The organism is Burkholderia sp. LK4 (genome assembly GCF_001043615.1).
Taxonomy (GTDB): domain Bacteria; phylum Pseudomonadota; class Gammaproteobacteria; order Burkholderiales; family Burkholderiaceae; genus Burkholderia; species Burkholderia cepacia.
In genome coordinates, this window is the sequence record NZ_LDUL01000099.1 from 1 (window position 1) to 47,786 (window position 47,786).

Here is a 47,786-nt window from a genome sequence, read left to right on the forward strand (position 1 = left end):
GTCAACCTATTCCAGGACTTGACAGCCTCCCCTTCCCTTGCTTACGACACGGCCCGCTTACAGGCGCCCTTGTCCAGGCCACGCCGCACGTTCGCCCTTCGTGCCGCACAAATGAAAACGGCGGCCATATTGGCCGCCGTCGATCAATCGCCCGCTCGCGCTCTTGCAAGCGTCAATAATCCTGCCGCTCGCGCTCGATCCGCATGCCGCCGTCATGGCGCGCGTGCGCGCCGTCGTCGGTCGAACGCTCGCGCATGATCCGCATCACGTCCGGATTGGTCCGCACGCGCCGCATCACGTTCGCAAGATGCACGCGGTCGCTGACCTGGATCACGAAGCGCAGTACCGTCGACTCGTGTGTCAGATCCTCGTCCATCGCGATATGCACGATATTCGCGTCGGCCGACGTAATGTCCGCCGCCACGCGCGCAAAGATGCCCTTGGTGTTCTTCACGAGCGCCTTCACCGCGACATCGAACAGGCGGCCCGGCTGCGGCGCCCATTCGACGTCGATCCAGCGGCCCGGATCGCGGCGATGAATCCGCTGCGCCACGCGGCAATCGGTCGTATGAATCGCCATCCCCAGGCCGATGCCGATGTAGCCCATGATCGCGTCGCCCGGAATCGGCCGGCAGCACGCGGACAACTGCACGGACATCCCTTCGGTGCCGGTAATCACGACCGGCGGCGCATGGTGCGCGGGATGCCGCTCGGACTTCGGCAGATCGTCGTCCGCATCGCGGCCGCTCATCAACACCTCGATGCGCTTGGCCATCACCGCGGCAACGCGACGGCCGAGGCCGATGTCCGCGAAGATTTCCTGACGGCTCTTGTTGCCCGTCCACTGCACGAGCTTCTCCCACACCTCCGGCTCGACATCGGCGAGCGCGAGACCATAGCCCTTCAGGCTCTGGTCGACCAGCCGCTCGCCAAGCTGCACCGACTCGTTCAGGCGCATCGTCTTCAGGTAGTGACGGATCGCCGAGCGCGCCTTGCCGGTACGCACGAAGCCGAGCCATGCGGGGTTCGGCTTCGAATACGGCGCGGTGATCACCTCGACGATGTCGCCGCTCTTCAGCTCGGTGCGCAGTGGCAGCAGCTCGTTGTTGATCTTCACGGCCACGCACTGGTTGCCGAGATCGCTGTGGATCGAATACGCGAAATCGAGCGCCGTCGCGCCTCGCGGCAGCGCCATGATCTTCGACTTCGGCGTGAACACGTAGACCGCGTCGGGGAACAGGTCGATCTTCACGTGCTCGAGGAATTCGCTCGAATCGCCGGCTTCGCTCTGGATGTCGAGCAACGACTTCAGCCACTGGTGGGCGCGCTTCTGCACGTCACTGAGATCGGCGCTGCCGTTCTTGTACAGCCAGTGCGCGGCGACCCCCGCCTCGGCAATCTCATGCATCTTGCGCGTGCGCACCTGGAACTCGATCGGCGCGCCGAACGGACCGACGAGCGTCGTGTGCAGCGACTGATAGCCGTTGATCTTCGGGATCGCGATGTAGTCCTTGAACTTGCCGGGCACGGGCTTGTACAGCGCGTGCAGCGCGCCGATGCACGTGTAGCAGTCGAGCGGGCTGTCGACGACGACGCGAAAACCGTACACGTCGAGCACCTGCGAGAACGACAGCTGCTTGTCGCGCATCTTGCGGTACACGCTGTAGATGGTCTTTTCGCGGCCGGTGATCTCGGCGTCGATCTTCGCGTCGGCCATCGCGCGCTGCGCGGCCTCGAGAATCTTGCTGATCACTTCGCGGCGGTTGCCGCGCGCCGCCTTGACGGCCTTCTCGAGTGTCGCGTAGCGATGCGGGTTGAAGTTCGCGAAGCTCATGTCCTGCAGCTCACGATACGTGTTGTTCAACCCGAGGCGGTGCGCGATCGGCGCGTAGATATCGAGCGTCTCGCGCGCGACGCGGCGGCGCTTTTCCATCGGCACCGCGCCGAGCGTACGCATGTTGTGCAGGCGGTCGGCGAGCTTGACGAGGATGACGCGCACGTCGCGTGCCATCGCGAGCAGCATCTTGCGGAAGTTTTCCGCCTGCGCTTCCTCGCGACTGCGGAACTCCATCTTGTCGAGCTTCGACAGGCCGTCGACCAGTTCGGCGACCTTCGGGCCGAACCGTTCGGCCAGCTCGCTCTTGGTCACGCCCTGGTCTTCCATCACGTCGTGCAGGAGCGCTGCCATGACGGCCTGCGCGTCGAGCTTCCAGCCGGCACAGATTTCCGCGACGGCGACGGGATGGGTGATGTAGGGTTCGCCGCTCTGGCGATATTGACCGAGGTGGGCTTCGTCGCTGAAGTGGAACGCCGCCTTGACCTCTTTGATTTCTTCCGGAGCGAGATACTCGGCCAGCACGGCCGTCAGTTTCGCGATCGAAACGACGCCGTGCTTGCGCGGCTGCTCCGGTGTGGCGGTCGGCCCGAACAGATGCCGGAAGGACTGTTCGAGGACCGCGTCGATGTACTGGCGCGCAGGCGACTGGGCCGTGGCTTCGGTGGTCGAATCCGCGGAGGCGGACGATGGGGTGGTGCTCATATTCGCCTCCAGGTCGAGTCGTTGCGCGCGTGGATTACATGGCTGGAACGGGCCGGATGCGCGTTACACCGGCACCTTCTTCAGCATCTCGACGCCGACCTGGCCGGCAGCGATTTCGCGCAGCGCGACGACGGTCGGCTTGTCGCGGCTTTCGATCTTCGGCGTATGGCCTTGCGCGAGCTGCCGCGCGCGATAGGTGGCGGCGAGCGCCAGTTCGAAGCGATTCGGGATTTGCTTCAGGCAGTCTTCGACGGTAATGCGAGCCATGTTGGTAATTCCTTCTGAATATAGTCCTTATTCTACCTTATGTCCCTCGTCCCCCGCGTCATTCCGCGTGGGGCAGATGGATGCCGAGCTCGATGAACAGCTCCGTGTGTCGCGCGTACTGCGAAGCAAAGCGCAGACGCGTGGCCGCGACGATGCATTCGAGCTCCGCGAGCGCACGCTCGAAATTCTCGTTGATCACCACGTATTCCGCTTCCGACGCGTGCGCGATCTCGCTGCCGGCGGCGAGCAGGCGGCGCGTGATCACGTTCGGTTCGTCCTGGCCGCGCTTCTTCAGGCGCTCCTCGAGTGCGTCGAGCGACGGCGGCAGGATGAAGATGCCGACCGCGTTGCGGAACTGCTTCTTCACCTGCAGCGCGCCCTGCCAGTCGATCTCGAGCAGCACGTCGTGGCCGTTCTTCATCTGCTCTTCGATCCAGACGCGCGACGTGCCGTAGTAGTTGCCGTGCACTTCCGCGCTCTCGAGGAATTCATGCGCCGCGTGACGCGCGCGGAAATCCTCGACCGTCGTGAAGTGATAGTGCCGGCCGTCCTGCTCGCCCGGGCGCGGCTTGCGCGTCGTGTACGAGATCGACAGGCAGATGTCGTTGTCCTTCGACAGCAGCGCATTCACGAGCGTCGACTTGCCGGCGCCCGACGGCGCGACGACCATGAACAGGTTGCCGGGATAGACGCCGCCGTGCAGCGAATGCGACGTGTGGACGTCGCGGGTGGATTCGGTCATGTTGCTGTTACTCCAGGTTTTGCACTTGCTCGCGCATCTGCTCGATCAGCAGCTTCAGCGCCATCGACGCGTCGGCGAGTTCCTTCGCCGCCGCCTTCGAGCCGAGCGTGTTCGCTTCGCGATTCAGTTCCTGCATCATGAAGTCGAGACGCTTGCCGACGCGGCCGCCCTTCTCGATCACGTGACGCGTTTCGTTCAGGTGCGCGGTGAGCCGCGACAGCTCTTCCGCGATGTCGATCCGGATCCCGTACATCGTCACTTCCTGACGAATGCGCTCCGCGGCCTCCTCGCGCGTGACGATCGTCGCGCCGCCTTCGGGCGCCGCGATGCCGAGCGCTTCCTGCAGCCGTTCGACGATCTTCTGCTGATGCTTCGCGATCAGCTCCGGCACGAGCGGCGTGATGCGCGCGACGATCGCTTCCATCTCGGTGACGTTCGACAGCAGCATCGTCGCCAGTTGCGCGCCTTCGCGCGAACGCACGACGACGAGCTCGCCGATCGCTTCCTTGCCGCAGGCGAGCACCGCGTCGCGGATCGCTTCCGCCGACACGCCGCTTTCGGCAATCACGCCGGGCCAGCGCAGGATCTCGCCCGCGCGCAGGCGGCCGACGCCCGGGAACGTGTCCAGCACCGAGCGCTCGAGCTCGGCGAGCTGGCCGAGCGCCGACTGGTTCAGCGCGCCGGCGCCGATGCTCTGCTCGCCGCGCTGCAGGTTGATGCGGATGTCGACCTTGCCGCGCGACAGCTTGTTCATCAGCATTTCGCGCAGCGCGGGTTCGCACGCGCGCACGTCGTCCGGCATCCGGAAATTCAGGTCGAGGAAGCGCGAGTTCACGGTGCGCAGTTCGACCGACACGCTGGTGCCGCCGTTACCGGTGGCCGTCGCGAGTTCGCGCGTCGCGCTCGCGTAGCCCGTCATGCTGTAGATCATGGTTCGTCTCGCCGTCTGGGTGCCCTCGCGGGCGGGGATATGTCGAGGCGCCCGGCGCATCGGAAAGCGCGGGGCGGGAAGCGCGCATTATCCCATTTTTGGGAACCACCCCGCCGGGCAAGCCCGCCGTTCGGCGCTAAAATCGGGGTTTCCTCTCGTTCCGCGATTCCCACATGACGTCCTCCGTTTCCCGCCCGAGCGGCCGCCGCGCCGACGAACTGCGCAAGGTCGCCCTCACGCGCCACTACACGAAACACGCCGAAGGCTCGGTGCTGGTCGAATTCGGCGACACCAAGGTGCTCTGCACCGCGAGCGTCTCCGAACGCGTGCCCGATTTCCTGCGCGACCGCGGGCAAGGCTGGCTGACCGCCGAATACGGCATGCTGCCGCGCGCGACGCACACGCGCAGCGACCGCGAAGCCGCACGCGGCAAGCAGACCGGCCGCACGCAGGAAATTCAGCGCCTGATCGGCCGCGCGCTGCGCGCCGTGTTCGACCTCGAGGCGCTCGGCCCGCGCACGATCCACATCGACTGCGACGTGATCCAGGCCGACGGCGGCACGCGCACGGCGAGCATCACCGGCGCGTTCGTCGCCGCACACGACGCCGTGTCGACGCTGATCGCGGCCGGCAAGCTCGCACGCTCGCCGATCACCGACCACGTCGCCGCGATCTCGGTCGGCGTGTACGAAGGCGCGCCCGTGCTCGACCTCGATTACGCGGAAGATTCGCGCTGCGACACCGACATGAACGTCGTGATGACCGGCGCCGGCGGCTTCGTCGAAGTCCAGGGCACGGCGGAAGGCGTGCCGTTCTCGCGCGCCGAGATGAACGCGCTGCTCGACCTCGCGCAGGGCGGGATCGCCGAACTCGTGCAGCTTCAGAAAGACGTGCTGGGCGCCTGACATGCCGGACGACCACACCATCGCGCCGCTGTCGCGCATCGTCCTCGCGTCGAACAACGCCGGCAAGCTGCGCGAATTCACCGCGCTGTTCTCGACGGTCGGCATCGAGATCGTCCCGCAGGGCGACCTCGCGGTGCCCGAGGCGGACGAGCCGTTCGGCACCTTCATCGAGAACGCGCTGACGAAGGCGCGTCACGCGTCGCGGCTTACCGGGCTGCCGGCGATCGCCGACGATTCGGGCCTGTGCGTGCGCGTGCTGCGCGGCGCGCCGGGCGTCTATTCGGCGCGCTATGCGCAGCGCGCGGGCCGCGACAAGGGCGATGCGGCGAACAACGCGTATCTCGTCGAGCAGCTGCGCGGCGTCGACGACCGGCGCGCATACTATTGCTGCGTGCTCGCGCTCGTGCGCCATGCGGACGACCCCGAGCCGCTGTTCGCCGAAGGGCGCTGGGCGGGCGAGATCGTCGATACCCCGCGCGGCGAGCACGGATTCGGCTATGACCCGTATTTCTACCTGCCGTCGCTCGGCGCGACGGCCGCCGAACTCGAACCGGCCGTGAAGAACACGCACAGCCACCGCGCGCTGGCGCTGAAGGCGCTGCTCGCGCGGCTCGCGGAGGAAGCATGAGCATGCCCGATACCCCTTCGCTGCGGGAGGTTACATGAGCCAGGCCGCGGAAACCGGCGCACGCGTCGTCGCGACCTTCACGTCGCCCGGCCAGGTGCGGCTCACGTCGCTGCCGCCGCTCGCACTGTACGTGCATTTCCCGTGGTGCGTGCGCAAGTGCCCGTACTGCGATTTCAACTCGCACGAGTGGAAAGGCGAACGGTTTCCGGAAACCGAATATCTCGACGCGCTGCGCGCCGATCTCGAGCAGGCGCTGCCGCTCGTGTGGGGCCGGCAGGTGCATACGGTGTTCATCGGCGGCGGCACGCCGAGCCTGCTGTCGGCCGCCGGCCTCGACCGGCTGCTGTCCGACGTGCGCGCGCTGCTGCCGCTCGACGCCGATGCCGAGATCACGCTCGAGGCGAATCCGGGCACGTTCGAGGCCGCGAAGTTCGCGCAGTTCCGCGCGAGCGGCGTGAACCGCCTGTCGGTCGGCATCCAGAGCTTCAACGAAACGCACCTGAAGGCGCTCGGCCGGATTCACGACACCGCGCAGGCGCGCGCGGCCGTCGAGATCGCCGCGAAGAACTTCGACAACTTCAACCTCGACCTGATGTTCGCGCTGCCGAACCAGACGCTCGACGAATGCCGTACCGACATCGAAACCGCACTGTCGTACGCGCCGCCGCATCTGTCGCTGTATCACCTGACGCTCGAGCCGAATACGCTGTTCGCGAAGTTCCCGCCGGTCGTCCCCGACGACGACGCGTCGGCCGACATGCAGGAATGGATTCACGCACGTACGGCCGAGGCCGGTTACGGGCGCTACGAAGTGTCCGCGTATGCGAAGCCGAATCATCAGTGCAAGCACAATCTGAACTACTGGCGTTTCGGCGACTATCTCGGGATCGGCGCGGGCGCGCACACGAAGCTGTCGTTTCCGAACCGGATCCTGCGACAGGCACGCTACAAGCATCCGGCGACCTTCATCGAGCAGGCGATGGCCGGCACGGCCGTACAGGAGGAGCGTGAAGTCGGCGCGCGCGACCTGCCGTTCGAGTTCATGCTGAACACGCTGCGGCTCGTCGAGGGCTTCCCCGTGCACAGCTTCGCCGAGCGCACCGGCCTGCCGATGAGCACGATCGAGCCGGCACTGCAGGAAGCGGAACGGCGCGGGCTGATCGCACGCGATTTCGCGCAGATCGCGCCGACGCCGCTCGGCCAGCGTTTCCTCAACGACCTGCAGGAATTGTTCCTGCGCGACAATTGAGGGCATGAAGATCGCGGCATTTCGGTTACAATGCCGCCTCGTGTGGAAGCGTGGCCGAGCGGTTTAAGGCACCGGTCTTGAAAACCGGCGACGGGAAACTGTCCGTGAGTTCGAATCTCACCGCTTCCGCCAGGAAGATTGCCAAACCCCGTCCATTCAGCGAATGACGGGGTTTTTTGTTGGTTCCCGTACGGCTTTCCCTCCACGTTCCGACGTGTCCCGCCGGATGCCGCTACAATCCGGCGCTCCGATTCGCGAAACGGGAACCCCACGTCATGAAGCCCCTCATCGTCTCGTCGCTCGTCGCCTTGCTCGCGGCCGTCAGCACGCACGCGGCAGCCGACACCGCGTCCGGCAGCGCCGCGCAAGCGTCGTGCGCGATCGCATACGTGTCCGGCGTCGGCGGCTCGCCGCGCGGCCTGAGCGAATACCTCGCGAGCCCGTCGCCGTACAACTACCTGAAAGACAACGACCTCCAGTGCAAGGTGGGAGACGACGGACGCACGTCGAACTGCACCGGCGTGACCTACCTGCGCAACGAACAGGTGAGCGTGTACGACGATTCCGATCCGGCGACGCTCACCGTCGTGGCACGCGTGGAGCTCGACCATGGCCAGAAATACCCGGTGATCATCGTCGTGCAGCGCAAGGACGCCCGCTGCAAACAATGATGCGGCGCCGCGCGCGAACCCGTTCGTCGAAACGTCACGTGCGTTCACGCCGGGCTCTCGTGTGGCATCCGAGCCGCCGGCACGGGCAGCAGCCCGTCATCGCGCCGCAGCGCGCCGGAAGCCTCCCGGCCAGCCGCTCGATCACCTAGAATTCGATCAACACGGCGACACGACCGCCGCCGCGTACTCGATGCCGCGCGCGCCACCCCTGCGTGCGGTACACGGAGATCGCCATGACCGAACTGTCGATACCGACGGAACACGTCGATTACGAAGGCTTCGAGGTCCATGTCGTGCCGGCTGCCGTGCCCGGCAGCGACACGCGCTACACCTACACCGGCTACGTATGCCATCCCGGCGCGAATCCCGCGTTACCGGGCCACGCGGTACCGTTCCATGCGGACGGCGAGGAAAGCTTCGCAAGCCTCGATGAAGCCGTCCACGAAGCCGTGCATGTCGGCAAGAGCATCATCGACGGCACGCACCCCGACCTGTCGGTCCTGTCACTCGTCACGCACGGTTTCTGAACCGGGCGGCACGCGTCGCTGACGATTGCGCGGCGTCCGCCGCGGTGCAGCCCGCGGCAACCGATGCGCGCTGCCGAACCGTCGCCAAGCGCCTGTGTGCCGGTCGCGTTCCTCGCCTTGCTTTCAACCGTGCAACAAGCGCGCCGGGACGCGGACGTGCGGCAGCCGCGCGAGCGTGCCGTCACATGTCACGTCACATCGCGATACGCGGGCGCACGCTGCGTCGCCATCAGCGATCGCGACACCCGGCATCGCCCGTTATGCGTTTCTCCCGATGCCGGCTCGCGTCCGTGCGCCTATCATTTTTTTATAGTCACTTCTGGCTAGCCTCCCATGCGCCCCCTTTCCCGTTCGCGCGTCGACCGGCTGCGTGCAGTTGCACTGGCCGTCGTCGCCATGCTCGCGGCGTGCACGATTACGCCACCTCCGTCGCTGCACTCGATCCTGACGATTCCGTCGGTCACACGCACTGGCAGCCTCGACCAATACCGCGTCGAAGTCGCGCAGCGTGTCGCCGAACGCAATCCGTCCGGCATGCTGCACGGCACGCCGCAGGCCATGCTCCGTTCGCTCGTCGTCGTGGCCTTCACCGTCGATGGCAGCGGCCGGCTCGTCAACGCATCCGTCTATCGCAGCAACGGCGACAACGAAGCGGAAGCGCTCGCGCTCGCGTCGCTGCGCCGCTCGGCACCGCTGCCGCCGCCACCGTCGCGGCTGCTCGACGGCAACGGCCGGCTCGAAATGATGGAAGGCTGGCTCTTCAACGACGACGGCCACTTCCAGTTGCAAAGCACCGCGTCGGCGCAGGCGCAATCGATCGACTGACCGGCCCGCCGCACCGCGATTGCCGGTGCGCGGCGGCGCTGGCTATAATTTTCCGCAATCGCGCGGCCATCACGCCGCGCGCGCGTTCGTGCGCCCCACCCGGCATGCGAGCCGACCACGCCGGCACCGGGCGGCGGCGACGTACCCGTCTCCATCGTCGACCGGCGGGTGACGTCCGCGCCACGGCGCGCGTCCACGCCGCTACCGCATCATCCGCTCGGCTGCCCCCGGCAGGCGTCCGCCTGTCCGACCGCACGCCCAGCCGACCGCCCTAACGACAAAACGGAGACATCCATGTCCGCATCCCCCCCGACCGTTGCACACGCAACCGGTTCGGCCGGCGCCGTCAGCCACCGGCGCATCGTGTTCGCGAGCTTCATCGGCACCGCGATCGAGTTCTACGATTTCTATGTGTACGCAACGGCTGCCGCGCTCGTCATCGGCCCCGTATTCTTTCCACACGGCTCCGCGACCGCACAGGCGCTGTCCGCGTTCGTCACGTTCGGCATCGCGTTCATCGCGCGCCCGATCGGCTCGTTCCTGTTCGGGCACTTCGGCGACCGCATCGGGCGCAAATCGACGCTCGTCGCGTCGCTGCTCGTGATGGGCGTATCCACCACCGCAATCGGCTTCGTGCCCGGCTACGACGCGATCGGCACGCTCGCGCCGGTGCTGCTGTGCGTGCTGCGCTTCGGCCAGGGGATCGGCCTCGGCGGCGAATGGGGCGGCGCCGCGCTGCTCGCGACCGAGCATGCGCCGCAGGGCAAGCGGGGCTGGTTCGGCATGTTCCCGCAGCTCGGGCCCTCGGTCGGCTTCCTGATGTCGAACGGCCTGTTCTTCGCGCTCGCGTTGTCGCTGTCGGACGAGCAGTTCCGCAGCTGGGGCTGGCGCATCCCGTTCCTGGTCAGCGCGGTGCTCGTCGCGCTCGGCCTGTACGTGCGACTCAAGATCACCGAAACGCCCGCGTTCCAGGCCGCGCTCGATCGCAACGAGCGCGTACGCGTGCCGGTCGCGACCCTCGTCACGCAACACTGGCAGCCGACGCTGCTCGGCGCGCTCGCGATGGTCGTCTGCTACACGCTGTTCTATATCTCGACGGTGTTTTCGCTGTCGTATGGCGTGTCGGCGCTGCATATTCCGCGCCAGAGCTTCCTCGGCCTGCTGTGTTTCGCGGTCGTGTTCATGGGACTCGCGACGCCGCTGTCCGCGTGGGCATCCGATCGCTTCGGCCGCAAACCGGTGCTGGTCGTGGGCGCGATCGCCGCGCTGCTGTCGGGTTTCGCGATGGAACCGCTGCTCGGCAGCGGCTCGATGCCGCTCGTCGCGCTGTTCCTGACGATCGAGCTGTTCCTGATGGGCGTGACGTTCGCGCCGATGGGCGCGCTGCTGCCGGAACTGTTCCCGACCAACGTCCGCTATACGGGCGCAGGGGTCGCGTACAACCTCGGCGGGATCCTCGGCGCGTCGATCGCGCCGTACATCGCGCAACTGCTGGCGGCGCGCGGCGGGCTGTCGTGGGTCGGCGGGTATGTATCGGTTGCGGCGGCCATCAGCCTGATCGGCGTGCTGCTGATGCGCGAAACGCGCGACGCGTCGCTCGTCTGAGTCTCCGGGGCGACCCGGGTTGTGCGGTGGCCGGCGCTGCCTATACTCGATCCTGGGTGCGCCGCCGCGCGCCCGGGATCCCGCCCCGATGGAGCCGCCGCCATGAACATCCGCCTCGGCAATGCCGATCTCGTCCTGATCCTCGCGCTTGCGCTCGGTGGCGCGCTCCTGCTCGCGCTGCGCTTCCGGCCGAAGACGTGGCGCGGCCTCGTGTTCGAGGCGCTGCTGGCGAACCTGGCGGCGATCGCTGCCGTCGTCACGGTCGAGGCGCTGCTCGCCTGAACCGGCCCGCCCCGCTTCGTCAGGCGGTCAGTCGCGCACGCAGCGCGCCGTAGGCCGGGCAGACCGCACCGATCGCGTCCAGCGCCTCCTCGACCGACGGCACCGTGCCCGGCTCGCCGATGGACAGGGCATTCGGCGCGCCGCCGATCCCGCAATGGTGCCGCGACGTCGCAACGAAGATCATCACGGTCGGCCGCTGCAACGCGTGCGCCATGTGCACGAATCCCGTATCGACCCCCACCACGAGCGCAGCCCGGCCAAGCGCCGCGCCGAGTTCGCGCACCGTCATCGCGGGCAGCACGACCGCCCCCGGCGCGCGTGCGGCGATGTCCTGCGCGTCGTCGTGCTCGGCAGCCGATCCCCACGGCAGCAGCACGCGCACGCCGCGCGCCATCATCTGCGTGGCGAGCGCGGCCCAGTGATCGGCCGGCCATTTCTTGTCGGGGTTGGACGTCGCATGGAACAACAGCATGAACGGTGCACCGTCGGTCACGGCCGTCGGCAGGTTCGCGTCCTGCGGCGGAACGATACCGTACGTAGCGACACCCTCGGGCGCGTAACCGAGCGCCTCGCCCGCGCTCACGCGCATCCCGTGCCACGCATCGCAGTCCGGCCGCGGGCCGAAGCGGTGCGAATACGCGAAGCGGGCGCCCGTTTCGCCGAGATCCTGCGTCTGGTAGCCGATGCGGCGCGCGGCGCGCGCCAGCACCGAAATGATCGCGCTCTTGTAGACGCCGTGCAGGTCGATCACCACATCGTAGCGGTGCGCCCGCAGCGCGCCGATCGACGCCGAGATCGCCTTCAGGTCGCCGCGATTGCGCATCTTCTTGAAACGGCGCAGCGGCGCGCAAAGGACACGGCTGACGCCCGGATGCCAGCGCACGACCTCCGCGCACGATTCGTCCACCGCCCAGTCGACCGTTACGCCGGGAAAGGCGCGATGCAGATCCGCCACGACAGGCAGCGTCTGGACGACATCGCCGAGCGACGTCACTTTCACGATGAGGATGCGTTTCACGTTTGCGGGGAATAGCCAGCCATTTTGGGATGCTAACGACGGATACCCGCCGCGAACATTACTCTTGAATTACATTTGCAACGAAATGCTACAAGCTTGCGAAACCCTGTCGCCCACTGGGCGACCCCGGTTCCTTTTTATAATGTCTCCTTTGCCCGATGGCCCCGCCGATGCCACGCCCCGCTCTTGCCGCCCTTCCCGCCCTGTTTCCCGCCCTCACCCGTCGCTCGTTGAGGATCTGGCGCCAGTACGGCGTTTTCTGGCTCGGCGCGATTGTCGTCGGCCTTGCGGCCGTACTCTACGCGCGACTGATCGACTGGGGCTATGAAAGCTTCCGCACGATGCGCGATCACGCCGCGTGGCTGCCGCTGCTGCTGACGCCGGCAATCGCCGCGGTGTCGGTATGGATCACGCGCCGCTTCTTCCGCGGCGCCGAGGGCAGCGGCATCCCGCAGGTGATTGCGACGCTGCATGCGCGCCCGAGCGCGTTCGGCTCCCGGCTGCTGACGCTGCGCATCCTGTTCGGCAAGGTGCTGGTGTCGTTCCTCGGCATCCTCGGCGGCTTCACGATTGGCCGCGAAGGGCCGACCGTGCAGGTCGGCGCGGCGCTGATGTTCAACCTGCGGCGCTTCTACCCGCGCTCGAACGCGCAGATCGAACGCCAGCTGGTGCTCGCCGGCGCGGCGGCCGGGCTGTCGGCCGCGTTCAATACGCCGCTCGCCGGAATCGTATTCGCGATCGAGGAGCTGACGCGCAGCTTCTCCGCGCGTGCCAGCGGCGTGCTGATCACCGCGATCATACTCGCCGGCGTCGTCGCACTCGGCCTGAACGGCAACTACACGTATTTCGGTACGATCGATGCCGGCCCCCATTTCCCGAAACTGCTGGCGCTCGCCGTGCTGGTCACCGCGATCGTGACCGGGATCGCGGGCGGGCTGTTCTGCTGGCTGCTGCTCAACACGGGGCGCTGGTTGCCCGCGCGATTGCTGGGCCTGTATCGCGAGCGGCCGATCGCGTTCGCCGCGCTGTGCGGCTTCGCGATCGCCGTCGTCGGCCTCGTATCGGGCGGCACGACCTTCGGCAGCGGCTATGCCGAAGCACGCGGCCTGCTCGACGGCAGCCAGCATCTGTCGGTGTTCTACCCGTTCCTGAAAATGGTGTCGATGGTCGCGTCGTACCTGCCGGGCATCCCCGGCGGGATCTTCGCCCCGTCGCTGTCGATCGGCGCAGGGTTCGGCAACCTGCTGCACGTCGTGTTCAGCAACATGAGCCTGCCGATGCTGATCGCGCTCGCGATGGTGGGCTACATGGCGGCCGTCACGCAGTCGCCGATCACGTCGTTCGTGATCGTGATGGAGATGATCAACGGTCACGCACTCGTGATTTCGCTGATGGCCACCGCGTTGGTGTCGAGCCGCGTATCGCGCTTCTTCGCGCCGCCGCTCTACGAGACGCTCGCGCTGCGCTATCTCGCGCCGCCCGTCGCGGCCGCGGAACCGGCTGCGGCAGCCGCGGCGAGCACGACGGTGGCAACCGGCGTCACCGAGCCGCAGGATGCGGCCGCCGCGCCCGCCGACCCGCTCGACACGCTGCGCGACGAAGATAGTGAAGTGCCGTCCGCCGGCGCACCGATCGAAGGCGCCACCGATGCGCCCGCGCCGCACGACGACGAGCCGGCCGCGGCCGGGACCAACGACGCGGCGCAGCCCGGCCCGCGCGACGCTCAGTAGATCACGACGGGTGCCGGCCGGTAGTACACGGGCCGTGCCGGCACGACGATGCACCCGGCCAGCGTGATCGCGACGAGCGCGATGGCGATTGCGGTTCTTTTCATCGCCCGCCTCCATCACGCCCAGTGGCCACGGGTCCAGAACCAGTTCGGACCGCGCTGGTCCCAATGGCCCGGCACCCATTGCATGCCGACGCGCTCGGCCTCCCAGTGGCCGCCGATCCACACGTAGCGGCCATGCTCCCAGTGCCAGTGCCCGCGATCCCACACATAGCCCACGCGCGCGGACGGCACGACCTCGTAGCGCACCGGCGGCGGCGCATTCGGCGCGACGATGACGACTTCCTCGGTGCGCACGGCGACCGGCTCGGCGACGACCACGCGGCCCTGCGGCGCGATCACGGGTGTGCCGACGAGAATCTCCTCCGCATGCGCGGCAAGCGGCGCGACGACGGCTGACAGGCTCGCGGCAAGCAGGGCGAGCGAAACGATACGACGTTGAACAGTAGAGACAGCCATCACAACCTCCAGGTTGAACAAGTTACGCGAGCGTATTCGTTCAATGCGGGAGGAGCGATAACGGCCGACAGGCGCCGTGTTACGGCGTGCCCGAAAGTGCAACAGGGCGTAAGACGCGCACGGCGGCGACTGCCGCCGTGCGGAGGGACACAGGTAGCACTCAGGCCTGCGGGATCTCGATCTTCACTTCGAGGACTTCGAGATCGTCCTGGCGCTCGAGGCTCACGCGGATGTCATCGTTCGAAATATGGACGTACTTCGAGATGACCGCGACCAGCTCCTTCTGCAGCGCCGGCAGGTAATCGGCCGGCGGGCGGCCGCCGACGCGCTCGTGCGCGATGATGAGCTGCAGGCGCTCCTTCGCGACAGACGCGGACTTCTTCTTCTCACCGAGGAGAAACGAAAGGATGGACATTGGCGGCCTCCGTTACTTGCTGCCGAAGAGGCGCTGCAGCAGGCCCGGCTTCTGGTAATCGGTGAAGCGCAGCGGCTTGTCTTCACCGAGGAAGCGCGCGACGACGTCCTTGTACGCTTCCGCCACGTCGGTGCCGTCGATATGCACGGCCGGCAGGCCCTGGTTCGACGCATGCAGGACGGCTTCCGACTCGGGCACCACGCCGATCAGCTTGATGCGCAGGATCTCGCTGATGTCCTCGAGCGACAGCATCTCGCCTTCGCTGACGCGCTTCGGGCTGTAGCGCGTGATCAGCAGGTGTTCCTTGATCGGATCCTTGCCTTCGGTCGCACGCTTCGTCTTCGACGACAGGATGCCGAGAATGCGGTCGGAGTCGCGCACCGACGACACTTCCGGGTTCGTGACGATCAGCGCTTCATCCGCGAAGTACATCGCGTGCAGCGCGCCCGCCTCGATGCCGGCCGGCGAATCGCAGACGATGTATTCGAAGTCCATCGCGGCGAGGTCGTTCAGCACCTTCTCGACGCCTTCGCGCGTGAGCGCATCCTTGTCGCGCGTCTGCGACGCCGGCAGGATGAACAGGTTCTCGCACTTCTTGTCCTTGATCAGCGCCTGGTTCAGGTTCGCTTCGCCCTGGATCACGTTCACGAGGTCGTACACCACGCGGCGCTCGCAGCCCATGATGAGATCGAGGTTGCGCAGGCCGACGTCGAAGTCGATCACGGCCGTCTTGTGGCCGCGCAGCGCGAGACCGGACGCAAAGCTCGCGCTCGTCGTCGTCTTGCCCACGCCGCCCTTGCCCGAGGTCACCACGATGATTTTTGCCATTTACCCAATACCCTGTGTTCGTCAATGAGAGCCGATCGATCCGGAGCGCACCGCGTGTATTACGTCAGGCGCAGCGGTTCGATCATCAGTTTTTCCTCTTCGAGCCGGATCTGCACCGCTTTCCCCAGTACATCGGCGGGCAACGGGTTCTCGGTTGTCCGATAGATACCCGCGATCGAAATCAGTTCCGGCTCGAGACACGTGCAGAAAATGCGCGCGTCGTGATTGCCGTGCACGCCCGCGAGTGCGCGGCCGCGCAACGGCGCGTAGATGTGGATATTGCCTTCCGCGATGATCTCCGCGCCGTGACTGACCGGCGCGAGCACCACGAGGTCTCCTTTCGCGTAAATCTGCTGCCCCGAACGCAACGGCCGGTCGATCACGAGCGTCTGGCCGCCCGGCTGGTTCGACACCGGCACCGGCTCGGACGCCTGCTCGGGCGCCACCGCGGCTGCCGCAGCGACGACGGCCTCGGCGACCGGCGACGCTTCCGCGCCCTCGGCCGGTTTCGCGGCCGGCACGCGGCGATCGCGCGCCTCGAGCAACGGCAGGCCGGCTTCCCCCGCCCAGCCCTGCGTGGCCAGCGCGACGACACCCACCGGGCGCATCCGCACGTCGTTCAGCATCTGGCGGATGTCCGCCAGCGCGACGCGTTCGCCGTCCGCCAGGCGGCGGACGTCGATCGCGACGACATCGTCGGCGAAAAACTCGGGAGTCGCTTCGAAGCGCTTGACCAGTTCGGTACGCAACGCATCGAGATCGGTCGTCTTCACGGTGAACAGCAACGTATCGACCGATCCGCTGCGCAGCTCGAAGAATGGCGATTTTTTAAGCGACATGGACACTCTGCAAAAATTTTTTGCGTATTTTACAGGCGTCCACGCGCGCGGCCATTATTTTTGGGGAACCGGGTTGCGGCGCACCGGGCGGGTGCGCAACCGGAGAGCGGGCTGGCAAGCGGGCTGGCAAGCGGGCGACCGGACCTTCATCGCGCCGCGCGGCCCGCGTTCTGACGTCGCGTCAGTGTTTCACCTGCGACACGTACAGCGATTTCATCGCACCGGGCATCCGCGCGATCGGCGCGTGTTCGCCGGTGTTGCCGAAACCCGCGCGCTCGTAGAAGCGGATCGCGTTGCGGTTCGCATCGGCAATCCACGCGTAGACGTCCTGGGCGCCGCGCTCGGCGAGCCAGGCGGTGGCCGTCTCCAGCAGCAGCACGCCGCCGCGCAGATGGCGCACCGCGTGCGCGACCCACAGCTCGCTGACGAATGCACGCCGATCGGGCGTATTGTCGAAATACGCGCCGATCATGCCGGCCGGATGGCCTTCGGTATACAGCAGGAAAGTCGTCGACTCGTCGGACACGGCGCGCTGCGCGGCGATCGCCGACGCTGCGTCCGTTTCGACGTTCAGCAATTCGGCCTCCGGCGCTTCGCCGGGCGCGTAGGGCTCGCGCAGCGATGCAGCGCGGAGTTCGCGATACACGCCGCCCTGGTCGGCAACGATACGACGAACGGTCAAGGTCGAACTCATGCAGGCACACCCTTCGGACAGCAAGCTATTAGCTTCAACCGAAAGCGGGGCATGAGTCAAATCGTAATTTTCAAATGGCGGCGCGAATCGAAAGGCGGCAGGCCCTGCGGGCGGCCATGCGGCCAACCCGTGTGCAGGTGCAGCATCGGCGCATCGATGCGGCAACCGGACGACCTCCGCGACGGCTTCATTCGACACCTGGCGCCAGTCGCCTTGCGGCACGAGGCAGCCGCAGGTCGGGACCCGTGCATTTCATCATGAAAGGCGTAATGAACCGTAATATTGGTAACGTCGAAGCAAGCGACATGGGTCGCCATCCCGCTCCGCATATTGCGACGCAACATTTGTTGCGAACCCGCAGCGTCGATGCCCGTCCTCGTCACGGCACGCCATCCGTCTGACAAACCTGCCGCCCGCGCGGGCCGATCCGGCCATTCCCGCATGTTTCAATCGGCGTGCGCGGGCCCTTCCCTGCCTGCGCCGCACGCGCGCCGCCGTTTGGAGCCGCACGCCTAGTGCCGGAGTTTGGCAAGCGTGCACATGGGTCGTATAACAGGCAGAACCGGACGACGATCCGGTTCAACCGCGCGTGCGTCGCGGGCCAACGAGAATTCGAACAACCGTACAGGCGGCCGCCTTCGGGCCGGCCGGCAGGAGGGAGACAATGGCAATGACCGACGGATCGGCTTCGGGCTGGTCGGATGGCAAGCGTTACCTGTGGCTGCTCGGCGCGCTGACGATCACGCTGCCGATTCTCGCCGCCCAGCTCGCGCTGTCGACGGGCCTGCACGTGTTCTGGTGGTTCGGCCCGCTGTTCGCGTTCGGCGTGATCCCGATCCTCGACACGCTGATCGGCGACGATCGCGACAATCCGCCCGAGGCCGTGGTGCCGCACCTCGAACGGGAGCGCTACTACCGGCTGATCGTCTATCTCGCGACCCTCGTCGAATACGTCGCGTTCTTCGCGTGCGTATGGATCGTCGGCACGCACGCGCTCGCCTGGTACGACTATGTCGGCTTCGCGCTGTCGCTCGGCGCCGCGACGGGCATCTCGATCAATACCGCGCATGAACTCGGGCACAAGACCGACCGCTTCGAGCGCTGGCTCGCGAAGATCACGCTCGCGCCGGTCGCATACGGCCATTTCTACGTCGAGCACAATCGCGGCCACCATGTACGTGTCGCGACGGCCGAGGATCCGGCGAGCGCGCGCTACGGCGAATCGTTCTGGGCCTTCCTGCCGCGCACCGTGACCGGCAGCATCCGCTCCGCTTGGCGGCTCGAGAAGGCCCGCCTCGAACGCCTCGGGCATTCGCCGTGGACCTGGCGCAACGAGGTGCTGCACGCATGGGCGATGACCGTCGTCGTGTGGGGCATCGCGATCGCGATGGCCGGCAAGGTCGTGATCCCGTTCCTCGTGATCCAGGCCGTCTACGGCGCGTCGCTGCTCGAAGTCGTGAACTACGTCGAGCACTACGGGCTCGGCCGCCGCAAGCTGCCGAACGGCCGCTACGAACGCTGCACGCCGCAACATTCGTGGAACAGCAATCACGTCGTCACCAACCTGTTCCTGTACCAGTTGCAGCGGCACGCCGACCATCACGCGAATCCGACGCGCTCGTACCAGGCGCTGCGCCACTTCGACGATTCGCCGCAACTGCCGGCCGGCTACGCGACGATGATCCTGTTCGCGTACGTGCCGCCGCTCTGGTATCGCGTGATGAATCCGCGGGTGGTCGCGCACTACGGCGGCAACATGGCGCAATCGAACATCAAGCCGTCGATCCGCGCCCGGGTGCTCGCGCAATATCCGGCCACGGCTTGATCGCGGGGGCCGGGCCGCTGGTGGCTTGGCGTCGGCGCGTACCGCCGACAGCCGATGCCGCGCCGGCCCCCGGCTTCGTTCGAGCCGGGCACGACGGCGCCCCCGTCACGCCATTTCCGGCAACCTGAACACGGCAACCGCATGCCGCAGCGCGCTCGCCTGCTCGGCGAGTGCCTGCGTCGCGGCCGATGCCTGCTCGACGAGCGCCGCGTTGCGCTGCGTCGCTTCGTCCATCTGCGTGACCGCGATGTTCACCTGCTGGATGCCGCCGCTCTGCTCCTGCGACGCGGACGAGATCTCGCCGACGATCGTCGTGACGCGCTGCACCGCGCCGACGATCTCGTGAATCGACTCGCCCGCCTGGCCGATCAGCACGGCGCCTTCGTCGACCCGCCGCGTCGACTGCTCGATGAGCCCCTTGATCTCCTTCGCGGCGGCGGCGCTGCGCTGCGCGAGCGTACGCACTTCCGCCGCGACGACCGCGAAGCCGCGCCCCTGCTCGCCCGCGCGCGCCGCCTCGACCGCTGCGTTCAGCGCGAGGATGTTGGTCTGGAACGCAATGCCGTCGATCACCGCGATGATCTCGCCGACCTTCGCCGAGCTGTCGGCGATGCCGTTCATCGTACCGACGGCATCCGACATCACGCCGCCGCCGGCCGCCGCGATCGTCGATGCGTCGCGCGCCAGCTGCGCCGCGTGCTGCGCGTGCTCGGCCGACTGGCGGACGATGCCCGTGAGTTCGGTCATGCTGGCGGCCGTCTCCTCGAGCGACGCGGCCTGTGCCTCGGTACGCGCCGACAGATCATGATTGCCCGACGCGATCTGTGCGCTCGCCGTCGCGACGGCTTCGGCGTGCGTACGCACTTCGAGCACGACGCCCGACAGGCTCGCCTGCATCGTCCGCAACGCGCGCAGCAGGTCGGCGATCTCGTCGCGGCCGGCCGCGTCGACGTCGCGCGTCAGGTCGCCCTCGGCGACGGCCTGCGCGCATGCGACCGCGCGGTCGAGCGGACGCAGGATCGCGCGGCTGAACAGGAACGCACCGACCATCGCGACGCCGAGCACGACCAGCATCAGCACGAGGCTCGCGACAGTGGCGTGCTGCGCATCGCGGCTCGCCTGCGCCGACACGGCGGCACTCTCGTCGGCAATCGACTTCGCGGCCCGCTCCAGCAGCACCGCGGGTTCGCGGTCGACGCCCGCCACGGCGGCATCGCCGGCCGACGGCTCGAAGCCGGCCGCCTTGAATGCGTCGAACCCGCGCCGGTAACCCTCGCCCATCGCCGTGTGCGCACGCATGAACTGCTCGACGAGCGAGCGGCTCTCGCCGGGCGGCAACTGATGAACGAGCTGCGCGGCGAGCGTATCGACCGTGTGCTCGCGCGTCTGGAACGCCTGCCAGTACTGGTCGAGCTTCGCGGGCTGCTTGCCGCGCAACAGCGTGTCTTTCCATTCCTGCACTTGCAGCTTGAACTGCACGAGCGTGGCCGACACGAGCCGTTCGTCGCCGACGTTCGTCTGCACGTCGTCGGCAAACGTATCGATCGACCGATTGAGAATATGGATGCCGTACAGCGCGCCGCCGAACATCAGCAGCAGCGCAACGGCAAATGCGAGGGGAATCTTGTAGCTCAGCTTCATGGGACCTTGGATCGACGGGAACGGTGCAGTCCGGCATGAGCGCCGGCCGCCCCGTGTTAACGGCGCAGCAAGCGCGGGCTTAAAGCTGAAGAAAGCGGCAAGGACAGGACGAGCACGCGCCCCGCGATCCGGACAGGCTGGACTGCCGACGCTGCCCACTGCGCAGCAAGACGTATGGGACACGGTCGCTATCGCATCGGCACATTCCGATGCATCGACGGTCGATGCTGTTGCCGCCGCCACGCCTTGAGACACACGATTGGGCAAGCCCAAAACGAAAAACCCCTTGATCCTTCCGGATCAAGGGGCTTCGTATTTTGGCGGAGAGGGTGGGATTCGAACCCACGGTACGGGGAAACCGTACGCCTGATTTCGAGTCAGGTACATTCGACCACTCTGCCACCTCTCCTTCCTTGCTGCTTTACTGCATTTCGCGTTTGGTCGTTTCCGCGAAAGAAAAGATTATAGAACGATCTCTTCGAATCTCACAAGCCCTTTTTGCAAATTTTTTTGCGAGGGATTGAAGCGATCGCCGGAGCGCGACGTTACGACGCCTGTGCCGGCGCGTCGATACGCTCGATGCCGCCCATGTACGGACGCAGCACTTCCGGCACCGTGACCGAGCCGTCCGCGTTCTGGTAGTTCTCCAGCACAGCGACGAGCGTGCGGCCGACCGCAAGGCCCGAACCGTTGAGCGTATGCACGAGTTCCGGCTTGCCCTGTGCGTTGCGGAAACGCGCCTGCATCCGGCGCGCCTGGAACGCCTCGGTATTCGAGCAACTCGAGATCTCGCGATAGGTGTTCTGCGCAGGCAGCCACACTTCGAGGTCGAACGTCTTCGCGGCCGAGAAGCCCATGTCGCCCGTGCACAGCGTGATCACGCGGTACGGCAGGCCGAGCTTCTGCAGGATCGCTTCCGCATGGCCGACCATCTCGTCGAGCGCCGCGTACGACGCATCCGGCGCGACGACCTGCACCATCTCGACCTTGTCGAACTGGTGCTGGCGGATCATCCCGCGCGTGTCGCGGCCATACGAACCGGCTTCCGAGCGGAAGCATGGCGAATGCGCGGTCAGCTTGATCGGCAGCGCGGAGCCTTCGACGATCGACTCGCGCACGGTGTTCGTCAGCGAGATTTCCGACGTGGAGATCAGGTATTGCGTGACCTTGTTCTCCTCGCCGCCCTTCTCGACGCGGAACATGTCGTCCGCGAACTTCGGCAGCTGGCCGGTACCGTACAGGATCTCGGGGTTCACGATGTACGGCGTATAGGCTTCGGTGTAGCCGTGCTGCTGCGTGTGCGTGTCGATCATGAACTGCGCGAGCGCGCGGTGCAGGCGCGCGATCGAGCCGCGCAGCATCGTGAAGCGCGCGCCGGCGAGCTTTGCGCCGGTCTCGAAATCGAGGCCGAGCGGCGTGCCGACGTCGACGTGATCCTTCACCTCGAAGTCGAACTGGCGCGGCGTGCCCCAGCGGCGCACCTCGACGTTGTCGGCTTCGTCCTTGCCGACCGGCACGCTTTCATGCGCGACGTTCGGCATACCGAGCATCAGGTCGGACAGGCGCGCCTGGATGTCGCCGAGCTTGGCTTCCCCCGCCTTCATTTCGTCGCCGATCCCGCCGACCTCGGCCATCACGGCCGATGTGTCCTCGCCCTTCCCCTTCATCGCACCGATCTGCTTCGACAGGCTGTTGCGGCGCGCCTGGAGCTCTTCGGTGCGGGTCTGGATCGCGCGGCGTTCCGCTTCGAGGGCGGAGAACGCGGCGATGTCGAGGGTGTAGCCGCGATCGGCGAGGCGCTTCGCGACGCCGTCGAGGTCTTTGCGCAGCAACTGGATGTCGAGCATGGGAGGACTTGGAAAATCGTTGTGTAAGACGGGAATTCTAACGCACCGCAGGGCCGCCAAGGCACTGGACGGACGGACTATGCTGCAAACGGGCGATGACCGTGGCGCGACGGCCATGGCAGTATCGCGTTGCCGGCCTGCCCGTCGTCACCCGCGAAATCGCACGGCATCGAAGCGCCGCGGATCGCGAAACGCCCGCGCGGGCCGGCGGCAGCGCATCGAGCGAGGCGCCCGCCCCACGTCACAGCACCCCAAGGAACCCGATGGCCATCGAACTGGACAAGGAAATACGCGACCGCGCGATCGCGTCACTGCAACGCTATTTCACAGAAAACATGGACGAGCCGATCGGCAATATCCAGGCCGGCGCGCTGCTGCACTTCTTCGTCGAGGAGATCGGCCCGGTGATCTACAACCTCGCGATCGCCGACGCGCAGTCGAGCCTGCACACGCGCATCGCCGAACTCGACATCGAATGCCATCAGGAGCCGTTCGACTACTGGAAGAAGCAGCCGGCACGCAAGCGCTGACGCGAGCCACGACCACGCCGGCCGGCCCGGGCCGCGCCGTCAGTCCTTCTTGCCGGCTTCGCGATCGAGTTCGCGCAGCCACGCGAGCTTGTCGGCGATCTTCGATTCGAGCCCGCGCGGCACCGGCTTGTACCAGCGCGGTTCGCGCATCCCGTCCGGCAGGTACGTCTCGCCGGCCGCATACGCATTCGGCTCGTCGTGCGCGTAGCGATACGCGTGACCGTAGCCGAGTTCCTTCATCAGCCTGGTCGGTGCGTTGCGCAGGTGCACGGGCACCTCGCGCGACTTGTCCTGCTTCACGAACGCCATCGCCTGGTTGAACGCGTTGTAACCCGCGTTGCTCTTCGCCGCGCACGCGAGATAGATCACCGCCTGCCCGAGCGCGAGCTCGCCTTCCGGCGAGCCGAGCCGCTCGTAGGTTTCGGCCGCGTCGTTCGCCACCTGCAGCGCGCGCGGGTCGGCCAGGCCGATGTCTTCCCACGCCATCCGCACGATCCGCCGCGCGAGGTACTTCGGATCCGCGCCGCCGTCGATCATCCGGCAGAACCAGTACAGCGCACCGTCCGGGCTCGAACCGCGCACCGACTTGTGCAGCGCCGAGATCTGGTCGTAGAAGTTGTCGCCGCCCTTGTCGAAGCGCCGCGCGTTCAGCGTCATCGCGCTGCTGACGAAATCGGCGTCGATCGTCGCGACGCCGGCCGACGTGGCCGCCGTCTGCGCCTGCTCGAGCAGGTTCAGGAAGCGCCGCGCGTCGCCGTCCGCATAACCGACCAGCGTTTCGATCGCCTTGTCGTCGAACGCGAGGCCGTCGAGCGCGATTTCCTGTGCGCGCTTCAGCAACTGGCGCATTTCGTCGTCGTCCAGCGACTTCAGCACGTACACCTGCGCACGCGACAGCAACGCCGAATTGACCTCGAAGCTCGGGTTCTCGGTCGTGGCGCCGATGAAGGTCACGAGCCCCGACTCGACGAACGGCAGCAACGCGTCCTGCTGCCCCTTGTTGAAGCGGTGGATCTCGTCGACGAACAGGATCGTGTGGCGGCCGGTGCGGTTCAGCGTGTCCTTCGCCTGCTCCATCGACTCGCGGATGTCCTTCACGCCGCCGAGCACCGCGGACAGCGCGATGAACTCGCAGTCGAACGCGAGCGCGGTGAGCCGCGCGAGCGTCGTCTTGCCGACGCCGGGCGGCCCCCACAGGATCATCGAATGCGGCTTGCCCGATTCGAACGCGAGCCGCAGCGGCTTGCCTTCGCCCAGCAAATGCGTCTGGCCGATCACCTCGGCGAGCGTCTTCGGCCGCAGCGCCTCGGCGAGCGGGCGGCGCGGCTCGACTTGAAACAGATCGGACATGAACCCTCGCTCCACATCAAACGGTCGCGGCCGAACCGGCCGCCGGACTCGACATTATGACAGCCGCGCGACGGCACCGCCGTGCCTGCTGCCCGTGCCTGCTGCCCGTGCCTGCTGCCCGTGCCTGCTGCCCGTGCCCGGTGCCCGCGCCTGGTGCCCGCGCACGGTGCCCGCGCCCGAAAACAACACGGGCCTGCCGTCGCCGGCAGGCCCGTTGCGAAAAAGCGGCGTGCGGCGCCGGTCAGCCGGTAATCACGTCGGCGCCCTTCGGCACGACGAACTTGAACGTATCGCCCTTCAGCGGCGGATTCGTCTGGATGTTCGTAAACGTCAGCAGCGTGACGTTGCCGAACACGTCGTGCAGCTCCATCGCGGCGAGCGTGCCGTTGCGAAAGCCGATGCCGATCCGCTGGAACTGCGTATCCTGCGCCTTCGGCAGCATCTCGAGCCACTCGATGCCGCCCTTCTCGCCGGCATCGCGCAGCGTGTAGCTCTTGTCGAGATCGTTGCTGCCGAACAGGATCGCGGCCGGGCTCGCGCCCAGCGCGCCGTTCAGCTTGCGCTCGGTCACCTGGTTCAGGTCGCGGTCATACACGTAGAGCTTCTCGCCGTCGGCCTGCAGCACCTGCTGGTACGGCTTCTGGTACGTCCAGATGAACTTGCCCGGGCGCGCGAACACGAACGTGCCGCTCGAATTGTCGGTGGGCTTCGGCACGGCCTGCGCGGCGCTCGCGCCCTTCGACGGTGCCTTGACGATCTGCTGCGTGAAGTCGCCCTTCGCCGAACGCACCTGCGACACGAACGCCTTCAGTTGCTCGGTGCCGCCCGCGAACGCGTGCGTCGCCGCGAGCATCAGCGATGCGCCGGCGAGCGCCGCGCCGAGCCAGCGCCGCGTCGAACGAAGGGACATTGCGAACGAATGTTGCTGCATATTGCGGTTTTCTCCCTGGGTGGCCGGCGCCGCGAACGCCGCGGACTCATTCCGCGTCGCGCGCCGGCACAAGAATTTCGCGGTTGCCGCTCGACGACATCGCCGACACGAGCCCCGACTGCTCCATCTGCTCGAGCAGCCGCGCCGCGCGGTTATAGCCGATCCGCAGGTGCCGCTGCACGAGCGAGATCGACGCGCGGCGGTTCTTGATGACGATCTCGACCGCCTGGTCGTACAGCGGATCAGACTCGCCGCCGCCTTCGCCGGTTCCCGCGCCGGCCGAGCCCTCGTCGCCGTCGGCGGTGCCGCCCTCGAGCAGCCCTTCGACATAGTTCGGCTCGCCCTGCTCCTTGAGCTTCTCGACGACGCGGTGCACTTCGTCGTCGGCGACGAACGCGCCGTGCACGCGCACCGGCAGCCCGCTGCCCGGCGGCAGGTACAGCATGTCGCCCATCCCGAGCAGCGATTCGGCGCCCATCTGGTCGAGAATCGTGCGCGAGTCGATCTTCGACGACACCTGGAATGCGATCCGGGTCGGCACGTTCGCCTTGATGAGGCCCGTGATCACGTCGACCGACGGACGCTGCGTCGCGAGGATCAGGTGGATGCCGGCCGCGCGTGCCTTCTGCGCGATCCGTGCAATCAGTTCCTCGACCTTCTTGCCGACGACCATCATCAGGTCGGCCAGCTCGTCGATCACCACGACGATGTTCGGCAGGCGGCCGAGCGGCTCGGGATCTTCCGGCGTCAGGCTGAACGGGTTCGGCAGTTTCTCCTCGCGCTTCGCGGCCTCGTCGATCTTGTTGTTGTAGCCCGCGAGGTTGCGCACGCCGAGCTTGCTCATCAGCTTGTAGCGGCGCTCCATCTCCGCGACCGTCCAGTTCAGCGCGTGGCCGGCCTGGCGCATGTCGGTGACGACCGGGCACAGCAGGTGCGGAATGCCTTCGTAGACGCTCATTTCGAGCATCTTCGGATCGATCAGGATCAGGCGCACCTGCTCGGCGGTCGCTTTATACAGCAGCGACAGGATCATCGCGTTGATCCCGACCGACTTGCCCGAGCCAGTCGTACCGGCGACCAGCAGGTGCGGCATCTTCGCGAGATCCGCGCACACCGGCTTGCCGCCGATGTCCTTGCCGAGGCTGAGCGTGAGCGCCGACGATGCGGCCGCGTACACTTCGGAACCGATGATTTCGGACAGGTGCACCGTCTGGCGGCGCTGGTTCGGCAGTTCGAGCGCCATGTAGTTCTTGCCGGGAATCGTCTCGACGACGCGGATCGACACGAGCGACAGCGAGCGCGCGAGATCCTTCGCGAGATTGACGATCTGGCTGCCCTTCACGCCGGTGGCCGGCTCGATCTCGTAGCGCGTGACGACCGGGCCCGGATACGCGGCCACGACGCTCGCCTCGACGCCGAAATCCTTCAGCTTCTTCTCGATCAGGCGCGACGTGAATTCGAGGGTATCGGCCGAAATCGCCTCCTGCGCCTTCGGCGCGGGGTCGAGCAGCGACACCGGCGGCAGCGTCGAATCGCCCGGCAGGTCGGTGAAGAGCGGCACCTGGCGCTCGCGCTCGACGCGCTCGGACTTCGCCGGCGTGACGACCGGCGGCACGATCGTCACGGGCTCGTGATCCTCGATGCGCACGCGTTCCTCTTCGACCTTGCCTTCGCGGCGCACGGCCGCGGCCTCGCCGAGCTTGCGGTCGCGCTCGGCCTCGCGGCGCAGCTTCGCGACATTGACGGCGGACAGGATCGCACCGCCGACGCGCTCGGCGACCGACAGCCACGAGAAGCGGAAATACAGCGACAGGCCGATCGCGAGCAGGATCAGCAGCAGCAGCGTGCCGCCGGTGAAGCCGAACGCGTGCGACATTGCGCCCGCCACGGCCTCGCCGATCACGCCGCCCGGCGCGCGCGGCAACTGCACCTTCAGCGACCACATGCGCAGCGCCTCGATGCCGTCGCACGCCAGCACGACGAGCACGAACGCGAAGATTTCGGTGAGCCAGCCGATCGGCCGCTCGGGTTCGTCCACGACCGCCTCGTGACGCGTGATGCGGCGGTAGTTGACGGCGATGCGCCGCGCGAGCGGCACGATCAGCCAGTAGGCCGACAGGCCGAACAGCAGCAGGATGATGTCGGCTGTCCAGGCGCCGACGCGGCCGGCCCAGTTCGAGATGTGGTCCACCTGGGCGGCGTGCGTCCAGCTCGGATCGCGCCGGCTGTAGCTCAGCAGGGCCATCACCAGAAATGCGCAGAGCGCGACCTGGAGAATCCAGCGGATCTCCGTGAGGAGCTTCGACATCCGGTGCGGCAACGCCTGTGCCTGGGCGGAATAAGGAGCTTTTGCCATGAATCCGTATAAAGAGGACGGGCTGCGCGCCCGCCTGTCGTTCGATCCCGCATATTGTAAGCGCTGCACCGGGCCGCCAAGTGTAAATGACGGTTACATAACGGGGCCGGGGTACGGCCGGCGCGGCGCATGCTCTCCGCGGCGGCCCTTTCTGCCTTTCACTCCGGTGCGCGGTCCGGCCGCCCGCCCGCAGCCGCGCCGCCCCGGGCGGGTGCCACGCCCCGCCAGCCCCACATGCGCGACCGTTGCGCCGCGAGACACTATCGCCGCGATTGAAACTCTCGTTCGGCAACGCAGCAACGGGGCCTTTATAATGCGCGTCTGATACCCATCTATGACGGCATCCCGGTCAACCCGGATCGTACGGCGAGCCCTACCCCGCCCGCCGCAGCCGACTTTTACGGATTCGCACATGTCCACGCCCAAACACGCCAAAGTCCTGATTCTCGGTTCCGGCCCCGCCGGCTACACGGCTGCCGTCTACGCGGCACGTGCCAACCTGTCCCCGGTGCTGATCACCGGCATCGCGCAGGGCGGCCAGCTGATGACCACGACCGACGTCGAAAACTGGCCGGCCGACGCGAAAGGCGTGCAGGGTCCGGAGCTGATGGCGCGCTTCCTCGAGCACGCCGAGCGCTTCAACACCGAAATCGTGTTCGACCACATCCACACCGCGAAGCTGCACGAGCAGCCGATCCGCCTGATCGGCGACTCGGGCGAATACACGTGCGACTCGCTGATCATCGCGACCGGCGCGTCCGCGCAGTATCTCGGCCTGCCGTCCGAAGAACACTTCATGGGCAAGGGCGTGTCGGCCTGCGCGACCTGCGACGGCTTCTTCTATCGCGGCCAGGAAGTCGCGGTGATCGGCGGCGGCAACACGGCCGTCGAGGAAGCGCTCTACCTGACGGGCATCGCGAAGAAGGTCACGGTGATCCATCGCCGCGACAAGTTCCGCGCGGAGCCGATCCTGATCGACCGCCTGCTGGAAAAGGAAAAGGAAGGCGCCGTCGTGATCAAGTGGGATCACGTGCTCGACGAAGTGACGGGCGAGGATTCGGGCGTCACGGGCCTGCGCATCAAGAACGTGAAGACCGGTGCGACGGAAGACCTCAGCGTGCAGGGCGTGTTCGTCGCGATCGGCCACAAGCCGAACACCGACCTGTTCCAGGGCCAGCTCGAGATGAAGGACGGCTACATCCTGACGAAGAGCGGCCTGCACGGCAACGCGACGTCGACGAGCGTGCCGGGCGTGTTCGCCGCCGGCGACGTGCAGGACAACGTGTACCGCCAGGCAATCACCAGCGCGGGCACGGGCTGCATGGCCGCGCTCGACGCGCAGCGCTACCTCGAAAGCCTGCACGACAAGAAGTAAGCCGCGAGACCGCTCGCGCCGGGCGCTACAATGGCGTCCGCTGCCGCGAAGCGGGCTCGACCGGAAAGCCGCTGCCGCCGTGCAGCGGCTTTTTTTTGCCCGCGCGCCCGAACGCGCCTGCCCTGCGTACCGAATCATGGCGAAGAACCAGCCCCATCCGAGCGATCCCGCGAAGCGGCAGATCGCCGCCCGTCCCGCGAACCCCGCGCCCGTCGCGCCGGCGCCCGCGCCCGATCCCGCCGCATTGCGCGGCCAGGGGCTCGCGGGCCTCGGCGCGTTGCGCAAGTCGCTGCAAGGCGAAGCCGATCGCCGCGAACGCCAACGCGTCGAAACGGCCAAGGCCGAGCGCAAGGCGGAAGCCGACGCGAACCTGTTCCGCAACGAGATCGGCGCGATCCAGCCGCTCAATGCCCCGCCGCGCGCGGCCGCCGGCCGCACGCCGCCCGACCCGGTGCCGAAGCAGACGCAGCGCGACGAGGAAGCCGTGCTGAACGCGACGCTGTCCGACGAATTCGATCCCGAGACGCTGCTCGACAGCGACGACTCGCTGTATTACCACCGCCCCGGCATCAGCCGCGACGTCGTGCGCAAGCTGAGGAGCGGCGCGTGGATCGTGCAGGCGCAGATCGACCTGCACGGGATGCGGCGCGACGAGGCGCGCGACGCGCTCGCCGAGTTCATCCGCGAAGCCGGCAAGAAAGGGCTGCGCTGCCTGCGCGTGATCCACGGCAAGGGGCTCGGCTCGATCGGCAAGGAACCCGTGCTGAAGGGCAAGGTGCGCGCGTGGCTCGTGCAGAAGGAGGAAGTGATCGCGTTCTGCGAGGCGCGCGGCCACGACGGCGGCGCGGGCGCGGTGCTGGTCCTGCTGCAGCCGTTCGCGGCACCCGCCGACCGGGGGCCGCGTGCCGCATCCTAGGCTGACGCTCGCGATCGCGATACTGGAGGCGATCGCCACGCTGGCCTTTGCGATCTCGGGCTTCATCGAGGCGCGCAAGAACCGTCTCGATTCGGTCGGCACGTTCGTCGTCGCGCTCGCCACCGCGTTCGGCGGCGGCACGCTGCGCGACATCCTGCTCGAGCGCCGACCGTTCTACTGGGTCGTGCACGACGACTACGTGATCGCGATCTTCGTGCTCGCGCTGTTCGCGCCGTTCGTGCTGCGCATGCTGTCGCGGCTGTCGGCCGAGCGGCTGCTGCTCGTCGCCGATGCGATCGGGCTCGGGATCTTCAGCATCTCGGGCACGGCGATCGCGCTCGATGCCGAGATGCCGCGCTTCATCGCGGTGATGATGGGCGTGATTACCGGCGTGGTCGGCGGGATCATCCGCGACGTGCTGTGCAACGACATCCCGCTGATCCTGCGCGATTCGAGGCCGTACGCGACCTGCGCGTTCGTCGGCTGCTGGTTCTACCTGCTGCTCGTGTGGCTGCAGTTCGATTCCGTGTACAGCGTGCTGCTCGCGACCGGATTCATCCTCGTCGCTCGGCTCGCGACCTTCAAGTTCGACGTGCGGCTGCCGCACTGAGCGCCGCCGCAACGCCGGACGCATCGCCAGAAACAAAAGGGGCCGCTCACGTCGAGACGGCCCCCTTCTTCATTCAGCGCGAACGCTGCGTCACGCGATCCGCTCTTCCGAAGCCGGATCGAACAGCACGGCCTTCGACACGTCGAACAGCAGCGACTGCGTCTGCCCCGGCTGCGGGTTCGCGGCCGGATGCACGCGGCTCACGATCCGCTTGCCGTTCACCTGTGCGAACACGTGCGTGTCCGGCCCGGTCGGCTCGGTCACGTCGACGCGCACGTCGATCGGCTGCAGCTTCGACGCCTCGCCGTGGTGCGCGTTGCGCGCATCGGTGATGCGCTCCGGACGCAGCCCGAGGATCACCTCGCGGCCGACGTGGCCGTTCATCCGCTTCGCGTCGAACGGCAGGTTCAGCGCGCTACGCGCGAGGCCCGTATCGATCTCGAGCGCGATCCCGCTGCCCTGCTCGACCAGCTTGCCGTTGATGAAGTTCATCGGCGGCGCGCCGATGAAGCCCGCGACGAACAGATTCGACGGCGAATCGTAGATCTCCTGCGGCGCGCCGAACTGCTGGACCACGCCGTCCTTCATCACCGCGATCCGGTCGCCGAGCGTCATCGCCTCGATCTGGTCGTGCGTCACGTAGACGATCGTCGTGCCGAGGCGCTGGTGCAGCAGCTTGATTTCCGCGCGCATCTCGATACGCAGCTTCGCGTCGAGGTTCGACAGCGGCTCGTCGAACAGGAACAGCGACGGATCGCGCGCGAGCGCGCGGCCCATCGCGACACGCTGGCGCTGGCCGCCGGACAGCTGGCCCGGCTTGCGGTCGAGCAGGTGCTGGATCTGCAGCATCTGCGACACGCGGTCGACGATCTGCTGCTGTTCGCTCTTCGGCACCTTGCGGATGTTCAGGCCGAACGAGATGTTCTCGCGCACCGTCATCGACGGGTACAGCGCGTACGACTGGAACACCATCGCGATGTCGCGATCCTTCGGCGACAGGTCGTTGACGACCTTGCCGTCGATGCAGATCTCGCCGCTCGTGACCGTCTCGAGCCCGGCGATCATGTTGAGCAGCGTCGATTTCCCGCAGCCCGAACCGCCGACCAGGATCAGGAACTGTCCGTCCTCGATCTCGATGTCGACACCCTTCAGGACCGGCACCCCGTTCGGGTAGGTCTTGTACACGTCACGGATGGAAAGGCTTGCCATGCTGTGAATCCTCTGTCTCGTCTCGCGCGGCGCACTCCGGCACCGCGTCGGGTTCGTTTCGATGCGCCGCGCGCGAGGCGCGGCCGGTTCGTCGTATCGGATGAAGCCGCGCTTACCCCTTCACCGCGCCCGCCGTCAGCCCGCGCACGAAATAGCGGCCGGCGACGATGTAGACGAGCAGCGTCGGCAGCGCGGCGATGATCGCGCCGGCCATGTCGACGTTGTACTCCTTCACGCCCGTCGACGTGTTGACGAGGTTGTTCAGCGCAACCGTGATCGGCATCGAATCGACGCCGGAGAACACGATCCCGAACAGGAAGTCGTTCCAGATCTGCGTGAACTGCCAGATCAGGCACACCATGAAGATCGGCAGCGACACCGGCAGCAGGATCTTCGTGAAGATCGTGAAGAAGCCGGCGCCGTCGATGCGCGCGGCCTTCACGAGTTCGGCCGGCACGCTCACGTAGAAGTTGCGGAAGAACATCGTCGTGAACGCGATCCCGTACACGACGTGCACGAACACGAGGCCCGGAATCGTGTTCGCGAGGCCCAGCATCCCCTGCAGGCGCGCCATCGGCAGCAGGATCACCTGGAACGGGATGAAGCAGCCGACCAGCATCATCGTGAACAGCGCGTCGGCGCCGCGAAAGCGCCAGTGCGTGAGCACGTAGCCGTTGAACGCGCCGATCAGCGACGAGATCAGCACGGCCGGGATCACCATCTGCAGCGAGTTCAGGAAGAACGGCTTCATGCCGTCGCAGCGCACGCCGGTACAGGCGCCGCTCCACGCCTTCACCCACGGGTCGACGGTCCACGTGGTGGGCGGCGTCAGCAGGTTGCCGGTGCGCAGCTGGTCGAGATCCTTGAACGACGTCGACAGCATCACGTAGATCGGGAACAGGAAATACAGCGCGAACAGGATCAGTGCCGCGTAGATCACTGCCCGGCTGATCGTCATCTTAGGCTGCATTGCGGGTGCTCCTCGATTCCATATACATCAGCGGCACCAGCACCGCGACCACGGTCGCGAGCATCATCACCGAGGATGCCGCGCCGAGCCCGAGCTGGCCGCGGTTGAACGAAAACGTGTACATGAACATGGCCGGCAGCGACGACGACGTGCCCGGCCCGCCCGCCGTCAGCGCGACGACGAGGTCGAAGGTCTTGATCGTGATGTGGCAGAGGATCAGCAGCACCGAGAAGAACACCGGGCGCATGCTCGGGATCACGATCTTGCGGTAGATGGTCGGCAGCGTCGCGCCGTCCACCTGCGCGGCCTTGAAGATCTCGGCGTCGACGCCGCGCAGCCCCGCGAGGAACAGCGCCATCACGAAGCCGGTCGACTGCCACACGGCCGCGATCACCACGCAGAAGATCGCCTTGTCCGGATCGTCGAGCCAGCCGAACGAGAAGCTCGTCCAGCCCCAGTCGTGCATCACCTTCTCGAGGCCGAGGCCCGGGTTCAGGATCCACTGCCATGCGGTGCCGGTCACGATGAACGACAACGCCATCGGGTACAGGAAGATCGCGCGCAGCGCGCCTTCGTTGCGGATCCGCTGGTCGAGCAGGATCGCGAGGAACAGGCCGAGCCCCACGCAGATCGCGATGAACGGAATCCCGAACCAGCCGAGGTTCGCGGCGGAGGTCCACCACACGTCGTTCTGGAACAGGTCCGTGTAACGGCCGAAGCCGTCGAATTCGTAGTTGGGCAACAGCCGCGAGCGGGTCAGCGACAGATAGCCGGTAATCAGGATGAAGCCGTAGATGAACACCACGGCGATCGCGACGCTCGGCGCGAGCACGAGCTTCGGGATCCAGCGATCGGCGAAGGCCGACATCGGCGACGTACGCCGTGCGGCGGCAGCGCCGGATCCGTTTCCGCTAAGAGGGGCAGCCACTTGATTCGACTCCTGGAACGAGGGCGACGCAGGCCGGGCCGGCGCCGGGTACGACACGGGCCCGCGGGCGAGCCCGTTTGCTGCACATGCAAAAACGCCCGGCCGATGAAGCGTTTCCGGCCGGGCGCCTGGCGCGCGTTACTTGACCTTCGCGGCCTTCGCGAGCGCGGCGACCGCACTCTTCGAATCCTGCTGCGAGTTCATGAACTTCGTCACGACGTCGGTGATCGCGCCGGCGGTCGCGTCGCTTTGCGCCATGCCGTGTGCGAGCGACGGCACGAAGCCGCCCGACTTGATCGCGGTCTGCTCGTCGGCGTACGACTTCTTCGCGCAATCGTCGAACTTGTCCATCTTCACGCCGAGACGCACGGGCACCGAGCCCTTCAGCAGGCTGAACTGTTCCTGGAAGTCCGGCGTCATGATCGTCTTCGCGAGCGCGAGCTGGCCCGGCGTCGCGTTCTTCTCGCCCTTCTGCTGGAAGAACACGAACGAGTCGACGTTGAACGTGTACGAATTCGCGGTGCCCGGCACCGGCGCGCAGACGTAGTCCTTGCCCGCCTTCTTGCCGGCGTTCTCGAACTCGCCCTTCGCCCAGTCGCCCATGAACTGCATGCCGGCCTTGCCGTTGATGACCATCGCGGTCGCGAGGTTCCAGTCGCGGCCGTTACGACCGGTATCGAAGTAACCCTGGATCTTGCGCACCGTGTCGAACACGGACAGCATCTGCGGCGACGTCAGCGTCGCCTGGTCGAGGTCGACCAGCGCCTTCTTGTAGAACGCCGGGCCCTGCGACAGCACGACGTCTTCCCACAGCGTCAGGTCCTGCCACGGCTGGCCGCCCATCGCGACCGGCTGGATACCCGCGGCCTTCAGCTTGTCGGCCACCGCGAAGAATTCGGGCCAGGTGGTCGGCACCTTCGCGCCGACCTTGTCGAGCGCGGCCTTGTTGATGTACAGCCAGTTCACGCGGTGCACCGAGAACGGCGCTGCGACGGTGTGGCCCTTGTACTTGATGATCTTGTCGATTTCCGGCGGCAGGTTCTGCTTCCAGTCGCCGGCAGCGGAATCGACGTTGACGAGCACGCCCTGGTCGGCCCAGTCCTGGATCAGCGGGCCCTTGATCTGCGCGGCCGACGGTGCGTCGCCGCTGATCACCTTGGTCTTCAGCGCGGTCATCGCCGCTGCGCCCGCGCCGCCCGCGACCGCGAAGTCCTTCCACACGTAGCCCTGCTTCTGCAGGTCGTCCTTCAGCACGCCGACGGCCTTCGACTCGCCACCCGAGGTCCACCAGTGCAGCACCGTTACATTCTCGGCTGCCTGCGCCGCCACGGCGCCAGCCATCAGACCTGCCGCGCAGAGCGCGCCCATGATCGAGCGAACTTTCATTACTTATCTCCTCCAGACTGAATCAACTCGTGAGGTTCCCTGACCGGAAACCGGCTTCTTGATAAACGACGGGGAAATCGAGCCGCGGGACGCATGCAGCGTACGGGGCCGATGACCGGCCGGGCTCTTACAGAAAGCGTGAATCGAGATTCAACGGCGTGTCTCCTCTTTGTGTTTCTGGCCCGCCGCGATGCTGCGGCGCGAGCCCGGGGCTAACGGCGCGCGGACGATGCGCGCCGTCAATGTCCGATAACATTCGGCACAAGGCGTTCCCGAAGGCGAAGCTCGCGCAGTTCATCGACCGCACTTCTTTTTTTCTTCACCCAGGTGCTACCCCTTGCGGCGGATTGTAGTTAAACTACAATTCAGTGTCAAAAATATTTTTATCGCACTACGGATCGCTTCCCAGCACCCCCAACACGGCGGAGACACATGCATACCGATTCCAGCTTTACCTTCGTACTTTTCGGCGGCACCGGCGATCTGTCGATGCGCAAGATCCTGCCCGCGCTGTTCGAAGCGCACCGTGCGAACATGCTGGCGGAGAGCGGCCGGATCGTCGCTGTGGCGCGTCACGAATCGGATCGTGCGGGTTATCTCGAGTGGGTCGACACGCACGTGAAGCCGCACGCGGAGAAAGCCGCCGGCAAGGCGCTCGACGAAACCGCGTGGAAGTCCTTCCTCGATCGCATCGAGTATGTAAAGCTCGACCTCGGCCGTGCGGAAGACTACGTCGTGCTGCGCGACGCGATCGCATCGCTGCCCGGCATCCGCGTGTTCTATCTCGCGACGGGCCCGTCGCTGTTCGTGCCGATCTGCAAGGCGCTCGCGTCGGTCGGCCTGAACGAAGGCTCGCGCATCGTGCTCGAGAAGCCGCTCGGCTACGACCTGAAGTCGTCGAATGCGATCAACGACGCGGTCGGCGAGATCTTCGCGGAAGGCCAGATCTACCGGATCGACCACTACCTCGGCAAGGAACCCGTGCAGAACCTGCTCGCGCTGCGCTTCGGCAATGCGCTGTTCGAGCCGCTGTGGCGCCGCGAATGGGTCGAGAGCATCCAGATCACGATCGCCGAGGAACTCGGCGTCGAGGCACGCGGCGATTTCTACGACAATACGGGCGCGCTGCGCGACATGGTGCAGAACCACCTGCTGCAGTTGCTGTCGATCGTCGCGATGGAGCCGCCGCACTCGATGGATTCCGACTCGGTGCGCGACGAGAAGCTGCGCGTGCTGCGCGCGCTGAAGCCGATCGATCCGCGCGACATCGGCAAGGTAGCCGTGCGCGGCCAGTATCATGCAGGCGTGATCAAGGGCGCGCAGGTGCCGGCCTACGCGACCGAGCCAGGCGTGAAGCCCGACAGCCAGACCGAAACCTTCGTCGCGCTGAAGGTCGAGATCGAGAACTGGCGCTGGGCCGGCGTGCCGTTCTTCCTGCGCACCGGCAAGCGGCTGGCCGATCGCGTCGCGGAGATCGTCGTCAACTTCCGCCCGGTGCCGCACTCGGCGCTCGGGCCCACCGCGTTGCGTCCCGGTGCGAACCGTCTCGTGATCCGGCTGCAGCCGAACGAGACGATTCGCCTGTACTGCCTCGCCAAGCAGCCGGGCGAAGGGATGAACCTCGCGAGCGTGCACCTCGACCTCGCGTTCGACCAGTTCTTCAAGGAAGGGCAGATGGAGGCGTACCAGCGCCTGCTGCTCGACGTGATCAACGGCCGGCTCGCGCTGTTCGTGCGTCGCGACGAACAGGAAGCCGCCTGGCAGTGGGTCGAGCCGATCCTGAACGAATGGGCACGCACGCTGAAACCGCCGAAGCCGTATGCGGCGGGTACATGGGGGCCGGCCGCGTCGAGCGCGATGCTCGCGCAGCACGACACCTGCTGGCTCGAAGAAGAAAACTGATACAAACCGTTGCCGCGTACGCCACCGTACGCGGCAACGTGCATCACGATTCGTACGATTTGAACAGACAAAGCAGTCCGGAGGAGATGTGATCGAGATCCACGCTTTCGACACCCAGGAAGCGCAAAGCGAAGCGCTCGCGCGCGCCGTCGGCGATGCGCTGCGCGCCGCGCTCGCCGGCCCCGCGCGCCCGACGCTCGCGGTGTCCGGCGGCACGAGCCCGCGCCCGTTCCTGCACACGCTGTCGCACGCGGCGCTCGACTGGGCCGGCGTCGACGTCACGCTGGTCGACGACCGCTGGGTGCCGGACGACGACGCGGCCAGCAACGCGCAACTCGTGCGCGACACGCTGCTGCAACACGCAGCGGCCCCTGCCCGCTTCCTGCCGCTCGTCGACACGCGCAGCACGCTCGATGCGCACGTCGCCGCGCTGAACGCGAACGCCGACTACCGCGTGCCGACCGTCGCGGTGCTCGGCATGGGCGAGGACGGCCACACCGCGTCGATCTTCGCCGACGCGCCCGAATGGAACCACGCGATCACGACGCGCGAACGCTTCGTCGCCGTGCATCCGGGCGCCGCGCCCCATGCACGCGTGAGCTATTCGCTCGATGCGCTGAAGCGCGTCGACCGGCTGTTCCTGCTGATCGCGGGCGAACGCAAGCGCGCGGTGCTCGACGCCGCAGCCGCATCGCTGCAGAAGAACGCGATTTCCCAACTGGCCAACGACAAGGGGACCCAGCTCGATGTCTACTGGTGCGCAAAGTAAGGCCGTTGTCGCGGGCCAGCATGCCGACGGCCCGCGCCTGCTCGCGGACGTCGGCGGCACCAACGCGCGTTTCGCGCTGGAAACCGGCCCGGGCGAGATCACGCAGATCCGCGTCTATCCCGGCGCCGACTATCCGACGATCACCGACGGGATCCGCAAGTATCTGAAGGACGTGAAGATCAACCGCGTGAACCATGCGGCGATCGCGATCGCGAACCCGGTCGACGGCGACCAGGTCACGATGACCAACCACGACTGGAGTTTCTCGATCGAGGCGACGCGCCGCGCGCTCGGCTTCGACACGCTGCTCGTCGTCAACGATTTCACCGCGCTCGCGATGGCGCTGCCGGGCCTGACCGACGCGCAGCGCGTGCAGGTCGGCGGCGGCACGCGCCGCCAGAACAGCGTGATCGGGCTGCTCGGGCCCGGCACCGGGCTCGGCGTGTCGGGGCTGATTCCGGCCGACGACCGCTGGATCGCGCTCGGCAGCGAGGGCGGCCACGCGTCGTTCGCGCCGCAGGACGAGCGCGAGGATCTGGTGCTGCAGTATGCGCGCAAGAAGTTTCCGCACGTATCGTTCGAGCGCGTGTGCGCCGGCCCCGGCATGGAGATCATCTATCGCGCGCTCGCCGCGCGCGACAAGAAGCGCGTCGCCGCGACCGTCGACACGGTCGAGATCGTCGAGCGCGCGCATGCGGGCGACGCGCTCGCGCTCGAGACGGTCGAATGTTTCTGCGGGATTCTCGGCGCGTTCGCGGGCAGCGTCGCGCTGACGCTCGGCGCGCTCGGCGGCGTGTACATCGGCGGCGGCGTCGCGCTGAAGCTCGGCGAGCTGTTTACGCGCTCGTCGTTCCGCGCGCGCTTCGAGGCGAAGGGCCGCTTCACGCACTACCTCGAGAACATCCCGACCTACCTGATCACCGCCGAATACCCGGCGTTCCTCGGCGTATCCGCGATCCTCGCGGAGCAGCTGTCGAACCGCTCGGGCGGTGCGTCGTCGGCCGTGTTCGAACGGATCCGCCAGATGCGCGACGCGCTGACGCCGGCCGAGCGCCGCGTCGCCGATCTCGCGCTGAACCATCCGCGCTCGATCATCAACGATCCGATCGTCGACATCGCGCGCAAGGCCGACGTGAGCCAGCCGACGGTGATCCGCTTCTGCCGCTCGCTCGGCTGCCAGGGCTTGTCGGACTTCAAGCTGAAGCTCGCCACCGGCCTCACCGGCACGATCCCGATGAGCCACAGCCAGGTGCATCTCGGCGACACGGCCACCGACTTCGGCGCGAAGGTGCTCGACAACACGGTGTCGGCGATCCTGCAGCTGCGCGAGCACCTGAACTTCGAGCACGTCGAGAACGCGATCGAGATCCTGAACGGCGCGCGGCGCATCGAGTTCTACGGGCTCGGCAACTCGAACATCGTCGCGCAGGACGCGCACTACAAGTTCTTCCGCTTCGGAATCCCGACGATCGCGTACGGCGACCTGTACATGCAGGCCGCATCGGCCGCGCTGCTCGGCAAGGGCGACGTGATCGTCGCGGTGTCGAAGTCGGGACGCGCGCCCGAGCTGCTGCGCGTGCTCGACGTCGCGATGCAGGCCGGCGCGAAGGTGATCGCGATCACGTCGAGCAACACGCCGCTCGCGAAGCGCGCGACCGTCGCGCTCGAAACCGACCACATCGAGATGCGCGAATCGCAGCTGTCGATGATCTCGCGGATCCTGCATCTGCTGATGATCGACATCCTCGCGGTCGGCGTCGCGATCCGTCGCGCGTCGACGAACGGCGAGGTGCCGGAGGCCGTCGCCCAGGCGAAGGCGCGCGCGAGCGACGACGAGACAGCCGACGTGCTCGACTGGCTGAGCCACGGCGCGTCGCCGGCGGCGAAGGACGTCGCGCGGGACTGATGCGCGCGCGGCGTCAGCCGCTTCCCGCGTCCCAAAGAAAAACGCCACCGCGCGATGCGCCGGTGGCGTTTTTTTTGTGCGGCGCGGCTGCCTTGTCAGGCGCCCGCTTTCACCGGCCGGCCGTGCCAGCGCAGCACGAGGTAGCGTCCGGCGAAACACAGCACGCCCGACACGCCGATCGTCACGCCCATCGCGAACGGCGTGCCGTCCGCGAGTGCGCCGATCGCGACGCTCGCCAGCGCGCCGAGCGCAAGCTGCATCGCGCCGAACACCGCCGCCGACGCGCCCGCGTTGTGCGGATAGCGGTGCATCAGGTCGGTCGTGCAGTTCGCGGACAGGATCCCGACCACGCCGACGACGAAGAACAGGCACACGACGATCGACCACAGCCCGCCCCACCCCGTCAGCGCGACGAACGCGACCGCGAGCGACGCGATGCAGCTCACGAGCGACGCGGCCGCGATGATGCGCAGCGAACCGACGCGGCCGACCAGCCGCGTGTTCGTGAAGTTGCCGATCATGATGCCGACCACGTTCAGGCCGAACAGCAGCCCATAGTGCTGCGGCGACACGTGGAAATACTCGATGTACACGAACGGCGTCGCGGTGATGTACGAGAACATCGACGCGAACGCCATCCCGCCGCACAGCATGTGCCCCCATGCGACGGGATCGGACAGGATGCGCCCGTACGACGCGAACGACGCGAGCACGGCCGCGCTCTTGCGCCGCTCCTTCGGCCAGGTTTCGGGTACGCGCAGGTACGCGGTCGCCGCGCACACCGCGCCGAACACGGCCAGGACGACGAACACGCCGCGCCAGCCCGAGAAACGCAGGATCTGCCCGCCGATCAGCGGCGCGAGCAGCGGCCCGACCGCGGTGACGATCGCGACCATCGACAGCACCTTCGCCGCGTCGGTCGGCTCGTGCGCGTCGCGCGCGATCGCACGCGACAGCACCGACGCCGCGCCGGCGCCGAGCGCCTGCAGGAAGCGCACGAGGATCAGCATGTCGATCGAGTTCGATACGAAGCAGCCGATGCTCGCGAGCGTAAATAGCGCGATGCCGCCGAGCAGCACGGGACGGCGGCCCCACGTGTCGGACAGCGGGCCGTACAGCAGCATGCCGACCGAAAAGCCGGCCATGAAGCTCGTCAGCGTGCGCTGCGCGGCGCCGGGGCTGACGGAGAAGCCGTCGGCGATCGACGGCAGGCTCGGCAGGTACATGTCGGTAGCGATCGGCCCGCAGGCGGCGAGCGCGCCGAGCAACAGGATCAGCCGGGCATCGGGCCGGCGCCGGACGACGTGAGACATGGGTATCCGGAATGGAGCGCCGCGCGCATCGGGGCGCGCGTGGTGGTGAAGACGGGAGACCGCGCCGCGAACGACGCGCTCGGGCCCATGATTGTACGCGCAACTTTTTTTCGTGCCGCCGGCCCGGCGCGCGACCGGCGGAAATACACCGGCACGGTGCCCGCCGCGCGGGATCGCGAGCAGGGATTCGATTAAGCTTGCAGCGCCTCACTCCCCTATTGTCTGACCCATTCAATTCGACGCACGACCGAACCGATGACCGCTTTCCTGTTGATCTGGAGCCCCAAGAAATGGCCGTGGCCCGAACTGCCCGACGTCGCCGCGCGCGTGAAGGCCGGCGAGGCCGTGCATGACGTGTGGGGCTGCGGCTTCGCGCGCGGCATCCTGCCGGGCGACCGCGTGTTCCTGCACCGCGTCGCGAAGGAGCCCAAGGGCGTGTTCGGCTCCGGCTACGTGACGCGCGCGCCGTACGAGGTACCCGATCCGGCGACGAAGCGCGGCTACCGGCTGTGCATCGACTTCGTCTACGACTGGCTGGTCGACGCGCACCAGGACGTCGTGATCCCGCGCGACGCGCTGCGCGTGCATCCGTACTCGGTACAGACCTGGGATGCGCAAAGCTCCGGCACCGTGATCAAGCCGATGGTCGAAGGCCCGCTCGAGAAGCGCTGGGCCGAGCTGACCGGCAAGCGCAAACCGCCGCGATAACCGAAGCGGCCGCCGCGCCGCATCTGCCCCTCCTTTCCGGCCCCGGCGCGCGCAACCCCGCACGCGCCGAAAGGCCGCGGACCGCGCCGCGGGCCCGCCGCGCGCGTCTCCGGTACAATCGGACGATCGTTCCGCCCAGGCGCCGCGGCCCGTGCACATGCCCCCGCGCCCTTCTCTCGCAGGTTTCGCTCATGTCCAACAATCAGATCCTCTTCGAACGCGCCCAGAAGACCATTCCCGGCGGCGTCAACTCGCCGGTGCGCGCATTCCGTTCGGTCGGCGGCACGCCGCGCTTCGTCGCGCGCGCGCAAGGCCCGTATTTCTGGGATGCCGACGGCAAGCAGTACATCGACTACATCGGCTCGTGGGGCCCGATGATCGTCGGCCACGTCCATCCGGAAGTGCTGTCGGCCGTGCAGAACGTGCTCGCCGACGGCTTCTCGTTCGGCGCGCCGACCGAAGCCGAGATCGAGATCGCCGAGGAAATCTGCAAGCTCGTGCCGTCGATCGAGCAGGTGCGGATGGTGTCGAGCGGCACCGAGGCCACGATGAGCGCGCTGCGCCTCGCGCGCGGCTTCACGGGCCGCAGCCGGATCGTCAAGTTCGAGGGCTGCTACCACGGCCACGCGGACAGCCTGCTCGTGAAGGCCGGCTCGGGCCTGCTGACGTTCGGCAACCCGACGTCGGCCGGCGTGCCCGCCGACATCGCGAAGCACACGACCGTCCTCGAATACAACAACGTCGCCGCGCTCGAGGAAGCGTTCGGCGCGTTCGGCGACGAGATCGCCGCCGTGATCGTCGAGCCGGTCGCGGGCAACATGAACCTCGTGCGCGGCACGCCGGAATTCCTCAACGCGCTGCGCGCACTGTGCACGAAGCACGGCGCCGTGCTGATCTTCGACGAGGTGATGTGCGGGTTCCGCGTCGCGCTCGGCGGCGCGCAGGCGTACTACGGCATCGCGGCCGACCTCACCTGCCTCGGCAAGGTGATCGGCGGCGGGATGCCGGCTGCCGCGTTCGGCGGCCGCCGCGACATCATGGCCCACCTCGCGCCGCTCGGCGGCGTCTACCAGGCCGGCACGCTGTCGGGCAACCCGATCGCGGTCGCCGCAGGGCTGAAGACGCTGCAGCTGATCCAGGCGCCGGGCTTCTACGACGCGCTCACCGCGCAGACGAAGCGTCTCGCCGACGGCCTCGCGGCCGAAGCGCGTGCGGCCGGCGTGCCGTTCGCGGCCGACTCGATCGGCGCGATGTTCGGCCTCTATTTCGCCGAACGCGTGCCGACCAGCTTCGCCGAAGTCACGAAGAGCGACACCGAGCGCTTCAACCGCTTCTTCCACCTGATGCTCGACGAAGGCGTGTATTTCGCGCCGTCCGCGTACGAGGCCGGCTTCGTGTCGAGCACGCACGACGACGCGGTGATCGACGCGACGCTCGCGGCCGCGCGCCGCGCCTTCGCGGCACTCGCTGCCTGACCCGGGGCCGCGCGCATGTTCTCGGATATCGATTTCGCCCACATGCAGCGTGCGCTCGCGCTCGCCGCGCGCGGCATGTATACGACGGCACCGAACCCGCGTGTCGGCTGCGTGATCGTCAAGGACGGCGACGTGATCGGCGAAGGCTTCACGCAACCGGCCGGCCAGGATCACGCGGAGGTCCAGGCACTGAAGGACGCGCGCGCACGCGGCCACGACGTCGCGGGCTCGACCGTCTACGTCACGCTCGAACCGTGCAGCCATTTCGGCCGCACGCCGCCGTGCGCGAACGCGCTGATCGACGCGCGCGTCGCGAAGGTCGTCGCCGCGATGGAAGACCCGAACCCGCAGGTATCGGGGCGCGGCCTCGGGATGCTGCGCGATGCGGGCATCGACGTACGCTGCGGGCTGCTCGCGCATGAAGCGGGCGAATTGAACATCGGCTTCGTGTCGCGGATGACACGCGGCCGCCCGTGGGTGCGGATGAAGACCGCCGCGTCGCTCGACGGCCGCACCGCGCTGCCGTCCGGCGAAAGCCAGTGGATCACCGGCGAGGCCGCGCGCCTCGACGGGCACGCGTGGCGCGCGCGCGCCTGCGCGATCCTGACCGGCATCGGCACCGTGCGCGAGGACAACCCGCTGCTGACCGTGCGCGGGATCGACACGCCGCGCCAGCCGCAGCGCATCCTGGTCGACAGTCGCCTCGACCTGCCGCTCGACGCGCGACTGCTCGAAGGCGCCCCGCTGCTGATCTTCTGCGGCCGGCTCGACGCCGCCGGCGAAGTGCGGGCGAAGGTGCTGAACGCGCGCGGCGCGGAAATCGTGCCGCTCGCGAATGCGCACGGCAAGGTCGACCTGCCCGCGATGCTGGCGGCGCTCGGCGCACGCGGCGTCAACGAGCTGCACGTCGAGGCCGGCCACAAGCTGAACGGCTCGCTGCTGCGCGAGCAGTGCGTCGACGAGTTGCTCATCTATCTCGCACCGAGCCTGCTGGGCGCCGATGCGGCCGGCATGTTCGACTTCGCCGCGCCGGCGAGCCTCGATGCGCGCACGCGGCTGTCGTTCCACGGGGTCGAGCGGGTCGGCGACGATCTGCGGATCCTCGCGCGCTTCACGCCGACGGACGCCGCGCACTGAACGGGATCGTCGCGATGTTCACCGGAATTGTCGCGGCCGCATCGAATCGATCCGGCCGCTCGGCGCGTCGGCCGACGCCGGCGTGCGCCTGACCGTGCCGGCCGGCGGCCTCGACCTCGCCGATGTCGCGCTGGGCGACAGCATTGCGATCCAGGGCGCGTGCATGACGGTGATCGACAGGAGCGACACCGCGTTCGACGTCGACGTGTCGCGCGAAAGCCTGAACCGTACGGTCGGCCTCGCCCACCCCGGCGAAGTGAACCTCGAGAAGGCGCCGCGCACGCACCGGCCCGCCCGCCGGCGCCATCGGCCGAACGGCCAACGACGCGCACGGGTCATGCGGTCGCGCTAAGATGCGTCGACAGCGGTTTCGATACCGCAATGCACGACGCGCCGCGTAGCGGCCGCCCTCTTCCTCAAGGAGTCGTCCCCATGTCCATCTCGATGTACCAGGCTTCGCTGCCCGTGCTGATCCGCGGCCTGACCAATCTTCAGCACATTCTCGGCAAGGCGCAGGCGCATGCGGCCGAAAAGCAGATCGATCCGTCGGTGTTCGTCGGCGCCCGCCTGTATCCGGACATGCTGCCGCTCGTCCGCCAGGTCTATATTGCGACCGACACGGCCAAGGGCTGCGCCGCGCGCCTCGCCGGCGCCGAGATCCCGAGCTATCCGGACGTCGAGCAGACCTTCGACGAACTGCACGCACGCATCCAGAAGACGATCGACTACCTGAAAAGCTTCGACGCCGCGCAGATCGACGGCAGCGAGACGCGCCAGATCGTGCTGAAGATGCGCGTCGGCCCGATCGAGTTCACCGGCGAGTCGTACCTGCTGAATTTCGTGCTGCCCAATTTCTTCTTCCACGTGACGACCGCGTACGACATCCTGCGCCACAGCGGCGTCGAGCTCGGCAAGCTCGACTACCTGGGCGGGCGCGACCAGCAAGCCTGACGCGCGGCCGGGCAAGGCCCGGCCCGCCACCGTCCGCACCGCGCGTGCAAGCATCGCGCGGCGGGCCGGCCGGGCCTGCCGCTCAGGTCGGCCGCGGCGCTTTCCGGAGCGCTTGCCGGCGGCGCGCGGCCCCTGCCAGCCGAAACGCCGTCCGGCTGGCGTAAAATACGCACTTTCCTCTTTCTCGCCCCCTTATGACGCTCGCCTCCACGCTCGACATCATCGCCGAGCTGAAAGCCGGCCGGATGGTGATCCTGGTCGACGAAGAAGACCGCGAAAACGAGGGCGACCTCGTGATCGCCGCCGAATTCGTCACACCGGAAGCGATCAACTTCATGGCCAAGTACGGCCGCGGCCTGGTTTGCCTGACGTTGACGCAGGAACGCTGCAAGCAGCTGCACCTGCCGCTGATGACCTACCGCAACGGCACGCAGTACGGCACCGCGTTCACGGTCAGCATCGAAGCGGCCGAAGGCGTGACGACCGGCATCTCGGCCGCCGACCGTGCGCACACGATCGCCACGGCGGTCGCGCACGACGTGCGCCCCGAGCACATCGTGCAGCCGGGCCACGTGTTCCCGATCATGGCGCAGCCGGGCGGCGTGCTCGTGCGCGCGGGCCATACCGAGGCCGGTTGCGACTTCACCGCGCTCGCCGGCCTCACGCCGGCCGCGGTGATCTGCGAGATCATCAAGGACGACGGCACGATGGCGCGCCTGCCCGACCTGATCGAATTCGCGCAGGAGCACAACCTGAAGATCGGCACGATCGCCGACCTGATCCAGTACCGCAGCCGCACCGAATCGATCATCGAGCGGATCGCCGAGCGTACGATGCAGACCGCGCACGGCACGTTCCGCGCGGTGCTGTACCGCGACCAGCCGAGCGGCTCGCCGCACATCGCGCTGGTGCGCGGCACGCCCGCGCCCGACGCCGATACGCCGGTGCGCGTGCACGAGCCGCTGTCGGTGCTCGACCTGCTCGAAACGGGCGTGTCGACGCACTCGTGGACGCTCGACGCCGCGATGCGCGAGATCGCGGAGCGCGACCTCGGCGTGATCGTGCTGCTCAACTGCGGCGACACGAAGGAACACCTGATCGACGTCTTCAAGGCGTTCGACGAGGAAGAAAAGGCCGCTGTGCTGAAGCGCCGGCCGGTCGATTTCAAGACGTTCGGCATCGGCGCGCAGATCCTGCGCGATGTCGGCGTCGGCAAGATGCAGGTGCTGTCGAATCCGCGCAAGCTGGGCAGCATGTCCGGCTACGGCCTGGAAGTCACGGGCTTCATTCCGATGCCCGGCGGCGAAGCCAAGTCCTGCCCGGCGTCCAACGCGTAACCCGCCACGGCGCTTTCGCCCTATAACCGTTCATCCACACCACGGACAAGATCATGGAAATCGGACAATACCAACCAAATCTCGAAGGCGACGGCCTGCGGATCGGCATCGTGCAATCGCGCTTCAACGAGCCGGTGTGCAACGGCCTCGCCGACGCGTGCGTCGAGGAACTGGAACGCCTCGGCGTCACCGGTGAAGACGTGCTGCTCGTGTCGGTGCCCGGCGCGCTGGAAATCCCGCTCGCGCTGCAGAAGCTCGCGGAAAGCGGCCAGTTCGACGCGCTGATCGCGCTCGGCGCGGTGATTCGCGGCGAGACCTACCACTTCGAACTCGTGTCGAACGAGAGCGGCGCGGGCATCACCCGCATCGGCCTCGACTTCAACCTGCCGATCGCCAACGCGGTCCTGACGACCGAAAACGACGAGCAGGCCGTCGCGCGCATGACCGAAAAGGGTCGTGATGCCGCACGCGTCGCCGTCGAGATGGCCAACCTGACGATGGCGCTCGACCAGCTCGGCGATGACGACGAGGACGAAGAGGAAGACGAAGACGAAGACGACGAAGAGGAGCGCGCATGAAGAAGAGCGCCCGCCGACAATCGCGCGAGCTGGCGACGCAGGGGCTGTACCAGTGGCTGCTGTCGAACGCGTCCTCCGGCGAGATCGACGCGCAACTGCGCGGCGCGCTCGGTTACGACAAGGCTGACAAGGAGCTGCTCGACGCGATCCTGCACGGCGTGATCCGCGAGCACACCACGCTCGTCGAAGCGCTGACGCCGTCGCTCGACCGACCGATCGACCAGTTGTCGCCGGTCGAACGCGCCGTGCTGCTCATCGCGACGTTCGAGCTCACGCACCACGTCGAAACGCCGTACCGCGTGATCATCAACGAAGCCGTCGAACTCGCGAAGACGTTCGGCGGCTCCGACGGCTACAAGTACGTAAACGGCGTGCTCGACAAGCTCGCCGCGAAGCTGCGCCCCGCCGAAACGCAGGCGCGCCGCAACGGCTGATACCGTTTGGTCCGGAACGGGCGCGCATGCGCCCGTTTTTTCTTTCGTCACGCCCCTCCCCTGCCCGCCCGATGAATACCGCCACCGATTCGCTCGTCAAGCTCGCCGCACGCGTCGACGCGATCCAGCCCTTCTACGTGATGGAACTGATGAAGGAGGCACAGCGTCTCGAGTCCTCCGGGCGCGATG

44 protein-coding genes, 2 tRNA genes and 1 pseudogene are annotated in these 47,786 nt (G+C 67.2%); 26 read left to right on the plus strand and 21 right to left on the minus strand.

Annotated elements, in window-relative coordinates; translation table 11 throughout:
• Positions 1–172: 172 nt before the first annotated feature.
• The 4 genes from VK92_RS35620 to VK92_RS35635 form a co-directional block, all read right to left on the minus strand.
• Entirely contained in the window at positions 173–2,539 is a 2,367-nt protein-coding gene (locus tag VK92_RS35620) for a RelA/SpoT family protein (protein ID WP_021164124.1), read from the minus strand.
• Positions 2,540–2,602: 63 nt separating this feature from the next.
• The gene (gene rpoZ / locus VK92_RS35625; protein ID WP_006025620.1) at positions 2,603–2,806 is read right to left on the minus strand and encodes a DNA-directed RNA polymerase subunit omega; all 204 of its coding nucleotides are present in this window, start codon (positions 2,804–2,806) and stop codon (positions 2,603–2,605) included.
• Positions 2,807–2,864: 58 nt separating this feature from the next.
• Positions 2,865–3,548: a guanylate kinase gene (gene gmk / locus VK92_RS35630; protein ID WP_048026769.1), complete on the minus strand. Its 684-nt coding sequence runs from the start codon at positions 3,546–3,548 to the stop codon at positions 2,865–2,867.
• A 7-nt stretch (positions 3,549–3,555) separates the two neighbouring features.
• The gene (locus VK92_RS35635; protein WP_021164126.1) at positions 3,556–4,479 is read right to left on the minus strand and encodes a YicC/YloC family endoribonuclease; all 924 of its coding nucleotides are present in this window, start codon (positions 4,477–4,479) and stop codon (positions 3,556–3,558) included.
• A gap of 173 nt (positions 4,480–4,652) precedes the next feature.
• On the opposite strand from VK92_RS35635, the gene rph reads away from it, so the two are divergent.
• From rph to VK92_RS35680, 9 genes are all read left to right on the plus strand, one after another.
• Positions 4,653–5,384, plus strand: coding sequence for a ribonuclease PH (gene rph, locus VK92_RS35640; RefSeq protein WP_021164127.1), 732 nt, complete (start codon positions 4,653–4,655; stop codon positions 5,382–5,384).
• Between the two features lies 1 nt (position 5,385).
• A complete protein-coding gene (rdgB, locus tag VK92_RS35645) occupies positions 5,386–6,012 on the plus strand; it encodes an RdgB/HAM1 family non-canonical purine NTP pyrophosphatase (protein ID WP_021164128.1) in 627 nt (208 codons plus the stop codon).
• A gap of 34 nt (positions 6,013–6,046) precedes the next feature.
• Positions 6,047–7,261 (plus strand): radical SAM family heme chaperone HemW, encoded by a 1,215-nt coding sequence (gene hemW / locus VK92_RS35650; RefSeq protein WP_048026770.1) that lies wholly within the window; start codon positions 6,047–6,049, stop codon positions 7,259–7,261.
• A 44-nt stretch (positions 7,262–7,305) separates the two neighbouring features.
• Positions 7,306–7,393 (plus strand) — tRNA-Ser (locus tag VK92_RS35655).
• A 143-nt stretch (positions 7,394–7,536) separates the two neighbouring features.
• Complete coding sequence (locus VK92_RS35660; RefSeq protein WP_021164130.1) at positions 7,537–7,932, plus strand: hypothetical protein; 396 nt, start codon at positions 7,537–7,539, stop codon at positions 7,930–7,932.
• A 233-nt stretch (positions 7,933–8,165) separates the two neighbouring features.
• Complete coding sequence (locus tag VK92_RS35665) at positions 8,166–8,459, plus strand: hypothetical protein (protein WP_027788108.1); 294 nt, start codon at positions 8,166–8,168, stop codon at positions 8,457–8,459.
• A gap of 333 nt (positions 8,460–8,792) precedes the next feature.
• Positions 8,793–9,284, plus strand: a complete 492-nt coding sequence (locus VK92_RS35670; protein ID WP_021164133.1) for an energy transducer TonB family protein — start codon at positions 8,793–8,795, stop codon at positions 9,282–9,284.
• A 294-nt stretch (positions 9,285–9,578) separates the two neighbouring features.
• Positions 9,579–10,889 carry an MFS transporter gene (locus VK92_RS35675; RefSeq protein WP_021164135.1) on the plus strand — a complete coding sequence of 437 codons (1,311 nt, stop codon included), beginning with the start codon at positions 9,579–9,581 and terminating at the stop codon, positions 10,887–10,889.
• 102 nt (positions 10,890–10,991) lie between these two features.
• On the plus strand, positions 10,992–11,171 hold the full coding sequence (locus VK92_RS35680) for a hypothetical protein (protein WP_021164136.1): 180 nt from the start codon (positions 10,992–10,994) through the stop codon (positions 11,169–11,171).
• A gap of 19 nt (positions 11,172–11,190) precedes the next feature.
• On the opposite strand, the gene waaC is transcribed toward VK92_RS35680, so the two are convergent.
• Entirely contained in the window at positions 11,191–12,189 is a 999-nt protein-coding gene (waaC, locus tag VK92_RS35685; protein ID WP_048026772.1) for a lipopolysaccharide heptosyltransferase I, read from the minus strand.
• A gap of 170 nt (positions 12,190–12,359) precedes the next feature.
• Here waaC and VK92_RS35690 point away from each other — a divergent pair, with 170 nt between their 5' ends.
• On the plus strand, positions 12,360–13,919 hold the full coding sequence (locus VK92_RS35690) for a chloride channel protein (RefSeq protein WP_048029009.1): 1,560 nt from the start codon (positions 12,360–12,362) through the stop codon (positions 13,917–13,919).
• Positions 13,920–14,035: 116 nt separating this feature from the next.
• On the opposite strand, the gene VK92_RS35700 is transcribed toward VK92_RS35690, so the two are convergent.
• The 5 genes from VK92_RS35700 to VK92_RS35720 form a co-directional block, all read right to left on the minus strand.
• Positions 14,036–14,437: a YXWGXW repeat-containing protein gene (locus VK92_RS35700; protein WP_021164139.1), complete on the minus strand. Its 402-nt coding sequence runs from the start codon at positions 14,435–14,437 to the stop codon at positions 14,036–14,038.
• A gap of 160 nt (positions 14,438–14,597) precedes the next feature.
• Positions 14,598–14,852, minus strand: coding sequence for a cell division topological specificity factor MinE (gene minE, locus VK92_RS35705; RefSeq protein WP_006486661.1), 255 nt, complete (start codon positions 14,850–14,852; stop codon positions 14,598–14,600).
• A 12-nt stretch (positions 14,853–14,864) separates the two neighbouring features.
• The gene (gene minD, locus VK92_RS35710; protein ID WP_042978309.1) at positions 14,865–15,680 is read right to left on the minus strand and encodes a septum site-determining protein MinD; all 816 of its coding nucleotides are present in this window, start codon (positions 15,678–15,680) and stop codon (positions 14,865–14,867) included.
• Between the two features lie 59 nt (positions 15,681–15,739).
• Positions 15,740–16,519: a septum site-determining protein MinC gene (gene minC / locus VK92_RS35715; RefSeq protein ID WP_048024177.1), complete on the minus strand. Its 780-nt coding sequence runs from the start codon at positions 16,517–16,519 to the stop codon at positions 15,740–15,742.
• Between the two features lie 181 nt (positions 16,520–16,700).
• Positions 16,701–17,213: a GNAT family N-acetyltransferase gene (locus tag VK92_RS35720; RefSeq protein ID WP_027788116.1), complete on the minus strand. Its 513-nt coding sequence runs from the start codon at positions 17,211–17,213 to the stop codon at positions 16,701–16,703.
• A gap of 664 nt (positions 17,214–17,877) precedes the next feature.
• On the opposite strand from VK92_RS35720, the gene VK92_RS35725 reads away from it, so the two are divergent.
• Positions 17,878–19,038 carry an alkane 1-monooxygenase gene (locus VK92_RS35725; protein WP_048024179.1) on the plus strand — a complete coding sequence of 387 codons (1,161 nt, stop codon included), beginning with the start codon at positions 17,878–17,880 and terminating at the stop codon, positions 19,036–19,038.
• Positions 19,039–19,143: 105 nt separating this feature from the next.
• Here the strand turns inward: VK92_RS35725 and VK92_RS35730 are convergent, their stop codons facing one another.
• The 3 genes from VK92_RS35730 to serS form a co-directional block, all read right to left on the minus strand.
• Entirely contained in the window at positions 19,144–20,679 is a 1,536-nt protein-coding gene (locus VK92_RS35730) for a methyl-accepting chemotaxis protein (protein ID WP_048024181.1), read from the minus strand.
• Positions 20,680–20,997: 318 nt separating this feature from the next.
• Positions 20,998–21,088: transfer RNA gene (locus tag VK92_RS35735), tRNA-Ser, on the minus strand.
• Between the two features lie 136 nt (positions 21,089–21,224).
• Positions 21,225–22,526, minus strand: a complete 1,302-nt coding sequence (gene serS, locus VK92_RS35740; protein WP_021163430.1) for a serine--tRNA ligase — start codon at positions 22,524–22,526, stop codon at positions 21,225–21,227.
• A 263-nt stretch (positions 22,527–22,789) separates the two neighbouring features.
• On the opposite strand from serS, the gene VK92_RS35745 reads away from it, so the two are divergent.
• Positions 22,790–23,056 (plus strand): DUF2164 domain-containing protein, encoded by a 267-nt coding sequence (locus tag VK92_RS35745; RefSeq protein WP_021163431.1) that lies wholly within the window; start codon positions 22,790–22,792, stop codon positions 23,054–23,056.
• Positions 23,057–23,095: 39 nt separating this feature from the next.
• On the opposite strand, the gene VK92_RS35750 is transcribed toward VK92_RS35745, so the two are convergent.
• The 3 genes from VK92_RS35750 to VK92_RS35760 form a co-directional block, all read right to left on the minus strand.
• Positions 23,096–24,406 carry a replication-associated recombination protein A gene (locus tag VK92_RS35750; RefSeq protein ID WP_048024183.1) on the minus strand — a complete coding sequence of 437 codons (1,311 nt, stop codon included), beginning with the start codon at positions 24,404–24,406 and terminating at the stop codon, positions 23,096–23,098.
• Between the two features lie 241 nt (positions 24,407–24,647).
• Positions 24,648–25,337 (minus strand): outer membrane lipoprotein chaperone LolA, encoded by a 690-nt coding sequence (gene lolA, locus VK92_RS35755; protein WP_048024184.1) that lies wholly within the window; start codon positions 25,335–25,337, stop codon positions 24,648–24,650.
• Between the two features lie 46 nt (positions 25,338–25,383).
• Positions 25,384–27,693, minus strand: a complete 2,310-nt coding sequence (locus tag VK92_RS35760; RefSeq protein ID WP_021163434.1) for a DNA translocase FtsK — start codon at positions 27,691–27,693, stop codon at positions 25,384–25,386.
• A 412-nt stretch (positions 27,694–28,105) separates the two neighbouring features.
• On the opposite strand from VK92_RS35760, the gene trxB reads away from it, so the two are divergent.
• The 3 genes from trxB to VK92_RS35775 all read left to right on the plus strand — a co-directional run bounded on the left by trxB (position 28,106) and on the right by VK92_RS35775 (position 30,594).
• A complete protein-coding gene (gene trxB, locus VK92_RS35765; RefSeq protein WP_021163435.1) occupies positions 28,106–29,068 on the plus strand; it encodes a thioredoxin-disulfide reductase in 963 nt (320 codons plus the stop codon).
• A 136-nt stretch (positions 29,069–29,204) separates the two neighbouring features.
• Positions 29,205–29,984, plus strand: coding sequence for a Smr/MutS family protein (locus tag VK92_RS35770; protein ID WP_027788120.1), 780 nt, complete (start codon positions 29,205–29,207; stop codon positions 29,982–29,984).
• Positions 29,971–30,594 (plus strand): trimeric intracellular cation channel family protein, encoded by a 624-nt coding sequence (locus VK92_RS35775; RefSeq protein WP_011351253.1) that lies wholly within the window; start codon positions 29,971–29,973, stop codon positions 30,592–30,594. The genes VK92_RS35770 and VK92_RS35775 overlap by 14 nt, the downstream gene beginning before the upstream one ends.
• A 90-nt stretch (positions 30,595–30,684) precedes the next feature.
• On the opposite strand, the gene VK92_RS35780 is transcribed toward VK92_RS35775, so the two are convergent.
• The 4 genes from VK92_RS35780 to VK92_RS35795 all read right to left on the minus strand — a co-directional run bounded on the left by VK92_RS35780 (position 30,685) and on the right by VK92_RS35795 (position 35,087).
• Positions 30,685–31,803 (minus strand): ABC transporter ATP-binding protein, encoded by a 1,119-nt coding sequence (locus tag VK92_RS35780; RefSeq protein WP_021163438.1) that lies wholly within the window; start codon positions 31,801–31,803, stop codon positions 30,685–30,687.
• A 112-nt stretch (positions 31,804–31,915) separates the two neighbouring features.
• Positions 31,916–32,773 (minus strand): carbohydrate ABC transporter permease, encoded by an 858-nt coding sequence (locus VK92_RS35785; RefSeq protein ID WP_011544828.1) that lies wholly within the window; start codon positions 32,771–32,773, stop codon positions 31,916–31,918.
• On the minus strand, positions 32,763–33,701 hold the full coding sequence (locus tag VK92_RS35790) for a carbohydrate ABC transporter permease (RefSeq protein ID WP_042977917.1): 939 nt from the start codon (positions 33,699–33,701) through the stop codon (positions 32,763–32,765). Before VK92_RS35790 ends, VK92_RS35785 begins: the two co-directional genes overlap by 11 nt.
• A gap of 138 nt (positions 33,702–33,839) precedes the next feature.
• A complete protein-coding gene (locus VK92_RS35795) occupies positions 33,840–35,087 on the minus strand; it encodes an ABC transporter substrate-binding protein (protein ID WP_048024186.1) in 1,248 nt (415 codons plus the stop codon).
• 432 nt (positions 35,088–35,519) lie between these two features.
• Between VK92_RS35795 and zwf the strand changes: the two genes are divergently transcribed.
• The 3 genes from zwf (at position 35,520) to VK92_RS35810 (ending at position 39,664) form a co-directional block, all read left to right on the plus strand.
• Positions 35,520–36,989, plus strand: a complete 1,470-nt coding sequence (gene zwf / locus VK92_RS35800) for a glucose-6-phosphate dehydrogenase (protein WP_021163442.1) — start codon at positions 35,520–35,522, stop codon at positions 36,987–36,989.
• Between the two features lie 88 nt (positions 36,990–37,077).
• A complete protein-coding gene (pgl, locus tag VK92_RS35805) occupies positions 37,078–37,758 on the plus strand; it encodes a 6-phosphogluconolactonase (RefSeq protein WP_048024188.1) in 681 nt (226 codons plus the stop codon).
• The gene (locus VK92_RS35810; RefSeq protein WP_048024189.1) at positions 37,736–39,664 is read left to right on the plus strand and encodes a bifunctional transcriptional regulator/glucokinase; all 1,929 of its coding nucleotides are present in this window, start codon (positions 37,736–37,738) and stop codon (positions 39,662–39,664) included. Before pgl ends, VK92_RS35810 begins: the two co-directional genes overlap by 23 nt.
• Before the next feature lie 95 nt (positions 39,665–39,759).
• On the opposite strand, the gene VK92_RS35815 is transcribed toward VK92_RS35810, so the two are convergent.
• Positions 39,760–40,977, minus strand: a complete 1,218-nt coding sequence (locus VK92_RS35815; RefSeq protein ID WP_048024191.1) for a Bcr/CflA family multidrug efflux MFS transporter — start codon at positions 40,975–40,977, stop codon at positions 39,760–39,762.
• 255 nt (positions 40,978–41,232) lie between these two features.
• Between VK92_RS35815 and VK92_RS35825 the strand changes: the two genes are divergently transcribed.
• The 8 genes and pseudogenes from VK92_RS35825 to nusB all read left to right on the plus strand — a co-directional run bounded on the left by VK92_RS35825 (position 41,233) and on the right by nusB (position 47,597).
• Positions 41,233–41,685, plus strand: coding sequence for a hypothetical protein (locus VK92_RS35825; protein ID WP_048024193.1), 453 nt, complete (start codon positions 41,233–41,235; stop codon positions 41,683–41,685).
• Positions 41,686–41,876: 191 nt separating this feature from the next.
• Positions 41,877–43,160, plus strand: a complete 1,284-nt coding sequence (gene hemL, locus VK92_RS35830) for a glutamate-1-semialdehyde 2,1-aminomutase (protein ID WP_048024194.1) — start codon at positions 41,877–41,879, stop codon at positions 43,158–43,160.
• A gap of 15 nt (positions 43,161–43,175) precedes the next feature.
• Positions 43,176–44,297 carry a bifunctional diaminohydroxyphosphoribosylaminopyrimidine deaminase/5-amino-6-(5-phosphoribosylamino)uracil reductase RibD gene (ribD, locus tag VK92_RS35835; protein WP_048024196.1) on the plus strand — a complete coding sequence of 374 codons (1,122 nt, stop codon included), beginning with the start codon at positions 43,176–43,178 and terminating at the stop codon, positions 44,295–44,297.
• A gap of 40 nt (positions 44,298–44,337) precedes the next feature.
• Positions 44,338–44,583 (plus strand): annotated as a pseudogene (locus VK92_RS35840) (riboflavin synthase); the annotation flags it as partial.
• Between the two features lie 146 nt (positions 44,584–44,729).
• Positions 44,730–45,248 (plus strand): DUF1993 domain-containing protein, encoded by a 519-nt coding sequence (locus VK92_RS35845; protein ID WP_048024197.1) that lies wholly within the window; start codon positions 44,730–44,732, stop codon positions 45,246–45,248.
• A gap of 194 nt (positions 45,249–45,442) precedes the next feature.
• Positions 45,443–46,585 carry a bifunctional 3,4-dihydroxy-2-butanone-4-phosphate synthase/GTP cyclohydrolase II gene (ribBA, locus tag VK92_RS35850; protein WP_048024198.1) on the plus strand — a complete coding sequence of 381 codons (1,143 nt, stop codon included), beginning with the start codon at positions 45,443–45,445 and terminating at the stop codon, positions 46,583–46,585.
• 53 nt (positions 46,586–46,638) lie between these two features.
• Complete coding sequence (gene ribH / locus VK92_RS35855) at positions 46,639–47,163, plus strand: 6,7-dimethyl-8-ribityllumazine synthase (protein ID WP_021157084.1); 525 nt, start codon at positions 46,639–46,641, stop codon at positions 47,161–47,163.
• Positions 47,160–47,597, plus strand: coding sequence for a transcription antitermination factor NusB (nusB, locus tag VK92_RS35860; RefSeq protein ID WP_027788132.1), 438 nt, complete (start codon positions 47,160–47,162; stop codon positions 47,595–47,597). The genes ribH and nusB overlap by 4 nt, the downstream gene beginning before the upstream one ends.
• Positions 47,598–47,786 lie beyond the last annotated feature (189 nt).

Coding starts and splice junctions, on each gene's coding strand:
- VK92_RS35620 (WP_021164124.1), bottom strand. CDS start 2,539: ATGAGCACCACCCCATCGTCCGCCTCCGCGGATTCGACCACCGAAGCC.
- rpoZ (WP_006025620.1), bottom strand. CDS start 2,806: ATGGCTCGCATTACCGTCGAAGACTGCCTGAAGCAAATCCCGAATCGC.
- gmk (WP_048026769.1), bottom strand. CDS start 3,548: ATGACCGAATCCACCCGCGACGTCCACACGTCGCATTCGCTGCACGGC.
- VK92_RS35635 (WP_021164126.1), bottom strand. CDS start 4,479: ATGATCTACAGCATGACGGGCTACGCGAGCGCGACGCGCGAACTCGCG.
- rph (WP_021164127.1), top strand. CDS start 4,653: ATGACGTCCTCCGTTTCCCGCCCGAGCGGCCGCCGCGCCGACGAACTG.
- rdgB (WP_021164128.1), top strand. CDS start 5,386: ATGCCGGACGACCACACCATCGCGCCGCTGTCGCGCATCGTCCTCGCG.
- hemW (WP_048026770.1), top strand. CDS start 6,047: ATGAGCCAGGCCGCGGAAACCGGCGCACGCGTCGTCGCGACCTTCACG.
- VK92_RS35660 (WP_021164130.1), top strand. CDS start 7,537: ATGAAGCCCCTCATCGTCTCGTCGCTCGTCGCCTTGCTCGCGGCCGTC.
- VK92_RS35665 (WP_027788108.1), top strand. CDS start 8,166: ATGACCGAACTGTCGATACCGACGGAACACGTCGATTACGAAGGCTTC.
- VK92_RS35670 (WP_021164133.1), top strand. CDS start 8,793: ATGCGCCCCCTTTCCCGTTCGCGCGTCGACCGGCTGCGTGCAGTTGCA.
- VK92_RS35675 (WP_021164135.1), top strand. CDS start 9,579: ATGTCCGCATCCCCCCCGACCGTTGCACACGCAACCGGTTCGGCCGGC.
- VK92_RS35680 (WP_021164136.1), top strand. CDS start 10,992: ATGAACATCCGCCTCGGCAATGCCGATCTCGTCCTGATCCTCGCGCTT.
- VK92_RS35690 (WP_048029009.1), top strand. CDS start 12,360: ATGCCACGCCCCGCTCTTGCCGCCCTTCCCGCCCTGTTTCCCGCCCTC.
- VK92_RS35700 (WP_021164139.1), bottom strand. CDS start 14,437: ATGGCTGTCTCTACTGTTCAACGTCGTATCGTTTCGCTCGCCCTGCTT.
- minE (WP_006486661.1), bottom strand. CDS start 14,852: ATGTCCATCCTTTCGTTTCTCCTCGGTGAGAAGAAGAAGTCCGCGTCT.
- minD (WP_042978309.1), bottom strand. CDS start 15,680: ATGGCAAAAATCATCGTGGTGACCTCGGGCAAGGGCGGCGTGGGCAAG.
- minC (WP_048024177.1), bottom strand. CDS start 16,519: ATGTCGCTTAAAAAATCGCCATTCTTCGAGCTGCGCAGCGGATCGGTC.
- VK92_RS35720 (WP_027788116.1), bottom strand. CDS start 17,213: ATGAGTTCGACCTTGACCGTTCGTCGTATCGTTGCCGACCAGGGCGGC.
- VK92_RS35725 (WP_048024179.1), top strand. CDS start 17,878: ATGGCAATGACCGACGGATCGGCTTCGGGCTGGTCGGATGGCAAGCGT.
- VK92_RS35730 (WP_048024181.1), bottom strand. CDS start 20,679: ATGAAGCTGAGCTACAAGATTCCCCTCGCATTTGCCGTTGCGCTGCTG.
- serS (WP_021163430.1), bottom strand. CDS start 22,526: ATGCTCGACATCCAGTTGCTGCGCAAAGACCTCGACGGCGTCGCGAAG.
- VK92_RS35745 (WP_021163431.1), top strand. CDS start 22,790: ATGGCCATCGAACTGGACAAGGAAATACGCGACCGCGCGATCGCGTCA.
- VK92_RS35750 (WP_048024183.1), bottom strand. CDS start 24,406: ATGTCCGATCTGTTTCAAGTCGAGCCGCGCCGCCCGCTCGCCGAGGCG.
- lolA (WP_048024184.1), bottom strand. CDS start 25,337: ATGCAGCAACATTCGTTCGCAATGTCCCTTCGTTCGACGCGGCGCTGG.
- VK92_RS35760 (WP_021163434.1), bottom strand. CDS start 27,693: ATGGCAAAAGCTCCTTATTCCGCCCAGGCACAGGCGTTGCCGCACCGG.
- trxB (WP_021163435.1), top strand. CDS start 28,106: ATGTCCACGCCCAAACACGCCAAAGTCCTGATTCTCGGTTCCGGCCCC.
- VK92_RS35770 (WP_027788120.1), top strand. CDS start 29,205: ATGGCGAAGAACCAGCCCCATCCGAGCGATCCCGCGAAGCGGCAGATC.
- VK92_RS35780 (WP_021163438.1), bottom strand. CDS start 31,803: ATGGCAAGCCTTTCCATCCGTGACGTGTACAAGACCTACCCGAACGGG.
- VK92_RS35785 (WP_011544828.1), bottom strand. CDS start 32,773: ATGCAGCCTAAGATGACGATCAGCCGGGCAGTGATCTACGCGGCACTG.
- VK92_RS35795 (WP_048024186.1), bottom strand. CDS start 35,087: ATGAAAGTTCGCTCGATCATGGGCGCGCTCTGCGCGGCAGGTCTGATG.
- zwf (WP_021163442.1), top strand. CDS start 35,520: ATGCATACCGATTCCAGCTTTACCTTCGTACTTTTCGGCGGCACCGGC.
- VK92_RS35810 (WP_048024189.1), top strand. CDS start 37,736: ATGTCTACTGGTGCGCAAAGTAAGGCCGTTGTCGCGGGCCAGCATGCC.
- VK92_RS35815 (WP_048024191.1), bottom strand. CDS start 40,977: ATGTCTCACGTCGTCCGGCGCCGGCCCGATGCCCGGCTGATCCTGTTG.
- VK92_RS35825 (WP_048024193.1), top strand. CDS start 41,233: ATGACCGCTTTCCTGTTGATCTGGAGCCCCAAGAAATGGCCGTGGCCC.
- hemL (WP_048024194.1), top strand. CDS start 41,877: ATGTCCAACAATCAGATCCTCTTCGAACGCGCCCAGAAGACCATTCCC.
- ribD (WP_048024196.1), top strand. CDS start 43,176: ATGTTCTCGGATATCGATTTCGCCCACATGCAGCGTGCGCTCGCGCTC.
- VK92_RS35845 (WP_048024197.1), top strand. CDS start 44,730: ATGTCCATCTCGATGTACCAGGCTTCGCTGCCCGTGCTGATCCGCGGC.
- ribBA (WP_048024198.1), top strand. CDS start 45,443: ATGACGCTCGCCTCCACGCTCGACATCATCGCCGAGCTGAAAGCCGGC.
- ribH (WP_021157084.1), top strand. CDS start 46,639: ATGGAAATCGGACAATACCAACCAAATCTCGAAGGCGACGGCCTGCGG.
- nusB (WP_027788132.1), top strand. CDS start 47,160: ATGAAGAAGAGCGCCCGCCGACAATCGCGCGAGCTGGCGACGCAGGGG.